Annotated in this window: 52 protein-coding genes and 1 pseudogene (1 of these 53 cut by a window edge); 38 read left to right on the plus strand and 15 right to left on the minus strand. The window is 63.0% G+C overall.

Going from position 1 to position 56959, the window contains the following annotated elements:
- Positions 1-27 precede the first annotated feature (27 nt).
- The 7 genes from AC0L2Z_RS27510 (at position 28) to AC0L2Z_RS27540 (ending at position 8482) form a co-directional block, all read left to right on the plus strand.
- Positions 28-1302: a lytic murein transglycosylase gene (locus tag AC0L2Z_RS27510; RefSeq protein ID WP_473629845.1), complete on the plus strand. Its 1275-nt coding sequence runs from the start codon at positions 28-30 to the stop codon at positions 1300-1302.
- A 319-nt stretch (positions 1303-1621) separates the two neighbouring features.
- Entirely contained in the window at positions 1622-3265 is a 1644-nt protein-coding gene (locus AC0L2Z_RS27515; protein ID WP_473629820.1) for an ABC transporter substrate-binding protein, read from the plus strand.
- Between the two features lie 18 nt (positions 3266-3283).
- Complete coding sequence (locus tag AC0L2Z_RS27520) at positions 3284-4351, plus strand: ABC transporter permease (protein WP_473629821.1); 1068 nt, start codon at positions 3284-3286, stop codon at positions 4349-4351.
- A gap of 196 nt (positions 4352-4547) precedes the next feature.
- The gene (gene nikC / locus AC0L2Z_RS27525; protein ID WP_473629822.1) at positions 4548-5474 is read left to right on the plus strand and encodes a nickel transporter permease; all 927 of its coding nucleotides are present in this window, start codon (positions 4548-4550) and stop codon (positions 5472-5474) included.
- Positions 5471-6304: an ABC transporter ATP-binding protein gene (locus tag AC0L2Z_RS27530; RefSeq protein WP_287226871.1), complete on the plus strand. Its 834-nt coding sequence runs from the start codon at positions 5471-5473 to the stop codon at positions 6302-6304. Before nikC ends, AC0L2Z_RS27530 begins: the two co-directional genes overlap by 4 nt.
- Entirely contained in the window at positions 6301-7050 is a 750-nt protein-coding gene (locus AC0L2Z_RS27535) for an ABC transporter ATP-binding protein (protein ID WP_473629823.1), read from the plus strand. The genes AC0L2Z_RS27530 and AC0L2Z_RS27535 overlap by 4 nt, the downstream gene beginning before the upstream one ends.
- A gap of 154 nt (positions 7051-7204) precedes the next feature.
- Positions 7205-8482 (plus strand): 4-aminobutyrate--2-oxoglutarate transaminase, encoded by a 1278-nt coding sequence (locus AC0L2Z_RS27540; RefSeq protein ID WP_473629824.1) that lies wholly within the window; start codon positions 7205-7207, stop codon positions 8480-8482.
- A 203-nt stretch (positions 8483-8685) separates the two neighbouring features.
- Here the strand turns inward: AC0L2Z_RS27540 and AC0L2Z_RS27545 are convergent, their stop codons facing one another.
- Positions 8686-9939 carry an NAD(P)/FAD-dependent oxidoreductase gene (locus AC0L2Z_RS27545; RefSeq protein WP_473629825.1) on the minus strand — a complete coding sequence of 418 codons (1254 nt, stop codon included), beginning with the start codon at positions 9937-9939 and terminating at the stop codon, positions 8686-8688.
- A 472-nt stretch (positions 9940-10411) separates the two neighbouring features.
- On the opposite strand from AC0L2Z_RS27545, the gene AC0L2Z_RS27550 reads away from it, so the two are divergent.
- The 19 genes and pseudogenes from AC0L2Z_RS27550 to trmB all read left to right on the plus strand — a co-directional run bounded on the left by AC0L2Z_RS27550 (position 10412) and on the right by trmB (position 28738).
- Positions 10412-11704 (plus strand): imelysin family protein, encoded by a 1293-nt coding sequence (locus tag AC0L2Z_RS27550; protein ID WP_473629846.1) that lies wholly within the window; start codon positions 10412-10414, stop codon positions 11702-11704.
- A 98-nt stretch (positions 11705-11802) separates the two neighbouring features.
- A complete protein-coding gene (locus AC0L2Z_RS27555) occupies positions 11803-12114 on the plus strand; it encodes a (2Fe-2S)-binding protein (protein WP_419695867.1) in 312 nt (103 codons plus the stop codon).
- Positions 12080-12565 (plus strand): bacterioferritin, encoded by a 486-nt coding sequence (gene bfr, locus AC0L2Z_RS27560; protein WP_023802097.1) that lies wholly within the window; start codon positions 12080-12082, stop codon positions 12563-12565. Before AC0L2Z_RS27555 ends, bfr begins: the two co-directional genes overlap by 35 nt.
- A gap of 12 nt (positions 12566-12577) precedes the next feature.
- Positions 12578-14182, plus strand: coding sequence for a di-heme oxidoreductase family protein (locus tag AC0L2Z_RS27565; protein WP_473629826.1), 1605 nt, complete (start codon positions 12578-12580; stop codon positions 14180-14182).
- Positions 14182-15261: an imelysin family protein gene (locus tag AC0L2Z_RS27570; RefSeq protein WP_473629827.1), complete on the plus strand. Its 1080-nt coding sequence runs from the start codon at positions 14182-14184 to the stop codon at positions 15259-15261. Before AC0L2Z_RS27565 ends, AC0L2Z_RS27570 begins: the two co-directional genes overlap by 1 nt.
- A 2-nt stretch (positions 15262-15263) precedes the next feature.
- Positions 15264-16370: a DUF1513 domain-containing protein gene (locus AC0L2Z_RS27575; RefSeq protein WP_473629828.1), complete on the plus strand. Its 1107-nt coding sequence runs from the start codon at positions 15264-15266 to the stop codon at positions 16368-16370.
- Between the two features lie 181 nt (positions 16371-16551).
- Entirely contained in the window at positions 16552-17241 is a 690-nt protein-coding gene (gene tsaB / locus AC0L2Z_RS27580) for a tRNA (adenosine(37)-N6)-threonylcarbamoyltransferase complex dimerization subunit type 1 TsaB (RefSeq protein WP_473629829.1), read from the plus strand.
- Positions 17241-17735: a ribosomal protein S18-alanine N-acetyltransferase gene (rimI, locus tag AC0L2Z_RS27585; RefSeq protein ID WP_023802102.1), complete on the plus strand. Its 495-nt coding sequence runs from the start codon at positions 17241-17243 to the stop codon at positions 17733-17735. Before tsaB ends, rimI begins: the two co-directional genes overlap by 1 nt.
- Before the next feature lie 123 nt (positions 17736-17858).
- On the plus strand, positions 17859-18659 hold the full coding sequence (gene olsA, locus AC0L2Z_RS27590; protein WP_473629830.1) for a lyso-ornithine lipid O-acyltransferase: 801 nt from the start codon (positions 17859-17861) through the stop codon (positions 18657-18659).
- Between the two features lie 99 nt (positions 18660-18758).
- Positions 18759-20180: a tRNA (N6-isopentenyl adenosine(37)-C2)-methylthiotransferase MiaB gene (gene miaB / locus AC0L2Z_RS27595; RefSeq protein ID WP_473629831.1), complete on the plus strand. Its 1422-nt coding sequence runs from the start codon at positions 18759-18761 to the stop codon at positions 20178-20180.
- Between the two features lie 83 nt (positions 20181-20263).
- Complete coding sequence (locus AC0L2Z_RS27600) at positions 20264-21256, plus strand: PhoH family protein (protein WP_029356966.1); 993 nt, start codon at positions 20264-20266, stop codon at positions 21254-21256.
- A gap of 76 nt (positions 21257-21332) precedes the next feature.
- Complete coding sequence (gene ybeY / locus AC0L2Z_RS27605; protein ID WP_473629832.1) at positions 21333-21839, plus strand: rRNA maturation RNase YbeY; 507 nt, start codon at positions 21333-21335, stop codon at positions 21837-21839.
- A gap of 27 nt (positions 21840-21866) precedes the next feature.
- Positions 21867-22940, plus strand: a complete 1074-nt coding sequence (locus tag AC0L2Z_RS27610; protein WP_287281079.1) for a hemolysin family protein — start codon at positions 21867-21869, stop codon at positions 22938-22940.
- Positions 22941-22954: 14 nt separating this feature from the next.
- Positions 22955-23107 (plus strand): annotated as a pseudogene (locus AC0L2Z_RS27615) (VOC family protein); the annotation flags it as partial.
- 104 nt (positions 23108-23211) lie between these two features.
- Positions 23212-24036 (plus strand): alpha/beta fold hydrolase, encoded by an 825-nt coding sequence (locus AC0L2Z_RS27620; protein ID WP_287067281.1) that lies wholly within the window; start codon positions 23212-23214, stop codon positions 24034-24036.
- Between the two features lie 181 nt (positions 24037-24217).
- The gene (gene lnt / locus AC0L2Z_RS27625; RefSeq protein ID WP_473629833.1) at positions 24218-25810 is read left to right on the plus strand and encodes an apolipoprotein N-acyltransferase; all 1593 of its coding nucleotides are present in this window, start codon (positions 24218-24220) and stop codon (positions 25808-25810) included.
- A gap of 140 nt (positions 25811-25950) precedes the next feature.
- Positions 25951-26370, plus strand: a complete 420-nt coding sequence (locus AC0L2Z_RS27630; protein WP_023802110.1) for a helix-turn-helix domain-containing protein — start codon at positions 25951-25953, stop codon at positions 26368-26370.
- Between the two features lie 326 nt (positions 26371-26696).
- Positions 26697-28010, plus strand: coding sequence for a methionine adenosyltransferase (gene metK, locus AC0L2Z_RS27635; protein WP_473629834.1), 1314 nt, complete (start codon positions 26697-26699; stop codon positions 28008-28010).
- A 26-nt stretch (positions 28011-28036) separates the two neighbouring features.
- On the plus strand, positions 28037-28738 hold the full coding sequence (gene trmB, locus AC0L2Z_RS27640) for a tRNA (guanosine(46)-N7)-methyltransferase TrmB (protein WP_473629835.1): 702 nt from the start codon (positions 28037-28039) through the stop codon (positions 28736-28738).
- 82 nt (positions 28739-28820) lie between these two features.
- Here the strand turns inward: trmB and AC0L2Z_RS27645 are convergent, their stop codons facing one another.
- Positions 28821-28985, minus strand: coding sequence for a hypothetical protein (locus AC0L2Z_RS27645; RefSeq protein ID WP_095517012.1), 165 nt, complete (start codon positions 28983-28985; stop codon positions 28821-28823).
- 321 nt (positions 28986-29306) lie between these two features.
- Between AC0L2Z_RS27645 and rimP the strand changes: the two genes are divergently transcribed.
- The 10 genes from rimP (at position 29307) to AC0L2Z_RS27695 (ending at position 41722) form a co-directional block, all read left to right on the plus strand.
- Entirely contained in the window at positions 29307-29951 is a 645-nt protein-coding gene (rimP, locus tag AC0L2Z_RS27650) for a ribosome maturation factor RimP (protein ID WP_473629836.1), read from the plus strand.
- 48 nt (positions 29952-29999) lie between these two features.
- Complete coding sequence (gene nusA, locus AC0L2Z_RS27655) at positions 30000-31595, plus strand: transcription termination factor NusA (RefSeq protein ID WP_473629837.1); 1596 nt, start codon at positions 30000-30002, stop codon at positions 31593-31595.
- Between the two features lie 38 nt (positions 31596-31633).
- Entirely contained in the window at positions 31634-32284 is a 651-nt protein-coding gene (locus tag AC0L2Z_RS27660; RefSeq protein ID WP_473629838.1) for an RNA-binding protein, read from the plus strand.
- Entirely contained in the window at positions 32281-34848 is a 2568-nt protein-coding gene (gene infB, locus AC0L2Z_RS27665; protein WP_473629839.1) for a translation initiation factor IF-2, read from the plus strand. The genes AC0L2Z_RS27660 and infB overlap by 4 nt, the downstream gene beginning before the upstream one ends.
- A gap of 226 nt (positions 34849-35074) precedes the next feature.
- On the plus strand, positions 35075-35512 hold the full coding sequence (gene rbfA / locus AC0L2Z_RS27670; protein WP_128169859.1) for a 30S ribosome-binding factor RbfA: 438 nt from the start codon (positions 35075-35077) through the stop codon (positions 35510-35512).
- Positions 35512-36474 carry a tRNA pseudouridine(55) synthase TruB gene (gene truB / locus AC0L2Z_RS27675; RefSeq protein ID WP_473629840.1) on the plus strand — a complete coding sequence of 321 codons (963 nt, stop codon included), beginning with the start codon at positions 35512-35514 and terminating at the stop codon, positions 36472-36474. Before rbfA ends, truB begins: the two co-directional genes overlap by 1 nt.
- Positions 36475-36517: 43 nt before the next feature.
- Complete coding sequence (gene corA / locus AC0L2Z_RS27680) at positions 36518-37612, plus strand: magnesium/cobalt transporter CorA (RefSeq protein ID WP_128169861.1); 1095 nt, start codon at positions 36518-36520, stop codon at positions 37610-37612.
- Between the two features lie 77 nt (positions 37613-37689).
- Entirely contained in the window at positions 37690-38064 is a 375-nt protein-coding gene (rpsO, locus tag AC0L2Z_RS27685) for a 30S ribosomal protein S15 (protein WP_274609416.1), read from the plus strand.
- Between the two features lie 405 nt (positions 38065-38469).
- Positions 38470-40617 (plus strand): polyribonucleotide nucleotidyltransferase, encoded by a 2148-nt coding sequence (pnp, locus tag AC0L2Z_RS27690; RefSeq protein WP_023802123.1) that lies wholly within the window; start codon positions 38470-38472, stop codon positions 40615-40617.
- Between the two features lie 91 nt (positions 40618-40708).
- Positions 40709-41722, plus strand: coding sequence for a class I SAM-dependent methyltransferase (locus AC0L2Z_RS27695; protein ID WP_473629841.1), 1014 nt, complete (start codon positions 40709-40711; stop codon positions 41720-41722).
- Between the two features lie 142 nt (positions 41723-41864).
- On the opposite strand, the gene fabI is transcribed toward AC0L2Z_RS27695, so the two are convergent.
- The 3 genes from fabI to fabA form a co-directional block, all read right to left on the minus strand.
- Positions 41865-42677, minus strand: a complete 813-nt coding sequence (gene fabI, locus AC0L2Z_RS27700; RefSeq protein WP_023802125.1) for an enoyl-ACP reductase FabI — start codon at positions 42675-42677, stop codon at positions 41865-41867.
- An 11-nt stretch (positions 42678-42688) separates the two neighbouring features.
- Positions 42689-43909 (minus strand): beta-ketoacyl-ACP synthase I, encoded by a 1221-nt coding sequence (gene fabB / locus AC0L2Z_RS27705; protein ID WP_091599979.1) that lies wholly within the window; start codon positions 43907-43909, stop codon positions 42689-42691.
- A 128-nt stretch (positions 43910-44037) separates the two neighbouring features.
- Complete coding sequence (gene fabA / locus AC0L2Z_RS27710; RefSeq protein ID WP_023802127.1) at positions 44038-44556, minus strand: 3-hydroxyacyl-[acyl-carrier-protein] dehydratase FabA; 519 nt, start codon at positions 44554-44556, stop codon at positions 44038-44040.
- A gap of 243 nt (positions 44557-44799) precedes the next feature.
- On the opposite strand from fabA, the gene irrA reads away from it, so the two are divergent.
- Positions 44800-45231: an iron response transcriptional regulator IrrA gene (irrA, locus tag AC0L2Z_RS27715; protein ID WP_023802128.1), complete on the plus strand. Its 432-nt coding sequence runs from the start codon at positions 44800-44802 to the stop codon at positions 45229-45231.
- A 181-nt stretch (positions 45232-45412) separates the two neighbouring features.
- Here the strand turns inward: irrA and AC0L2Z_RS27720 are convergent, their stop codons facing one another.
- Positions 45413-45970: an SH3 domain-containing protein gene (locus tag AC0L2Z_RS27720; protein WP_027151699.1), complete on the minus strand. Its 558-nt coding sequence runs from the start codon at positions 45968-45970 to the stop codon at positions 45413-45415.
- A 157-nt stretch (positions 45971-46127) separates the two neighbouring features.
- On the opposite strand from AC0L2Z_RS27720, the gene AC0L2Z_RS27725 reads away from it, so the two are divergent.
- On the plus strand, positions 46128-47129 hold the full coding sequence (locus AC0L2Z_RS27725) for a 2-hydroxyacid dehydrogenase (RefSeq protein WP_023802130.1): 1002 nt from the start codon (positions 46128-46130) through the stop codon (positions 47127-47129).
- Positions 47130-47157: 28 nt separating this feature from the next.
- On the opposite strand, the gene AC0L2Z_RS27730 is transcribed toward AC0L2Z_RS27725, so the two are convergent.
- The 9 genes from AC0L2Z_RS27730 to AC0L2Z_RS27770 form a co-directional block, all read right to left on the minus strand.
- The gene (locus AC0L2Z_RS27730) at positions 47158-47640 is read right to left on the minus strand and encodes a GNAT family N-acetyltransferase (protein ID WP_287226905.1); all 483 of its coding nucleotides are present in this window, start codon (positions 47638-47640) and stop codon (positions 47158-47160) included.
- Between the two features lie 3 nt (positions 47641-47643).
- Positions 47644-48399, minus strand: a complete 756-nt coding sequence (locus AC0L2Z_RS27735) for a molybdopterin-synthase adenylyltransferase MoeB (RefSeq protein ID WP_473629842.1) — start codon at positions 48397-48399, stop codon at positions 47644-47646.
- 274 nt (positions 48400-48673) lie between these two features.
- Complete coding sequence (gene recF / locus AC0L2Z_RS27740; protein ID WP_473480099.1) at positions 48674-49828, minus strand: DNA replication/repair protein RecF; 1155 nt, start codon at positions 49826-49828, stop codon at positions 48674-48676.
- 130 nt (positions 49829-49958) lie between these two features.
- Positions 49959-51077: a DNA polymerase III subunit beta gene (dnaN, locus tag AC0L2Z_RS27745; protein ID WP_023802134.1), complete on the minus strand. Its 1119-nt coding sequence runs from the start codon at positions 51075-51077 to the stop codon at positions 49959-49961.
- Positions 51078-51400: 323 nt separating this feature from the next.
- The gene (dnaA, locus tag AC0L2Z_RS27750) at positions 51401-52873 is read right to left on the minus strand and encodes a chromosomal replication initiator protein DnaA (protein WP_023802135.1); all 1473 of its coding nucleotides are present in this window, start codon (positions 52871-52873) and stop codon (positions 51401-51403) included.
- A gap of 935 nt (positions 52874-53808) precedes the next feature.
- Positions 53809-54075 (minus strand): 30S ribosomal protein S20, encoded by a 267-nt coding sequence (gene rpsT, locus AC0L2Z_RS27755; protein WP_023802137.1) that lies wholly within the window; start codon positions 54073-54075, stop codon positions 53809-53811.
- Positions 54076-54279: 204 nt separating this feature from the next.
- Positions 54280-55053: an enoyl-CoA hydratase gene (locus AC0L2Z_RS27760; protein WP_128169865.1), complete on the minus strand. Its 774-nt coding sequence runs from the start codon at positions 55051-55053 to the stop codon at positions 54280-54282.
- A gap of 82 nt (positions 55054-55135) precedes the next feature.
- On the minus strand, positions 55136-56038 hold the full coding sequence (gene mutM, locus AC0L2Z_RS27765; RefSeq protein WP_473629843.1) for a bifunctional DNA-formamidopyrimidine glycosylase/DNA-(apurinic or apyrimidinic site) lyase: 903 nt from the start codon (positions 56036-56038) through the stop codon (positions 55136-55138).
- On the minus strand, positions 56031-56959 hold the 3' portion of the coding sequence (locus AC0L2Z_RS27770; protein WP_128169867.1) for a phosphopentomutase. It continues 304 nt past the right edge of the window; only the last 929 of its 1233 coding nucleotides appear in the window; its start codon lies beyond the right edge, outside the window; the stop codon is at positions 56031-56033. The genes mutM and AC0L2Z_RS27770 overlap by 8 nt, the downstream gene beginning before the upstream one ends.

Here is a 56959-nt window from a genome sequence, read left to right on the forward strand (position 1 = left end):
CAGCCAATCTCCCCCCTCGTGGGGGAGATGTCCGGCAGGACAGAGGGGGGCGCGACAGAACGCGGACTTTGCAGATTGGCTGCTTTTTTTCTCGTCGCACTGACTGCATTCCTGCTCACCACTCCCGCCTCCGCCACAAAACTCGACACCCAGTTCCGCGCCTGGCTCAACAACGACCTCTGGCCCGAAGCCAACGCCAACGGCATCTCCAGAAAAAACTTCGACGCCGCCTTCGATGGCATCAAACCGAACCTCAAACTGCCCGACCTGGTGATGCCGGGCAAAAAGGCGACGACGCCGCAAAAGCAGCATCAGGCGGAGTTCGGTTCGCCCGGCGCCTATTTCGCCGAAAAGACGGTTCGCGCCGTGACCGCTGGTGGGCGCACCCGCAAGGCGGCCAATGCCAGGACCATTGCTGCGATCGAGAAGCGCTACGGCGTGCCGGGCGAGGTGCTGCTGGCGATCTGGGGCCGCGAGAGCGGCTTTGGCGCGGCGAAAATGCCTTACGACGCCTTCGAAGTGCTGGGGACCAAGGCCTTCATGGCGACCAGGAAGGATTTCTTCCGCACCGAGCTTATGGCAGCGCTCGAGATCGTCGAGCGCGGGCTGGCCCCGGTCGGCGCGATGAAATCGTCATGGGCCGGCGCACTCGGCCAGCCGCAGTTCATGCCGACTTCGTTCCTCAGACATGCCGTCGACTTCGATGGCGACGGTCGGGTCGACATTTGGAACTCGGTGCCGGACACGCTGGCCTCGATCGCCAATTATCTCGTCCATTATGGCTGGGTGAAGGGCCGCGGCTGGGGTTTTGAGGTGACGGTGCCGGAAGCGGTCTCCTGTTCGCTCGAAGGTCCGGACCAGGGCAAGAGGATTTCCCAGTGGGCTGATCTGGGCATCAAGCGCGTCGCGGCAAGACCGTTTCCGGCGCGCGAATTGAAGGCCGAAGGCTTTCTTCTGATGCCGGCCGGGCGCAGCGGTCCGGCCTTCATCGTCACGCCCAATTTCTACGTCCTGAAGCAATACAACACCAGCGATCTCTACGCGCTGTTCATCGGCCACGGAGCTGACCGCATCGCCAATGGCGACAGCAATTTTTCTGGGCGCTGGGGTGCGGTCGGCGGGCTCCACAGGTCGGACATCGCCACCTTGCAGCGGGCGCTGGAGGCCGAGGGCTACGACGTCGGCAGCGCCGACGGCCTGCCCGGTTTCAAGACGCGCCGGTCGATCGGTAAATGGCAGGCAAGGAGCGGTCGCGCCGCCACCTGTTTTCCCGACGCCGACCTGGTCACCGCGTTGAAATAGGGCGACTGCGGGTGTCGATTCCGGCGGCGGCGGCTGGCTGATCCTGGTCCAACAAACAGCTTTGCAAATGCTCGTTGCCGCGCCTGAAACCGCCGGATATGGTGAGGCGGAACTGGATAAAAATCACCAGGATGACCGGTTCAGGGTCACCGTTCGATTAGAGCGCGCGCGTCCGTTGGACGCGCAAAGGACGCTCTAAGACTTTGAACTACACATCGTGCTTTCCGAAAATCGATTCCGATTTTCGGGCCGATGTGTCAAGTGAATGCCAAACCCTGAGCCGGGAACTCAGGTCAACAAAAACAGGGAACAGTTAAAAATGATGATGGAAAAGTTTGCTCTACGCTCCCGCTTCCTGCTCGCGGGCGCAGCCATGTCCGCGCTGCTTCTGGCCGGTGCGCCTGCCCTTGCCGTCACGCCCGCCGACACGCTGGTCGAGGGTCTCGCGATCGACGACATCATCTCCATGGATCCGGGCGAGGCGTTCGAGTTTTCGACCGCAGAGGTCACCGGCAACACCTACGATCTCCTTGTCCGCCTCGATCTCAGCGATACGTCCAAGGTCAAGGGCGATCTCGCCGAAAGCTGGACTGTCTCCGACGACGGCCTGACCTACACCTTCAAGCTCAAGCCCGGCCTGAAATTTGCCTCGGGCAACCCGATCACCGCAGCTGATGTCGCCTATTCGTTCGAGCGCGCCATCAAGCTCGACAAGAGCCCAGCCTTCATCATCGGGCAGTTCGGCATCAATGGCGACAACGTCACTGAGAAGGCCAAGGCCGTCGATGACACGACGTTCCAGTTCACTGTCGACAAGGCCTATGCGCCGAGCTTCGTCTTGAACTGTCTGTCGGCAACGGTCGCCTCGGTCGTCGACGCCAAGCTGGTCAAGGAACATGTCGCCGCGGTGACGCCGAGTGCCGACTACAAATACGACAATGATTTCGGCAACGCCTGGCTGAAGACCGGCTATGCCGGCTCCGGCGCCTTCAAGCTGCGCGAATGGCGGGCCAATGAGGTCGTCGTGATGGAGCGCAACGACAATTATCACGGCGAAAAGGCCAAGCTTGCCCGCGTCATCTATCGCAACATGAAGGAAAGCTCGGGCCAGCGCCTGGCGCTGGAGGCTGGCGACATCGACGTTGCCCGCAATCTCGAGCCGAACGACCTCGACGCCATCGCCAAGAACGCCGATCTCACCACCACCAGCGCGCCGAAAGGCACGGTCTTTTACATCAGCCTCAACCAGAAGAATCCGAACCTGGCTAAATCAGAGGTTCGCCAGGCCTTCAAATATCTCGTCGACTATGATGCCTTGAGCTCGACCATCCTCAAGGGCATCGGCGAGATCCACCAGACCTTCCTGCCGAAAGGCGTGCTCGGCGAGCTGGATGAGAATCCGTTCACCTTCGACGTCGCCAAGGCCAAGGAACTGCTTGCCAAGGCCGGCCTCGCCGACGGCTTCAGCGTCACCATGGACGTGCGCAGCAGACAGCCGGAGACAGGCATGGCGGAATCGTTCCAGCAGACGCTGGGACAGGCCGGCATCAAGCTGGAGATCATCCCCGGCGACGGCAAGCAGACACTGACCAAATACCGCGCCCGCAACCACGACATCTATATCGGCCAGTGGGGCCAGGATTACTTCGATCCGAACTCCAATGCCCAGACCTTCGCCAGCAACCCCGACAATTCGGATGAAGGCAAGACCAAGACGCTTGCCTGGCGCAACGCCTGGGACATCCCGGAATTGACCAAGGAAACCGAGGCGGCCCTGCTCGAGAAGGATCCGGCCAAGCGCGCCGCAATGTACCAGGATCTGCAGAAGAAGGTTCTCGAAACCAGTCCTTTCATCATCATCCACCAGCAGCTGGAAGTGGCCGGCCTGCGCAAGAACCTCAAGGGCTTTGCGCTCGGCCCGAGCTTCGACACCAATTTCGTCGGCCAGATCTCCAAGGAGTGATGCCGGCGGACGCGCCGCATGAGCACAGTTGAAAGCGAAGCAACGGCAGGGCGCGGTAGCGCCCGTGCTGTTGTTGTCGCGTCGGCGATCGCCCGCTTCCTGGTCATCGCGATAACCACCTATCTCGGTCTTCTCGCGGTGACCTTCTTCATCGGCCGGGTGATCCCGATCGACCCGGTGCTGGCGGTGCTCGGTGACCGGGCGCCGGCCAATGTCGTCGAGCGCACACGCCGCGAGATGGGGCTCGACCTGCCGCTGATCGAGCAGTTCTACATCTATGTGAAAAACGCCCTGAACGGCAATTTCGGCACCTCGGTGCTGACCACCAATCCTGTCATGACCGACATCCGCCGCGCCTTTCCGGCGACGATCGAGCTGGCGACGCTAGGAACTCTGATCGGTGCATTCCTTGGTGTGCCGCTCGGCGTGCTGGCCGCGGTCCGACGCGGCAGCATCATCGACCAGATCGTGCGCATCATCGGCCTGGTCGGCTACTCCGTGCCGATCTTCTGGCTGGGACTGCTGGCGCTCGTGCTGTTCTATGCCAGGCTGCAATGGGTGGCTTTTCCCGGCCGCCTCGATATCGTCTACGAATACACCTTCACGCCGATCACCGGCTTTTATCTCCTGGATGCGCTGTGGCAGCGGCAGTGGGATGTGTTTCGCGACGCCTTTCGCCACATCATCCTGCCGGCTTCGCTGCTCGGCTATTTCTCGCTCGCCTATATCAGCCGCATGACACGATCGTTCATGCTGAACGAGCTTGCCCAGGAATATATCGTAGCGGCGCGCGCCAAGGGCCTGTCTGAGACGCGCATCATCTGGGGCCACGCGCTGCGCAACGCGGCGGTGCCGATGGTCACCGTGATTGCGCTCTCCTATGCCGGCCTGCTCGAAGGCTCGGTGCTGACCGAGACCGTGTTCTCCTGGCCGGGTATCGGCCTCTACATCACCAATTCCCTGCAGAACGCCGACATGAACGCGGTGCTCGGCGGCACCATCATCATCGGCTCGGTGTTCATCGGCATCAATCTCCTGTCCGACCTGCTCTACCGGGTGCTTGATCCGAGGACCAAAGTGAGATGAGCAGAGGTAACGCACTTGCGGGCTTGGCTGCGGCCAATCACCCCCACTCCGGCCCTTCGGGCCACCTCTCCCCCTGCCCGGGGGAGAGGAAAAGCTGGTCGCAGGCGTGGCGCCTTTCCTCTCCCCCGTCGAACGGGGGAGAGGTGGTCTGCGAAGCAGACCGGAGTGGGGGTCGACAGCTTCGAGAGGCATTGTCATGACCGCCTCCCACGCCGGCCCCCTCTCCCGTCGCGACTGGCTGCTCAGCGAGCGGCCGGCCTCGCGCATGCAGGCAAGGCTCGGCCGCGCCTATGTGGCGTGGCGGCGCTTTTCCGCCAACCGGCTGGCGTTTCTCGGTCTGCTCATCATCATCGCCCTGCTGGTGGTCGCAGCCCTTGCCGATGTGCTGGCGCCCTATTCGCCGACATTCGGAGACCTCAAGGGCTCGCGCCTGCTGGCGCCAAGTGCTGCGCACTGGTTCGGCACCGACGACCTCGGCCGCGACATCCTTTCGCGCGTCATCTTCGGCTCGCGATGGACGCTTTACGTCGTTATTCTCGTCGCTGTCATCGCCGCCCCTATCGGATTGCTGGTCGGCACCGTCGCCGGCTATGCCGGCGGCTGGATCGATGCGATCCTGATGCGCATCACCGACATCTTTCTCGCCTTTCCGAAGCTGATCCTGGCGCTGGCCTTTGTCGCCGCACTTGGCCCCGGCATCGAGAATGCGGTGCTCGCCATCGCCATCACCTCATGGCCGCCCTATGCCCGTATTGCGCGTGCCGAAACGCTGACCGTGCGCAATTCGGATTACATCAAGGCGGTGCAGTTGATGGGCGCCTCGCCGTTCCGCATCGTGCTGCGCCACATCATGCCGCTCTGCATCTCCTCGCTGATCGTCAGGGTGACGCTCGACATGGCCGGCATCATCCTGACCGCCGCCGGTCTCGGCTTCCTCGGCCTCGGCGCGCAACCGCCGCTGCCGGAATGGGGCGCGATGATCGCGTCGGGCCGCCGCTTCGTGCTCGACCAATGGTGGGTGGCCGGTGCACCGGGCTTTGCCATCCTCTTCGTCAGCCTCGGCTTCAACCTGCTCGGCGACGGCCTGCGCGACGCGCTCGACCCCCGCAGTGGTGACCAATGAGCACGCTTCTCGAGGTCGACGATCTGCGCGTCACCTTCCCGACGCGCACCGGCCGGATCGAGGCGGTGCGCGGCGTCTCCTTCTCGCTCGGCCGCGAACGGCTCGGCATCGTCGGCGAGAGCGGTTCCGGCAAGTCGCAGACCGGCCGCGCCATCATGGGCCTGACCCCGCCGCAGGCCGAGGTCACGGCCAGGAAACTTGCCTTCGACGGCACCGACCTGCTCGCGGCCTCGCCCCGCGACCGCCGGGCGCTGCGCGGCAAGCGCATCGCCATGATCCTCCAGGATCCAAAATACTCGCTCGACCCGGTGATGAGCATCGGCCGCCAGATTGTCGAGACGCTGCGCACGCATGAGAAGGTCGGCAAGGCGGAGGCCCGCGACCGGGCGCTCGCCATGCTGGAGGCGGTGCAGATCCGCGATCCCGCCCGTGTCTTCGACCTGCATCCGCACGAGGTGTCGGGCGGCATGGGCCAGCGCGCCATGATCGCCATGATGCTGATTGCCGGGCCGGAGATGATGATCGCCGACGAGCCGACCTCGGCGCTCGACGTCACCGTTCAGCTCGACGTGCTCGGCATCCTCGACAGGCTGGTCAGCGAGCGCGGCATGGGCCTGATCTTCATCTCGCACGATCTGCGCCTGGTCTCGTCCTTCTGCGATCGGGTGATCGTCATGTATGCCGGCAAGGTGGTCGAGCAGCTCAAGGCGTCGGAGCTCGGCCGCGCCCAGCATCCCTATACGCGCGGCCTGCTCAACTGCATGCCCAAGATCGGCGCCGACCGCCACCCGCTGCCGGTGCTCGACCGCAAGCCGGAGTGGGCGGCATGACGGCAGCACTTTCTGTCGACAGGCTGGAGGTGGTCTTCGACCGCTTTCGCGCGCTGAAGGGTATCAGCCTCGAGGTGCAATCCGGCGAATCCTTCGGCCTGGTCGGCGAATCCGGCTCCGGCAAATCGACGCTGCTGCGGGCGATCGCCGGCCTCGCGCCGGCCGCTTCGGGCAGCATCACCGTCAACGGAAAAAAACTCGGCAAGCGCCGCGACAAGGCCTTCTATCGCGAGGTGCAGATGGTCTTCCAGGACCCCTACGGCTCGCTGCATCCGCGCCAAACCGTCGACCGACTGCTGCAGGAGCCGCTCGCCATCCACGGCTTTGCCGATGGCGAGAAACGCATCCAGCGGGCGCTCGACGAGGTCGGGCTCGGCACCGGCTTCCGCTTCCGCTATTCGCATCAATTGTCGGGTGGCCAGCGCCAGCGGGTGGCGATTGCGCGGGCGCTCATCCTCGAACCGGCGATCCTGCTGCTCGACGAGCCGACCTCGGCGCTCGACGCTTCCGTGCAGGCGGAGGTGCTCAACCTGTTGGAAGACATCCGGCGGCGGCGCAAGCTGACCTTCCTGATGGTCAGCCACGACCTCGCCATCATCACCCATATGTGCGAGCGGCTGATGGTGATGCAGAACGGCGAGGCGGTCGAGCATCTCACCGCTGATGACCTCGTCGAGCGCCGCGTCAGCAAGGATTACACGCGCAATTTGCTCAGGGCGAGCGAGGGGTTTGTGCGGACGGCGTGAGTCAAATCAGCTGTCCGCGAAGGAATGCCACCTTAGCGGCGGCAGGCCCAATCGCCTGGCGGCGGTGCCAACTTGAGGAAAACGTGAAATAAGGTCAGAACAGGTCTTAGCATATACCAAACGAGAACGGGCGCCGGCCCGGTGAGGGAACATCATGAAGAACTCAGCCATCTCCGAACGCAAGAACCAGTCGATCTCGCGCGGCGTCGGCATGACCACGCAGATTTATGCCGACCGCGCCGAGAACTCGGAAATCTGGGATGTCGAGGGCCGTCGCTACATCGATTTCTCGTCCGGCATCGCCGTCGTTAACACTGGCCACCGCCATCCCAAGGTGATCGAGGCGGTCAAGGCGCAGCTCGACCGCTTCACCCACACCTGCCACCAGGTGGTGCCCTATGAGAGCTATGTCAGGCTGGCCGAACGGCTGAACGGCATGCTGCCGGGCAAATTCGACAAGAAGACGATTTTCGTCACCACCGGTGCCGAAGCGGTGGAGAACGCTATAAAAATCGCCCGTAACGCCACCGGCCGGCCGGCGGTCATTGCCTTTGCCGGCGGCTTCCATGGCCGCACCTTCATGGGCATGGCGCTGACCGGCAAGGTCGTGCCCTATAAGGTCGGCTTCGGCGCAATGCCGGCCGATGTTTTCCACGCGCCGTTCCCGGTGGCGCTGCATGGGATCACAGTCGCCGATTCGCTGGCCGCGCTCGACCGGCTGTTCAAGGCCGATGTCGATCCGGCCCGCGTCGCCGCCATCATCGTCGAGCCGGTGCAGGGCGAGGGCGGATTTTACGAGGCGCCGCGCGACTTCATGACGGCGCTGCGCAAGATCTGCGACCTGCACGGCATGCTGTTGATCGCCGACGAGGTGCAGACCGGCTTTGCCCGCACCGGAAAGATGTTCGCCATGGATCATCACGAGGTGGCGCCCGACATCACCACCATGGCCAAGAGCCTGGCTGGCGGCTTCCCGCTGTCGGCGGTCACCGGCCGCGCCGAGATCATGGATGCGCCCAACCCCGGCGGGCTCGGCGGCACCTATGGCGGCAGCCCGATCGGCGTTGCCGCGGCGCACGCTGTGCTCGACGTGATCGAAGAGGAAAAGCTCTGCGACCGCGCCAACACGCTAGGCAACCGGCTGAAGCAGCGGCTGCAATCGATCCGCGACGACACGCCGGAGATCGTCGATATCAGAGGCCCCGGCTTCATGAACGCGGTTGAGTTCAACGATGTCAAGAAGGGCCTGCCGTCGGCCGAGATCGCCAATGCGGTCCGGCTGACGGCGCTCGACAAGGGCCTGATCCTGCTCACCTGCGGCGTCTACGGCAACGTCATCCGCTTCCTCGCTCCGATCACCATCCAGGACGGCGTCATGAACGAAGCACTCGACATCCTGGAAAGCTCGATCCGCGAGGTCCGCGCCGCCTGAGCGGATTCTTCTTCCCTTCTCCCCTTGTGGGAGAAGGTGGATCGGCGCGCAGCGCCGAGACGGTTGAGGGGTGTTGGACGGAGTGCTGTCGGTGCCAAGCTGGAACACCCCTCATCCGGCCGCTTCGCGGCCACCTTCTCCCACAACAAGGGGAGAAGGCAAGACCGCGCCGAGACCGGCATCACCTGAATATCAACACATCCTTATTCGGCGGCGCGAACGGGCTCTACCTGCTGGAAGGCGGCGAGCGCCGCCTTCAATCCGTCCGGTCCTGTCGCGACCGTCTGCGGCGTCGGCGAGAAGCCGGCGCCGAGCATCTTGCGACCAAGCATATGGTCGCCCGGCCGATTGACCGATTCGATCCCGAGCAGACGATTTCCAGCATAGTGATAGATGGAGAACCGGTTCTCGTTGACGTCGCCCAGCACGACATGGCTGTCGCCGCCCGAAATCAGGCCGACCATCTGCAGCTTGATGTCACCGATATCGGACCAGAACCACGGCACCGCCGCAAAGGCGTCCGCATGGCCGACAACGGTGCGTGCTGCAAGACGCGCCTGGTCGGTCGCATTCTGCACCGATTCCAGCCGCACATCGCCGCCGGTGAGCCAGTGCCGGTAGGAGGCGGCGTCGCCGATGGCGAGGATTTCGGGCACCGACGTGCGCATCTGCTGGTCGACGCGGATGCCGTTGGCGATAGTGATGCCGGCGGCTTGCGCCAGTTCGACATTCGGCACGACGCCGATGCCGATGATCACCATCTGCGCCGGCAGCCGCTCGCCGGATGCGGTGATTGCCGCCGAGACATGGCCGTTCTCGCCTTCGAGCCGTGCAATCGTGGTGCCGGTGAGAATGCGCACGCCGGTCGCTTCCAGCCGCTGCCGCACATGGCGCGCGATGATCGGCGCCACCGCCCGGCCGAGCAGCCGGTCGACCGCCTCGACCACGATGACCTTGCGGCCGGCCGCTGTGAGCGTCGCGGCGATCTCCAGCCCGATGAAGCCGCCGCCGAGGATGACGACATCCTCGCTCTGCGCGCTCAATTCGCGGATCAGGCGCGCGTCGGCGAGCGAGCGCAGCGACACCACGCCCGAAAAATCCGAACCCGGCAGCGACAGCATGCGCGGCCGCGAACCGGTCGCCAGGATCAGCCGGTCGAACGGCAGTGTGCCGCCGTCCGATAGCTCCAGCCTGCGGCCGCCGGCATCGATGCGATCGATGCGGACGCCCGGCCGGTAGTCGATCGCGCTGCCGGTATAAAAAGCCTCGCCGCGCAGCGGCTGCGGTCTGGCCTCCTGATCCTTGATGAAGGTCTTCGACAGCGGCGGCTTGTGGTAGGGCAGTTCGTCCTCATCGCTGATGAGGATCACGGGGCCGTCGTAGCCGTCCTCGCGCAGGCTGGCGGCCGCTTGCACGCCCGCATGACCCGCACCGACAATGACCACACCGTTTTTCATCGCAGCCCCAATTCCTCATCTCTCCTAGGCGTTATCCAAGTCTAGGACGTCTCGCCAAGTGGCGATTGTCTGACGCCGCCGCAAGACCACCCTTGCGGGTCGCACCCGGAATGGCGGTCTGTCAATCGTCTCGTTCGACGGCAGCACGGCAAATACGGCTAAAGTTGATACTTGCAGTTTAGAATAATTCTAAACTGTTGTTTCAATTGGCTTTTCTCTCTGAAATTGGTTGACTTCCGACACCTTCATCGCTTTATGGAAGCGTGCGCGTCAAGCGCATCCCTTTGATGTCTGGGCCTTGAACCCTTTCGATTGGAGGCATTTCGATGTCTTTCTTCCGCAAACCGCGCTATGCCGCGGCCTGTATCTCGCTCAATGGCATGGACCTGCCTTGGCGCCGATTGCCTGCCGACGCGCCTTTGGCGCCGGCATTTTCACTGAATTCCCGAGGGAGATGACAATCATGAGAGCGATGATCACGGCGCGATATGGCAGCAGGCTTGCAGCGATCGGCGCCACGGCGGCATTGACGGCGGCGATATTCGTGCTGCCGGCCAAGGCGGAAATCGATGCCAAGGCGGTCATCAAGACCTATTCCGATATTGCGCTCGCCAAATATGAGGATTCGCTGACCACGGCGCAGGCGCTCGACAAGGCCGTCGACGCGCTGCTCGCCAAGCCTTCGGTGGAAACGCTGACTGCCGCCCGCGAGGCCTGGAAGGCATCGCGCGTTCCCTATCAGCAGACCGAAGTCTATCGCTTCGGCAACGCCATCGTCGACGACTGGGAAGGCAAGGTGAATGCCTGGCCGCTGGACGAGGGGCTGATCGACTATGTCGCCGAGAACTACGGCACCGAGTCGGACGCGAATGCGCTCTACACTGCCAATGTGATCGCCAACAAGTCGATCGAGATCGACGGCAAGAAGATCGACGCCACCAATCTTACTCCCGATTTCCTCTCCGGCACGCTGCAGGAGGCCGGCGGCATCGAGGCCAATGTGGCGACCGGTTATCACGCCATCGAATTCCTGCTGTGGGGTCAGGATCTGCACGGCACCGGCCCGGGCGCCGCCGAACGGCCTTATACCGACTACGACCTCGCCAACTGCACCGGCGGCAATTGCGATCGTCGCGCGCAGTACTTGAAGTCGGCGAGCGAGCTTCTGGTTTCCGATCTGCAGGACATGGTCCACTACTGGAAGGAAGGCGGCGCCGCCCGCAAGAACCTTGTCGATGGCGAGCCGAAAGCCGGCATCTCGACCATCCTCACCGGCATGGGCTCGCTGTCCTACGGCGAACTCGCCGGCGAGCGCATGAAGCTCGGCCTGCTGCTGCACGACCCGGAAGAGGAGCATGACTGCTTCTCCGACAACACCTACGATTCCCATCTCTACGATGCCGTCGGCATTCGCGCCGCCTATAAGGGCAGCTACACCCGCCTCGACGGCACCGTCGTCGAAGGACCGTCGGTATCCGACATGGTCAAGGAGGCCGATCCGGCGGTCGACAAGGAACTGTCGGACAAGCTTGATGTCACCGTCGCCAAGATGGAAGCGATCAAGGCGCGAGCGCTTGGCGGCGAGGCCTATGACCAGCAGATCGGCGAAGGCAATACGCAAGGCAACGCCACCGTGCAGGCGGCGATCGACGCGCTGGTCGACCAGACCAAGTCGATCGAACGCGCCGTCGGCACCCTGAAACTCAATGCCATAGCCTTCGAGGGCTCGGACAGCCTCGATGCGCCGGACAAGGTGTTTCAGTAAGGCGTCGATGCCCGGAACCCGAACCGAAAGTCCAGGCTCCACTAAGAAAATAAGCCACATGGCGCCGAGCACGCGCCGTCAGCCACACAGAGCAAATAATGCTGATCTGCCATTGCAACATCATCACCGAGAAGGAGATTGAGCAGACGATCGTCGGGCTGCTGGATCAGGATCCCTGGCAGCTTATCGTGCCGGCGAAGATCTATCATGCCATGCAGAAGCGTGGCCGCTGTTGCGGCTGCTTCCCAAATGTGGTCGAAACGATCATTCGGGTAACCGAAAATTACCACGCCCGCTCGGAGGCGAGCGGCGTGGACGTCGTTTCACACCTGGATCGCGTCAGAGGCCTGCGCGTCCAATACGGGAGCAGAACCTATGAAAGGCGAACAACAGATCATAGAGCGGCTTAACGAAGCTCTGTTTCTGGAACTTGGAGCAGTCAATCAGTACTGGGTGCATTTCCGGCTGCTGGAGGACTGGGGATACGCCAAGCTGGCAAAGAAGGAACGCGCGGAATCGATCGAGGAGATGCACCATGCCGACCGGCTCGTGGCCCGTATCATCTTCCTTGAAGGCCATCCGAACCTGCAGTCGGTAGCGCCGCTGCGCATCGGACAGAATGTCAAGGAAGTGCTCGAATCGGATCTTGCCGGCGAATATGACGCGCGCACTGCCTACAAACGGTCGCGCGAGATTTGTGACGAAGCAGGTGACTATGTGACGATGAAGCTGTTCGAGGATTTGTTGTCCGACGAGGAAGGTCACATCGACTTCCTCGAGACGCAACTCGACCTGCTCGCCTCGATCGGCGAGGAAAAATACGGCCAGCTCAACGCAGCATCGGCCGACGAGGCGGATTAGGGACATGCGGGAATGCGGCGCCGCTTAGACTACTTGCGCCGCTTGCGGCGGGCCGAGGATTGCGGCCTGCCGCCCCAGCACAACCCGCGAAACGGCTGGCTTCGCCGGCTTTCGCCTGCCGTAGTGGTCGCGCTGACCGCCTCGGCGCTGGCCGGCGCGTCCGAACCGGCGGGTCTCGCCACCAGCCGTGCCGATCTGACGCCGAAGGATCTTTCGCGCGTCATTGCCATCACCAGGCCGACCCGGGATTTCTCCAAGCCCGAGCAGTTCGAGCCGATGCCGGGCGGCGCCGGCACGTCGCGGAAAGGCGCCAACAAGGACGCTTTCTCGCAATCTTCCGCCAATATCACTTTCGAGGAACAAGGCACCTTCAAACTCGGCAATGCTCTTTTCCGCAAGAACTGGGTGTCTTCGCCCTCGTCGACGCAGGCATCGGACGGGCTTGGTCCGCTGTTCAACGAGCGGGCGTGCCAGAATTGCCATCTGAAGGACGGTCGCGGTCATCCGCCGCAAGCCGACAGCGGCACCACCTCGATGTTCCTGCGGCTGGCGCGGCAGGCGAGCACCGAGGAGAAAGCAGCGCTCGCCGCCCGCAAGGTGCTCAACTTCCCCGATCCGGTCTACGGCTCGCAATTGCAGGAACTGGCCGTTCCGGGTCTTCGCGGCGAAGGCAGGATGCGTGTCGTCTATCAGGAACAAAAAGTCACGCTGCCGGACGGCACCGTGGTTTGGCTGCGCAAGCCGAGCTATTCGGTCGATGATCTTGCCAACGGGCCGCTCGATCCGCACACCACGCTTTCGCCGCGCTTGACGCCGCCGATGATCGGCCTCGGCCTGGTCGAGCAAATCGCGCCGGCCGACATTCTCGCCAGTGCCGATCCGGACGATCGCAACAGTGACGGCATCTCCGGCAAGCCCAACATCGTGCGCGACGGCCAGAGCGGCGAGCCGACGCTCGGCCGCTTCGGCTGGAAGGCGCAGACCCCTTCGATCCACCAGCAGGCGGCGGACGCGTTCGCCGGCGACATCGGCATTTCGACGCCGGAAGTGCCGAACCACTGGGGCGATTGCACCGCGGCCGAAAAGAACTGCCTTGCCATGGCCAACGGCGTGCAGGAGCGCCTCGGCCCGGTCGAGGCGCCGCCGCCGGTTATGGACCTGGTCACCTTCTATTCTCAAAACCTCGCCGTGCCGGCGCGGCGCGATCTCGACAAGCCCGATGTGCTGGCCGGCAAGAAGCTGTTCTACGACATGGGCTGCATTTCCTGCCATACGCCGAAATTCGTCACCCGCCGCGGCACGCCCAACAAGGCACAGGCCTTCCAGCTGATCTGGCCCTATTCCGATTTTCTGCTGCACGACATGGGGCCGGGCCTCGCCGACGGGCAAGCGGTGGGCGATGCTACCGGGAGCGAATGGCGCACGCCGCCGCTGTGGGGCATCGGTCTTACCCAGACCGTCAACGGCAACAACTTCTTCCTGCACGACGGGCGGGCGCGCACGCTGACCGAAGCGATCCTGTGGCATGGCGGCGAGGGGCACAAGGCGCGCGACCGCTTTGCCGCCGCCGCCGCGCCCGATCGCGCCGCACTGGTCAAATTCCTGGAGTCGTTGTGATGTCGAAGCGTCTGGCGTTTGTCCTGGTTCTCCCGCTGGTCCTCGCCGGCGCTTTGCCGGCGTCCGCAGCGGTGAAGGCTTCCGACGTGATCCAGCGAGCGATCGACGGCTTTGTCCGCCCCGCTTATGCACGCCTGCATGACCATGCCGACAGCCTGAGCAAGGCCGTGCGCACGCTGTGCGACGCGCCTTCGCAGGACCATCTCGATGCGGCGCGTGCCGAATTCTCCGGCACCGTGGATGCCTGGTCGGTCGTCGAGATCATCCGCATCGGACCGATCACGCAGAACAACCGGCTGGAACGCATGCTGTTCTGGCCGGACCGCAAGAGCATCGGCCTGAGGCAGGTGCAGGCGGCGTTGGCCAGCAAAGACCGGACCGCCGCCGATCCGGCCCAGCTGGCGAAAAAGAGCGTCGCCATGCAAGGGTTCGGCGCGTTGGAATTCGTGCTTTACGGCGATGGCGCCGAGCGGCTCGCCGGCAAGGACGATCCCTATCGCTGCGCTTATGGCGCGGCCGTCGCCGGCAACATCGAAATGATCGCCGCCGAGGTCAGCGACGCCTGGAACAAACCCGACGGCTTTGCAGCACTTTGGGCCAATCCGGGGCCGCAAAACGCACTCTACCGCGACGGCACGGAAGCGGTGACCGAATTGGTCGGCGTCTTCATCAACGAACTGGAGATGGTCCGTGACGTGCGCCTGAAAGGTTTTCTGGGCAGTAGCCCGCAGGCCGACAAGCCGAAACAGGCGATCTACTGGCGTTCACAAAACACCGCGCGTTCGCTGACCGGAAATCTTTCGGGCATGGACGCTCTGTTCCAGGCTTCGCAGCTTGGCGACGCGCTGTCGCCCGACGCGCGCTGGATGGCGGAATCGATCCATATCCAGCTCGTCAACGGAGCTGCCGACGCCACGGCGATCAGAGGCCCGATCGACAAGGCGCTCGCCGATCCGGCGCTGCGCCAGAAGCTCGAACACTTCTCGCTGGTGACATCCAGCCTGTCGACCCTGATCGGCACCAGGCTGACCGCCGAATTCGGCCTGACCGCTGGCTTCTCGTCGCTCGACGGCGACTAATTATGCGCACACCGCTGATCGATCGTCGTGATTTCCTCAGGGCCGCAGGCGTTGGCTTTGTTGCCGCGATGGCGCCGTCGGCATGGGCGAAGACGCTTGCCGCCGACGCCGTCTTCGCCACCGCTTTCGTCAAGCGCGACGGCAGCTATGGCGCGGCGATCCTGTCCGAGGCCGGCAAGGTGCTGCATGCCATCGACCTGCCCGCCCGCGGTCACGACGTCACCTTCGATCCGCTGTCGAAACGCTCGGTGGTCTTTGCCAGGCAGCCCGGCACTTTCGCGGTTGTGTTCGACCATACCGGCCGCGACGAGCCGCTGACCATTGCCAGCATCAGTGGGCGGCATTTCTTCGGCCACGGCGTGTTTTCGACCGACGGTGCGCTGCTCTACGCCACCGAGAACGATTTCGACAATGCCGCCGGCGTGGTCGGCGTCTATGACACGCGTGCGAAATTCAAGCGCGTTGGCGAGTTCCCGACCTATGGCATGGGTCCGCACGAGCTGCTGCTGCTCGGCGACGGCAGGACGATTGCCGTCGCCAATGGCGGCATCGAGACGCATCCCGATTATGGCCGCGCCGAGCTCAACATCGCGACGATGAAGCCATCTTATGTGCTGGTCGACCGCTTTACCGGCGACCCTGTCGAAAAGCACGAATTGCCGCCGGCGCTGCACCAGCTTTCGATCCGGCATATGGATACCGACAAATCCGGCGCGGTCTGGTTCGGCTGCCAGTACAGGGGGCCGGGCGGCGATCGTCCGTTGCTGGTCGGCCGCGCCGCGCGCGGCAAGGCTCTGCAACTGCTCGACATGCCGCAGGACGTGCTGTCCGGCTTCAGGAATTACATCGGCTCGGTCGCCGCCAACCCTGCTGCCGGTACCGTCGCCGTGTCCTCGCCGGAAGGCAACTCGTTTGCCATCATCGATGCGGCCAGCGGCCGGATCGTCGCCACCAGCGCACTGGCAGAGGTCTGCGGCGTGGCGCCCGACGGGGCGAGCTTCATGGCGACGACCGGCACGGGGCAGATAGCCCAAGCCGGCGGCGCGACACGGTCCGAGCCGGACTATGTCTGGGACAATCACATGCTGCGCATCGACCAGGCCGCATAGTGCGGCACTGGTTCATTGACGGTTGTGGTCGCCGAGAGTTACCTCTTTTTGGGCGAGGTCGAAGCGAAGCCGCCAAACGATTTATGCATTATCCCCTTGCAGGGACGAGCCACGGCAGGCACAGGGAAATTGTCTTTCGAACCCCCTGTGCCCCAAGCGGGCGCTGCCAACCGGCCGTCTCATGAAGTTGCTTGCCATCGATTGTGCCGCCAATCTCTGCGCCGCCTGTGTCTACGACGCGGCGGCCGGGAAGGAACTCGGCCGCTCGGTGCTCGATCTCGGCAAGAGCCATGCCGAACATCTGATGGCTGTGATCGAAGAGGCGTTGACGACCGGCGGCACCGACTATGCCGGTCTTGGCGCCATCGCTGTCTCCACCGGCCCGGGCTCCTTCACCGGCTTGCGCGTCGGCGTCTCGGCGGCGCGGGGCCTGGCGCTGGCGCTGAAAATCCCGGCAATCGGGGTGACGACGCTGGAAGCGCTGGCGGCGCAGGCGAAAGAGACATTTCCCGGCCGCGCCGTGCTGGCCGCGCTCGACGCCGGCCGCGAGGAGATCCATGCAGCGCTTTACGACGAAGCATCCGTTTTGATTTATGGTCCCGCGGTGGCCACGCTTTCGCAAGCCGCCGCCATGGCGGTTGACGGGTTTCCGGTTCTGGCCGGCACCGCGGCCACGCAAATTGCTGCATCGGCCGGGCGCGCCTTCGACGTCGGCCCGACAAGCGCCACTACGGATATCGCAATCTATGCCCGGCTGGCCGCTGCCAAGGGTGAAGGCGAAAAGCCGAAACCGCTTTATCTGCGCGGAGCTGACGCCAAGCCGCAGGCCGGGTTTATCCTGTCCAGGAAGAAAGCCGGGAAGATAAACTGATGCGCATTCCTTTCCTCCAGCCGCGCCGCAGGGACTTTGCGCTCGAGCCGCTGACGGTCGCCGACAGTGCGGCCCTGTCGGTGCTGCATCGCGAGGATTTCGTCCGGCCGTGGAGCGATGACGAATTCGCCGCATTGATCGAGCAGGACACGGTGTTCGGCTATGCCGCGCGCGAGACCGGCCAGGGTGCCAAGCCGCCGGTCGGTTTCGTGCTGGCGCGCCTGGCGGCCGGCGAAGGCGAGGTCCTGACTGTCGCGGTGGCGCGCTCCCATCGCCGCCAGGGCCTTGGCTGGCAACTGATGGATGCGGTGCTGCGCGAACTGCATGCGCAACGCGCCGAGGCGCTTTTCCTCGAGGTCGACGAGACCAACGTCGCCGCGATCGCGCTCTATCGGCGACTGGGATTCCGCGAGGTCGGCAAACGTGCCAACTACTACAGATCGCCCGAGCACGGCCCGACCGGAGCGCTTGTCATGCGCCGCGATCTTCGCTAGCGCATCGGCCCGCAAAGCACGATGCGCAGGTTGAGATGCGCAGATTAAAAAGCGCTAGAGCGTGCTTGGACGTCCAGTTGGACGCGTCGCTCTAGCCAGAACTCGGGACAGGGCCAAGAGCGAATGATCGGAAAAATCAGGATTTTCCTGGCGCTGGCCCTCGTTGTCGCAGGCTCGTTGATCCTCGTGCCGTTGCAGATCCTGTCGATGAAGACCGGCCTGTGGCGCGAGACGTTCATCCTGAAGATCTGGCACCGGCTCATCATCCGGGCGCTCGGCATGCGCATCCACGTCAAGGGGACCTTGTCCAATCAGCGCCCGTTACTGGTTGCGTCGAACCACGTTTCATGGACCGACATCATGGTGCTGGGGTCGATGGCCGACGTGACGTTCGTCGCCAGGGCCGACATGGCCGGCTGGCCGTTGATTGGCATGTTGTCGAAGCTGCAGCGCACCGTTTTCATCGAGCGCGAGCGCAAACGTTCGTCGGGCGACCAGGCGAGCGAGATCGCCAGCCGCATGGCCAAGGGCGACGCCATGGTGCTGTTTGCCGAAGGTTCGACCAGCGACGGCAACATGATCTTGCCGTTCAAGAGCACGCTGTTCGGCGCCGCCTCGATGGCGATTTCGGAAGGGGCGGCCGAAACGGTCTTCATCCAGCCGGTGGCGATCGTCTATACGCGCCTGCACGGCGTGCCGCTCGGCCGCAGGCACCGGCCGATTGCCGCCTGGATCGGCGACGAGGATTTGATGCCGCATCTCAAGGTGCTGATGGCGGAGGGCGGGCTCGATGTCGAAGTGCATTTCGGCGAGCCGGTCGCCTTCTCCAAGGGCTCCAGGCGCAAGGAAACGGCCAGGCTGATGGAAAGTCAGGTGCGTGATATGGTGCAGGCGGCGCTCGCCGATCCGCGCCCGAGCCGGTAAGCCGGAAAAGCTCCAGCGCTTTGCGCGTCCAAAGGAGGCGCGGCGCTGTAAGGCAGAATCGTCTGTTTTTTGTCGGGGAAAGGCGTTAGAAGCCGCCAGATGGAATTGAACACGATCGAACGGGACGACATCGATACTGCGACCGAAACTGCGGTCGCGCCGCCTGCCGCGAGCCGGAAGGTCTTCGTCAAGACCTATGGCTGCCAGATGAACGTCTATGATTCGCAGCGCATGACCGACGCGCTGGCCGCCGACGGCTATACTGCGACGGATGCGATCGGCGAGGCCGATCTGGTGCTGCTCAACACCTGCCATATCCGCGAGAAAGCCGCCGAAAAGGTCTATTCCGAACTCGGCCGCATTCGTGAGATGAAGGCCGAACGGGCTCGGGCCGGCCGCGAGATGCTGGTCGGCGTCGCCGGCTGCGTGGCGCAGGCCGAGGGATCCGAGATCATCCGCCGCTCGCCGGCCGTCGATCTGGTCATCGGCCCGCAGACCTATCATCGGCTGCCCGACGTGCTGGCACGGGTGCGCGGCGGCGAAAAGATCGTCGAGACGGACTACGCCATCGAAGACAAGTTCGAGCATCTGCCGCAGCCGAAGCGCGCCGAGATCATCAGGCGCGGCGTCACCGCGTTCCTGACCGTGCAGGAAGGCTGCGACAAGTTCTGCACCTTCTGCGTGGTGCCCTATACCAGAGGCTCGGAAGTGTCGCGGCCGGTGGCGCAGATCGTCGCCGAGGCCGAGCGGCTGGCGCAAGCCGGCGTGCGCGAGGTGACGCTGCTTGGACAGAACGTCAATGCCTGGCACGGCGAAGGCGAAGCCAAAGGGGGCAAGACCGAGGAATGGGGTCTTGGCCGCCTGCTGTTCCGGCTGGCCGAGATTCCCGGGCTGGCGCGGTTGCGCTACACCACCAGCCACCCGCGCGACATGGACGACGAATTGATCGCCGCTCACCGTGACTTGCCGGCGCTGATGCCCTATCTGCATTTGCCTGTGCAATCCGGCTCCGACCGCATCCTCAAGGCGATGAACCGCAGGCATACGGCAAAAGATTATTTGACGCTGCTCGAACGGATCCGCGCCGCACGGAGCGATATCGCGCTTTCGGGCGACTTCATTGTCGGCTTTCCCGGCGAGACGGATGCGGATTTCGAGGCGACGATGGACCTTGTCCGCCAAGTGAACTATGCCTCGGCCTTCTCGTTCAAATATTCGCCGCGCCCCGGCACGCCGGGCGCGGAAATGGCCGATCATGTGCCGGAAGCGGTCAAGGACGAGCGCCTGCAGCGACTGCAGGCGCTGTTGCTGACCCAGCAGCAGGAGTTCGGCGCCAGCCTGGTCGGCAGCACCATCGACACGCTGATCGAGAAGCCGGGCCGCCAGGCTGGCCAGAAGGTCGGCCGCTCACCGTGGCTGCAGCCGGTTATTGTTGATGAAAAGTCCGGCGAAATCGGTGAGATTATCCAGGTACGAATCACGAAGACGGGTTACAACAGCCTGTTCGCCGAATTGGCCTGAAGGTCTCGGCAGATGAGGAGAGACGGTTGAGCGCTGCGGAAGTGAAGAACCTGCCCCAGAACCTACCATCGGGGGCTTCGGATATGGCGCACATCGTTCTGACTTTCGACAACAACAAGCTTGCCAGCGCCCTTTATGGCCAGTTCGACGAGAATCTGGCCAGGCTCGAGCAGAAGCTTGGCGTCGATATCCGCTCGCGCGGCAACCAGCTGACCATCAAGGGCTCCGCCTCGGCCGCCGAGCAGGCGCGCCGCGCCCTGGATAATCTCTACGGCATTCTCCAGAAAGGCGCTGACATCGGCCAGTCGGACGTCGACGGCGCCGTGCGCATGGCGATCGCCGCCGACGACCAGCTGACGCTGCCGACGCTGGAGCGCAAGGGCAAGGTGTCAGCCGCCCAGATATCGACGCGCAAGAAGACGATCTATGCCCGCTCGCTCAACCAGGACGCCTATATGCGCGCGCTGGAGCGGTCCGAGCTCGTCTTCGGCATTGGCCCGGCTGGCACTGGAAAAACCTTCCTGGCGGTGGCGCATGCGGCGATGCTGCTCGAACGTGGCATGGTCGAGCGCATCGTGCTGTCACGGCCGGCCGTCGAGGCCGGCGAGCGGCTCGGCTTCCTGCCCGGCGACATGAAGGAGAAGGTCGATCCCTATCTGCGGCCGCTCTATGACGCGCTTTACGAGATGATGCCGGCCGATAAGGTCGAGCGGGCGATTGCCGCCGAGGTGATCGAGATCGCGCCGCTGGCCTTCATGCGCGGCCGCACGCTGGCGCACTCCGCCGTCATCCTCGACGAGGCGCAGAACACCACGCCGATGCAGATGAAGATGTTCCTGACCCGTCTCGGCGAGAATTCGCGCATGATCGTCACCGGCGATCCGACCCAGATCGACCTGCCGCAAAACACCAAATCCGGTCTGGTCGAGGCGCTCAGGATCCTCGACGGCGTCACCGGCATGGTGACGGTGCGCTTCAACGAAGGCGACGTCGTCAGGCATCCGTTGGTCGCCGAGATCGTCAAGGCCTACGACCGCGACGGCAAGCTGGCCCGGGGCCTGGGGGCCGAAAGCTAGAGCATCGGACCCAAAAGTGGGAACCGGTTTTGGGACAATCCGATGCTCAAACAAGAAAACACGATGATGCAGCCTTATGGCTGAGGGCAAAAAATCTGTAGGCGGGGATCTTCCGGTTCCCGTCGACATCGATATGGCAGTCGAAGCGGGCGACTGGCCCGATGAGGCCGCGCTGACGCGGCTGGTCGATCGCGCCGTTGCCGCCGCGTTTGCCGAAACCGGCGCGGCCGGCCGTTCCGAGCTCAGCATCGTTTTTTCTGACGATGCCCACATCCGCAGTCTCAATGCGGGATGGCGCGGCAAGGACAAACCGACCAACGTCCTGTCTTTCCCGGCTTTTCCGCTCGCCAAGGGCGGTCCGCTGCCGCCCATGCTGGGCGACATTGTGCTGGCCGCCGAGACGGTTGCTCGGGAAGCCGCACTGGAAGACAAGCCGGTCGACAACCATATCACCCATCTCGTCATCCACGGCCTGCTGCATTTGCTGGGCTACGATCACGAGACCGACGCCGAGGCCGAAGAAATGGAAGCCGTCGAACGCGCAGCACTTGCAAGGCTTGCCATTCCCGATCCCTACGCGTAACTAAAAAGATCAAATGACCGGACGACGATGAACGACAAACCAGAGACTGCCGCCCACCCAGACGCCGGCAGTGCGACCAAGCCATCCGAACAGACGGACGAGGACTCTAGTCCGAGTACCACGACCGGCAGCTTCGCCAGCGAGCCATCGCCTGCCGGTCCTTCCCTGTTCGATCGCGTGCTCGGCCTGTTCAGGCAGCGCAACGGCACCAGCCTGCGCGAGGAGATCGCCGACGCGCTTGCCGAAACGGCGAGCGATGCCGGCGCCTTTTCGCCCGGCGAACGGGCCATGCTAAACAACATTCTGCGCCTGCGCGAGGTTCGCGTCGAGGATGTCATGGTGCCGCGCGCCGACATCGAGGCAGTCGAGATCACGACGAACCTAGGCGATCTTCTGGGACTGTTCGAGCAGTCCGGCCATTCCCGCATGCCGGTCTATTCGGAGACGCTCGACGACCCGCGCGGCATGGTCCACATCCGCGACGTGCTCGCTCACATCACCAAGCTCGCCCGCGTCAGGAAGGGCAGGACGACCAGGAAAGCCGCCCCTGCCACGCTGCTCGATCTCGCCAAGGTCGATCTCACGCGCACCATCGGCGACCTGACCCTGATCCGCCCGGTGCTTTTCGTGCCGCCGTCGATGCTCGCCTCCGATCTTATGGGGCGGATGCAGGCGATGCGCACTCAGATGGCGTTGGTCATCGACGAGTATGGCGGCACCGATGGTCTGGTGTCGCTCGAGGATATCGTCGAGATGGTGGTCGGCGACATCGAGGACGAGCACGACGAGGACGAGCCGATGATCACCCAGACCGGCGAGGGCGTGTTCGTCGTCGACGGCAAGGCCGAGATCGACGATGTCGCCAAGATGATCGGCGAGGATTTCGCCGCCGGCGAGCATGGCGAATATGTCGACACGATCGGCGGCATGATCTTCAACACGCTTGGCCGAGTCCCGGCCCGCGGCGAAGTGGTGCAAGCCATCCCGGGCTTCGAATTCCACGTGCTCGACGCCGATCCACGCCGCGTCAAGCGCGTGCGCATCGTGGAGACCCAGAAAGGTGAGCGCCGGCGGCGCGCCGTCCGCGCCGAGCAGGCTTGAAAGACGCCGCTCGCCAGGAGCCGGCTGACCAGTTTTACGGTGAACGGCAGTACAGGGCGCGCGATCCTGAAGGTCACGCCTGGACATTTTCCCAGACCGTACGCTCGGTTCCACGCGAGGGGGCTGAGCGGCTGGGCGATCTGCAGATTGAAGGCTGGCACCGATAGTATCCTCGGTCTGAATTTCAGCAATGGGTGGGGAGCGGTCTCGAACTACATGGTTTGCGAACCAATTCGTCTGGACGCTGTCCTGAGTGCTAGGAGAATGTCTGATGTCGTGGAAACTCGATGAGACCGTGGAAACATCCGCGGGCGCTGTGGCAGCGGGTCAATTTGGTGGTGGACCCGCGCTTGTGCTGGCTCACGGCTGGCCGTGGTCTTCGTTCTCATGGCATCGGATTATTCCAGGCCTTGCAAGGCGGTATCGTGTCCACTGGTACGATATGCCCGGATACGGGCGATCCGACAAAGGCGCGGAGCAGCGCACCTCACTCGATGTGCAAGGAGAAGTATTCGCCGAGATGCTCGGGCATTGGGACCTTGAGCAGCCCATCGTTGTTGCCCATGATTTCGGCGGAGCGACGACGCTACGGGCGCATTTGCTGCATGGCTGCGACTTCGAGCGGTATGTCCTGATGAATGTCGTCGCCATGCGCCCTTGGGGATCGGAGTTCTTCGATCATGTCGGTCGCCATGTGGATGCCTTTCTGGGCCTGCCGCCGCATATCCACAGAGCGGTCGTGGAAGCATATATCAAGGGGGCGATCGTAAATGACATCGCGCCCGGAGATTTCGAGAAACTTGTCGAGCCGTGGCTTGCCGAGGAGGGACGAGGAAGCTTCTATCGGCAATTCGCGCAAGCCGACGAAAAATATACTGCCGAAGTCGAGCCGGCGTTCGGTGATATCAGGTGTCCGGTAAAGATAATTTGGGGCAAGGACGATCCATGGATCCCGCTGGAGCGAGGCAAAGCGCTTCATGCGCTGATCCCGCAGGCGTCGTTCGAAACATTACCTGGCGTCGGTCACTTGCCTCAGCTCGAAGCCCCGGATCTCGTGCTGGAGCGGCTGAACGCATTTCTATCACGCGCATTATAGTGATACACCGGCACGTGCGGTCTGCGCGACAATTCACATGCGACACTTATCTTGCCGGCGTCAGTCGCCCCACCTATCCAGCAGACCTAATCCGGCACGCTGGCTGAAGCGGTGGGCGTTTGGAGCGCGGACCGTGGCCTGATAAATCTTCTGCCGTGATTCGCACGACTCGGAAGCATCGATGAAGCGCCTGGCCGGCCGGATAATTCTGCTGTGGGGCTGGCGCCGCGCGCTTGTGGCGTTTCTTGCCGGTGCGCTGGCGGTTCTTGCCCAGGCGCCTTACGATTTCTTCGCCGTCTGTTTCGTTTCGTTTCCGCTACTGGTCTGGCTCCTCGACGGCGCAACCGGCGAAGCCTCCGCTGGCTGGTTCCGACATTTGCGGCCGGCCTTCGCCGTCGGCTGGTGGTTCGGCTTCGGCTATTTTCTCGCCGGATTGTGGTGGATCGGCTCAGCACTCCTGGTCGAGGCCGACAGTTTCGCCTGGGCGCTTCCCTTCGCAGTGGTCGGAATTCCGCTGGCGCTCGCCTTTTTCTATGGCTTCGCGACAGCGGTTGCCCGGCTGCTGTGGAGCAACGACATCGGCCGCATCGCCGCCCTTGCCTTCGGCTTCGGCTTGGCGGAATGGCTGCGCGACTTTCTGTTCACCGGCTTTCCCTGGAATGCCGTCGGCTACGCGGCGATGCCGGTGCCCTTGCTTATGCAGAGCGTGTCGGTGACCGGCATGGTCGGCGTCAACGCGCTGGCGGTCTTCGTCTTTGCCTTGCCGGCCCTGCTTGCGGCGCGCCGGCATGTCCGCCTGGGGGGTGCACTGGCTGCCGTTCTCGTCGCGGCCCATGTCGGCTTCGGCTATGTCAGGCTTGCTACCAAGGTTGAACCCGCAACCCGCGCAATCGACGTCCGCATCGTGCAGCCGGCCGTCGACCTCAGCGAGAAGTGGGACCCTTCAGTGCCCGACCGGATCTTCGCTACACTGATGGGGCTTTCGGCCAAGGCGCCAGAGACTGGTCATGCCAAGCCGCAATTGATCCTGTGGCCGGAAACCTCCGTGCCGTTTTTTTTCGCCGAACGTCCCGATGCGCTGACCGCGCTGGGAGAGATGCTTGGCGACGGCCAGACGCTGATCGCCGGCGTCGTCCGGGAGGAAGGCGGGTCGGCGGAAGATGCCGACAGGCGGTACTACAATTCGGTGGTGGCAATCGACGACAAGGGTCAAATCGCCGATGCAGTCGACAAGGTTCATCTGGTGCCCTTTGGCGAATATCTGCCTTTTGCCGACCTGCTTGGCCGCTTGGGGCTCAAACAACTCGTCGCCGGGCCGACAACCTACGCGGCGGGCAATGAGCGGCACCCGATCGCGTTGCCCGGCGGCATCCGCGTGCTTCCGTTCATTTGCTACGAAGTCATTTTTCCCGATCTGGTGGCGGTTGACGCAACGTCAGCTGAGCTTATTGTGAATGTCACGAACGACGCGTGGTTCGGTGACACGCCGGGTCCGTACCAGCATTTCAGGCAGGCGCAGATTCGTGCGGTGGAGAACGGGGTGCCATTGTTGCGTGCAGCCAATAACGGCATTTCCGCTGTCGTCGATCCGCGCGGACACATCCTCGACGCGCTGGCAATCGACGCCCGCGGAGCCATCGATGTCCACGTGCCGATTTCCAATCGAGCCATCGTTTCTTCCAGCCAAAGACGCATTAATGGACTGATGATCATGTTGCTGTTCGCTCTCGCCGCTTTCACAATGAATGTAAGGCAACGGCTACGGGCGAATTGACAGTCGACACATTAGAAACTCATACTGTAACCGCCTGAAATTTCTCGAAGTCAGCACGTCGGTTCTGTTGGGGCACTGGCCGCCGGCTTCGTTTTGGGCAGAAAAAACACAAAAAGCCGGAAAAATTCGGCGAGGAAAAAATGGCAGAAGAAAACAAGAAGAAGCCGAATCCTATCGACATCCATGTCGGAAGTCGCATCAGGCTTCGTCGCAATATGTTGGGAATGAGCCAGGAAAAGCTGGGCGAGAACCTCGGTATAACGTTTCAGCAGATACAGAAATACGAAAAGGGTACCAATCGCGTTGGCGCCAGCCGTTTGCAGGCAATCGCCTCGATATTGGGTGTGCCCGTCGCTTTCTTTTTCGAGGACGCGCCGGGCCAGGAAGCCGTGGGCAACCGCGGATTTGCCGAGGATGCATCAATGGCTTCTGCCGTCGAATTCTGCGGCAGTCCTGAAGGTCTTCAACTCAACCGGGCCTTCGTCAAGATCACCGACGTGAAGATACGCCGCAAGGTTATCGAGCTTGTGAAGGCCCTTTCCTCCGACGCAGTCGATTGATTACGCAGATTGGTCTGGGTCGATTGATTGGGTGGCCGTTGAAAGTCGAAGATAGCGAAGCCGTCATTGCGGGCAGGCAATTTCTTGCGATCTCGCGAATCGTGGAATTTACATCCCGCAGGCATGCAGGAGGGCGGATCGATTTTGCTCGACAGCCATGCTCAAAGTGTTTCTCATCAACGTGTTGAAGCTAAAGCAGGTGCTGGAGCCAAGCAGGCTGGCGGCATCCTGCCGGCGGTCAAAGGGGTACAAGATAATGGCGCCCACCGCTTGACGAGCGCTGCTCGGCACAGCTAACACGTGGCGCGCCAATCGGCAGCGTGCCGATGATTTTTCAAGAGGGGACACCCGTGACGCGGCAAAACTATCTATTCACCTCGGAATCCGTTGCCGAGGGTCATCCCGACAAGGTCTGCGACCGTATCTCCGACGAGATCGTCGATCTGGTCTATCGCGAGGCCAGAAAGACCGGCATGGACCCCTGGAAGGTCCGCGTCGCCTGCGAAACGCTGGCGACCACGAATCGCGTCGTCATCGCTGGCGAGGTGCGCGTCCCCGAGACCCTGCTCAAGAAGGACAAGGCCGGCAACATCCTGATGGATGCCGCCGGTCATCCACTCGTCAATCCGGCGAAGTTCAAGTCGGCCGCCCGCAAGGCGATCCGCGAAATCGGCTATGAACAGGCCGGTTTCCACTGGAAAACGGCAAAGATCGAGGTTCTCCTGCACGGCCAGTCGCCGGATATCGGCCAAGGCGTCGACAATGCTTCCGACCGGCAAGGCGAGGAAGGGGCCGGCGACCAGGGCATCATGTTCGGCTATGCCTGCCGCGAGACGCCGGATCTGATGCCGGCGCCGATCTACTACAGCCACAAGATCCTCGAATTGCTGGCCGCCGCGCGCCATGCGGGCAACGGCGATGCCGGCCGGCTCGGGCCGGACGCCAAGAGCCAGGTCACCGTCCGCTATATCGACGGCAAGGCGGCGGAAGTGACGCAGATCGTGTTGTCCACCCAGCACCTCGACGCCAGCTGGGATTCGAAGAAGGTCCGCAACGTCGTCGAACCCTATATTCGCGAGGCGCTGGGCGACCTGACGATCGCCGACAGCTGCAACTGGTACATCAACCCGACAGGCAAGTTCGTCATCGGCGGGCCCGACGGCGACGCCGGCCTGACCGGGCGCAAGATCATCGTCGACACTTACGGCGGTGCTGCACCTCATGGCGGCGGGGCTTTTTCCGGCAAGGACACCACCAAGGTCGACCGGTCCGCAGCCTATGCGGCCCGCTACCTCGCCAAGAACGTGGTGGCGGCGAAGCTCGCCGATCGCTGCACCATCCAGCTTTCCTACGCTATAGGCGTGGCCCAGCCGCTGTCGGTCTATGTCGACCTGCACGGCACCGGCAGGGTCGGTGAGGCAAAGCTCGAGCAGGCGCTGCGCACCGTGATGGATCTGTCGCCGTCCGGCATCCGCCGCCATCTCGATCTCAACAAGCCGATTTATGCCAAGACGTCGTCTTATGGTCATTTCGGCCGCAAGGCCGGCCGCGACGGGTCCTTCTCCTGGGAAAAGACCGACCTCGCCAAGGCTCTCAAGGACGCACTCGCCGAAGCGCCTGCCGAAGCAGTCGCGGCCTAGCCGCGGCGTCCATAGATCCGGAAGACATGGATCCGAAAGACCGGCCAAGCCGTGCGACCGAAGCATTTTTCGGTCGCCGGCGCGGCAAGGCCATCCGTCCGCAGCAGGCAGCGGCACTGGAAAGCGGTTTCAGCACCTACCGGCTTGATCTGACGGCCGGACCGCCGGCCGACTTGCACAGCCTGTTCGAAGCCGATGTCCGCGCCATTCATCTCGAAATTGGTTTTGGTGGCGGCGAGCACCTGCTGCATCGGGCGACGGCGGCTCCTGAGACCGGTTTTGTCGGCGTCGAGCCTTTCGTCAACGGCATGGCCAAGATGATGATGGCGGTCAGGGAACGGCCGCTTGCCAATCTTCGGGTCTATGACGACGACGCCACGCGCCTGCTCGACTGGCTCCCGCAAGCCTCGCTCGGCGGCATCGACCTTCTCTATCCCGATCCCTGGCCGAAGAAGAAACACTGGAAGCGCCGCTTCGTCAGTCCGGTCAATCTCGACCGTTTCGCGCGCGTGCTGAAGTCAGGCGGAACATTCCGCTTTGCGTCCGATATCGATAGCTATGTGAACTGGACGCTGCTGCACTGCCGGGCACATGAAGCGTTTGCGTGGCAGGCTGAAGAGGCAGCCGACTGGCAGCGGCCCTACGAGGGTTGGCCGGGTACGCGCTACGAGGCGAAGGCCGTTCGCGAAGGCCGGCGGCCAGCCTACCTCACCTTCGTCCGAAGATAGTCCTATTCAAAGCGCGCCTAGGCGCGCTTTGACGTCGATGAGGACCAGAGATGTCCTCGTCCATGCGTCGCCGGACTTAGACTTAGAAGCGGCCGATCTTGTTGAAGGCGGCCGGATCCATGCCGAGATTGCGCAGATCGCGTGCGCGCGGCTTGCGGCCGGCTTCGACGGCGTGCGAAGCGGCGACGGCGCTGCCGAACACGGTGAAGAAATCGCCGATGGCCGAGAAAACCTTGCGGTTGGTCATGATTATGCCCTTTCGTCTGCTGCAACGCGTGATTGATTTTGTGCAACGCAACATAGATAGGCGCGTACTGCCTGATATCACAGGGACGTTGGCGCATGGCCGCCATGCGCTCTGTGCAACGCTGCCGCCCCCAACAGTTTCGCCCACCCTGCATGCGGACAATTCATCTGCTTACCGACACGGACTGCATGCGGACTTGAAACGACGGCTGCGATCGTCTATATCAGGCTCAAATTCTTGGTCGGTATGGCGAAGAGTGGGTCCACCCGGTCCCGCTCTTTTTTGTTACCTTCCGGCCGCCGATGAAGCGACAGGGATAGAATGACGGCAACGGTACCCGACAGCGACGACCGCATCATCCGCGAAAGCGGCATCGATGCGCGCATCGCGCTGATCGTGCAGCCGGTTCTGCGTGCCATTGGCTTCCGCCTTGTCAGGGTGCATCTGACGGGCCAGAACGGACTGACGCTGCAGATCATGGCCGAACGCGAGGACGGCACTATGACCGTCGAGGATTGCGAAGAGGTCAGCCGGGCGGTGTCGCCGGCGCTCGATGTCGATGATCCGATCGAAAAGGCGTATCATCTCGAAGTGTCGTCGCCGGGGATCGACCGGCCGCTGGTCCGAAAGTCGGATTTCTCGACCTGGACGGGTCATCTGGTGAAGATGGAAACCTCGGTCCTCGTCGCCGACCGCAAGCGCTTCAAGGGCAAGATCGCCGAGAGCGACGCGGACGGCGTGCTGATCGAGCGCGACAAGGCGGCCTATGGCGAACAGCCGACGGTGCGTGTGCCCTACGATTCGATTGCCGAAGCACGGCTGATCCTGACCGACGACCTTATCCGCGACGCACTGTCGAAGGACAACAGGGCGCGCAAGGAAGCCAAGAAGCGCCGCGGCGAGCCCGAAGACGCGCCAGAGAGCGTAGAAGCGGGCGTAGAAGATGAAACCGAACAGGAAATGTGATTGGGCTGCCGGGCGCAAAGGCTCGGCAACAAGCTCGGGAGAAAAACGATGGTTGTAAGCGCAAACAGGCTTGAACTGCTGCAGATCGCCGATGCGGTCGCGCGTGAGAAGTCGATCGACAAGTCGATCGTCATCGCCGCCATGGCCGATGCGATCCAGAAGGCGGCGCACTCGCGCTATGGCCAGGAAACCAACATCCGTGCCGACATCAATCCCAATACCGGCGAGATGAAGCTGCAGCGGTTGATGGAAGTGGTCGAGAAGGTCGACGACTATGCGACGCAGATCGCCATATCCTCGGCGCGTGAGCGCAATCCCGACGCCCAGCTCGGCGACTTCATTGCCGAACAGCTGCCGCCGATGGATTTCGGCCGCATCGCCGCCCAGTCGGCCAAGCAGGTCATCGTGCAGAAGGTGCGCGAGGCCGAGCGTGACCGCCAGTACGACGAGTACAAGGACCGTATCGGCGAGATCGTCAACGGTACTGTCAAACGCGTCGAATACGGCAACGTCATCGTCGATCTCGGCCGCGGTGAGGCGATAATCCGTCGCGACGAGCTGATCCCGCGCGAAAATTACAAATATGGCGATCGCGTCCGCGCCTATGTCTATGACGTGCGCCGCGAGCAGCGCGGTCCGCAGATATTCCTGTCGCGCACCCATCCGCAGTTCATGGCGAAGCTGTTCACCATGGAAGTGCCGGAAATCTACGACGGCATTATCGAGATCAAGTCGGTCGCCCGCGATCCGGGTTCGCGCGCCAAGATCGCCGTCATCTCGCGTGACAGTTCCATCGATCCGGTCGGCGCCTGTGTCGGCATGCGCGGCAGCCGCGTTCAGGCGGTGGTCGGCGAATTGCAGGGCGAGAAGATCGACATCATTCCGTGGTCGCCTTCGGCCGCTTCCTTCATCGTCAACGCGCTGCAGCCGGCGGAAGTCGCCAAGGTCGTGCTCGACGAGGACGCCGAACGCATCGAGGTCGTGGTGCCGGACGACCAGCTGTCGCTGGCCATCGGCCGCCGCGGCCAGAACGTCCGGCTCGCCTCGCAGCTCACCGGCTGGGATATCGACATCCTGACCGAGCAGGAAGAGAGCGAGCGCCGCCAGAAGGAGTTCGTCGAACGCTCGGCTCTGTTCATGGATGCGCTCAACGTCGACGAGATGGTCGGCCAGGTGCTCGCCTCCGAAGGCTTCACCAGCGTCGAGGAAGTCGCCTATGTCGATGCCGACGAGATCGCGTCGATCGATGGCTTCGACGAGGACACCGCCTCGGAAATCCAGGCTCGCGCCCGCGAATATCTGGAGAAGATCGAAGCCGAGCATGACGAGAAGCGTAAGGCGCTCGGCGTCAAGGACGAGTTGCGTGAGATTCCAGGCGTGACCACCGCCATGATGGTGACGCTCGGCGAGGATGGCGTGAAGACGATCGAGGATTTCGCCGGCTATGCAGCCGATGATCTGACCGGCTGGAAGGAACGCAAGGACGGCGAGACGAAGGTATTCCCGGGCGTGCTCGCCAATCACGGCGTGTCGCGGGCCGATGCTGAACAGATGGTTCTGGCTGCTCGCCTCAAGGCCGGCTGGATCACCGAAGACGAGCTTGCAGCCGAAGACGTGCCGGCTGACGAAGCCGTTGGTGCGTGAGGTGAAACCGCATCGCACACAAGCTGCCCTTGGACGAGATGAACGATCGCACTTGCATCGTCACGCGCAAACAGGCCGAACCGGATGAACTGATCCGTTTCGTCGTCGGCCCGGATTCGGCCGTCGTTCCGGATATCAAGAAAAACCTGCCCGGACGCGGTTGCTGGGTGACTGCCGACCGCCTACATATCGACAAGGCGGCAGCGAAAAACCTGTTCGCTCGCGCCTTCAAGGCGCAGGTGACCGTGCCGGCCGATCTCGGCGACATGGTCGACGGGCTGCTTTCCAGATACGCTCTGGGCATGCTCGGTCTTGCCCGCAAGGCAGGCGCGATCGCGCTCGGCGCCACCAAGGTCGAGAGCGCGGTGCGTGGCGGGCTAGCGCTTTTCGTGTTGCATGCGACCGAGGCGTCAGATGACGGCGTCCGCAAGATCAGCCAGGCGCGACGGGCAACCGTCCACCTCGGTGGCCCCGCCATCCTTGCCTACAAACTTTTCTCCGAGGCCGAGTTGAGCTTGGCATTGGGGGGTACAAATGTGATACATGCTGCCGTTCTCGCGGGAGACGCGGGCAGGGCGGTCCAGAAGCGCATGGTTGCGCTCGACCGGTATCGGGGCGGTTCCCCGGACGATCTGGCAATGGTTGCGGCCGTTGCTGACGAAGATGATGCCGCAGAGGATATGGAATGAGCGATACGAAATCGGGCGACGACAAGACGTTGAGTGTTACGCCGAAGAAGACTTTGACGCTGAAGCGCCCCGGTACGGAACAGGGCACCGTGCGCCAGAGCTTCTCGCATGGCCGCACCAAGGCGGTCGTGGTCGAGACCAAGAAGCGCAAGTTCTCGCTGCCCGGTGACAAGCCGGAGCCGGCTGCTGCCCCTATGTCCGTCTTCACCCCGAAGCCACCGGTCGCGGCAGCGCCGGTTGTGCAGGAAGCGCCCAAGGCGCCGCCGCCTCCGCCGCCGGTCGAACGCGGCGGCATGGTGCTGAACCAATTGTCGCGCGATGAAATGGAGGCGCGCCGCCGGGCCCTTGAGGGTTCGAAGGTGCGCGACGTCGAGGATCGCCAGCGCGCCATCGACGAGGCCAAGCGCCGCGCCGAGGATGAAGAGCGCCGCCGTCGCGAGCGCGAGGAATCCGCGCGCCGCCAGGCCGAGGAAGAAGCCCGGCTGCAGGCCGAGGCCGAGTCCCGCCGGCGTGCCGAGGAAGAGGCGCGCCGCCGCGCGCCGCTAACCGCCGAACTGGCGACAGTCGACGACGAGGACATCAAGCCGAAGCGGACCGGCGCCGGCGCCCCGGTGCGCCGTCCGGTCACGCCGGAAGTGGCGCGTCCGGCCAAGCCGACCAAGAGCGAGGAAGATCGCCGCCGCGGCAAGCTGACGCTGAATGCCGCACTTTCCGATGAGGATACGCGTGCGCGTTCGCTGTCGTCGATGCGTCGGCGCCAGGAGAAATTCAAGCGCGCGCTGCATAACGAACCGCGCGAGAAAGTCATGCGCGAAGTGATACTTCCCGAAACCATCACCATCCAGGAACTGGCGCAGCGCATGTCCGAGCGCGCCGTCGATGTGGTCAAGTTCTTCATGAAACAGGGCCAGATCCTGAAGCCGGGCGACGTCATCGACGCCGACACGGCCGAACTGGTCGCTACCGAATTCGGCCACACGGTTCGCCGCGTCGCCGAGTCCGACATCGAGGAAGGCCTCTTCAACATCGCCGATCGTCCCGAGGATCTCGAGCCGCGTCCGCCGGTGGTGACCATCATGGGCCATGTCGATCACGGCAAGACGTCGCTGCTCGATGCCATCCGCAATGCCAATGTCGTGTCCGGCGAGGCTGGCGGCATCACCCAGCATATCGGCGCCTATCAGGTCGAGAAGAACGGTAACAAGATCACCTTCATCGACACGCCTGGCCACGCCGCCTTCACGGCGATGCGCGCCCGTGGCGCTCAGGCGACCGACATCGCCATCCTGGTAGTGGCGGCCGACGACAGCGTGATGCCGCAGACGATCGAATCGATCAGCCATGCCAAGGCGGCCGGCGTTCCGATCATTGTGGCGATCAACAAGATCGACAAGCATGACGCCGACCCGCAGAAGGTGCGCTCGGAACTGCTGCGCCACGAAGTCTTCGTCGAATCGATGGGCGGCGAGGTGCTGGACGTCGAAGTGTCGGCGACCAAGGGCACCAATCTCGACAAGCTGCTCGAAGCGATCCTGCTGCAGGCCGAAATCCTCGACCTGAAGGCCAATCCGGACCGCACCGCCGAGGGCGTCGTCATCGAAGCCCAGCTCGACAAGGGCCGCGGCCCCGTCGCCACGGTGCTGGTCCAGACCGGCACGCTGATGCCTGGCGACATCCTCGTTGCCGGTAACGAATGGGGCCGGGTGCGCGCGCTGGTCAACGACCGCGGCGGGCAGATCAAGGAAGCGCCGCCGGCGATGCCCGTGGAAGTGCTCGGTCTGCAGGGAACCCCGCAGGCCGGCGACCGCTTCGCCGTCGTCAACAACGAGGCCCGCGCCCGCGAGATCACCGAATATCGCCAGCGTCTGGCGCGTGAGAAGGCGGTGGCCAAGCATGCCGGCCAGCGTGGTTCGCTCGAACAGATGATGTCGCAACTGCAGACGAGCGGGCTGAAGGAATTCCCGCTGGTCATCAAGGGCGACGTGCAGGGCTCGATCGAGGCGATCAGCGCGGCGCTGGACAAGCTCGGCACCGACGAGGTGCGTGCGCGCATCGTTCATGCGGGCGCCGGCGGCATCACCGAAAGCGATGTCTCGCTGGCGGAAACCTCCGGCGCCGCAATCATCGGCTTCAACGTTCGCGCCAATGTGCAGGCGCGTGCGGCGGCCGCGGCTGCAGGCATCGAGATCCGCTACTACTCGATCATCTACAACCTTGTGGATGACGTGAAGGCGGCGCTGTCCGGCCTGCTGTCGCCGGAGCGTCGTGAGACCTTCATTGGCAATGCCGAGATCCTTGAGATCTTCGACATCACCAAGGTCGGCAAGATCGCCGGCTGCCGTGTCACCGAAGGCAAGGTCGAGCGCGGTGCGGGCGTTCGCCTGATCCGCGACAACGTCGTCATCCACGAAGGCACGCTGAAGACGCTGAAGCGCTTCAAGGACGAAGTTGCGGAGGTTCCGGGTGGCCAGGAATGCGGCATGGCCTTCCAGAACTACGAAGACATGCGCGTCGGCGACGTCATCGAGTGCTTCCGCGTCGAGATGGTGACCAGGACGCTCTGAGTTCGAGCAACTTGAGTTCGAGCATTTACAGACCGGGCGGTGGTCGAAAGGCTGCCGCCTGAACCATGATCCCGAAAAGTGGTATCCGGTTTTCGGAGAAGATCATGGTCAACAAAAAATAGAGCCTGATCCATTCCGATTTCTATCGGGATGGATCAGGCTTTAAAGCATATGAGACATGCGGCGCGGTCCCATCCCGTGCCTCACGATTTCAGGATAGAGAAAAATGCCCCGTTCAACCACGTCAGGTCCATCCCAGCGCATGCTTCGCGTCGGCGAGCAGGTGCGTCATGCGCTGTCGGAAACCTTGCAACGCGGCGAGATCCTCGATCCATTGATCGAGAATTCGGTGGTTTCGGTCTCGGAGGTGCGCATGTCGCCCGATCTGAAGATCGCCACCGCCTTCGTCTCGCCGCTTGGCGCCAGTGATGCCGATGCGGTGGTCGAGGCGCTCAACAAGCATGCGAAATTCGTGCGCGGCCGCGTTTCCGGCGCGCTCCGGCAGATGAAGTACATGCCGGAATTCCGCTTCCGGCTCGACACCAGCTACGACAATTTCCAGAAGATCAACGAATTGTTGCACTCGCCCGAAGTGGCGCGCGATCTCGGCCCAGACGCCCAGATCGGCGACCAGAACAAAGACAACGACAAGGACGAAAAATAGTGGCGCGTCGCGGCAAGAAGAAGGGTCGGCCGATCTCCGGCTGGCTGGTGCTGGACAAACCCGTCGGCATGGGTTCGACCGACGCCGTCTCCAAGATCAAATGGCTGTTCCAGGCGGAAAAGGCCGGCCATGCCGGCACGCTCGACCCGCTCGCTTCCGGCATGCTGCCGATCGCGCTCGGCGAAGCGACCAAGACCGTCCCCTATGTCCAGGATGGCGCCAAGATCTACCGCTTCACGGTTGCCTGGGGTGAGGAGCGTTCGACCGATGACCTCGAAGGGCCGGTGACGAAAAGCTCCGAGCAGCGTCCGGCTGAAGCCGATGTGCTTTTGCTGATGCCGAAATACACCGGCGTCATCATGCAGACACCGCCGCAATTTTCGGCCATCAAGATCGCAGGCGAGCGCGCCTATGATCTTGCCCGCGACGGCGCGACGGTCGACATTCCGGCGCGGGAAGTCGAGATCGGCCGCCTCGACCTGATCGAGCACAGTGCTGAGAGCACCATTTTCGAGGTCGAATGCGGCAAGGGCACCTATGTCCGCTCGCTGGCCCGCGACATGGGCCGCGATCTCGGCTGTTTCGGTCACATCGCCGAACTGCGCCGGATCGAGGTCGAGCCGTTCACGCAGGAAGACTTCGTCACCATCGCCGAGCTGGAAGCCGCCCGCTTGGGCGAACAGCCCGATGAGGGTTCGAATTCAGCGGACACGGTGCCGGTCGACTTCGACGCCATCGACGCGTTTCTGGTCGACACGTCAGCCGCGCTCGACTGCCTGCCGCAGATCGCGATCAGCGACGACGCGGCAACAAAAATCCGCCTCGGCAACCCGGTCATCATCCGTGGCCGCGACGCGCCGGTGGAAGCCGAGGAAGCCTGCGCCACGGCGCGCGGCAAGCTGGTCGCCATCGGCGCCATCGAGCAAGGCATGTTCAAGCCGAAGCGGGTCTTTGCCGGCTGAGCCCCCTCGTCTAATCTCGATCAGAGGTACATTCGAGGGGCACATGGCAAAGGCCGAGACGATCAGGAAGCGGGCGCCGGTGACAGCACGGCGGCCACCGATCGGCGCATCACCAGGCACACTGATCGCCGACCCTGCGGCGCGGCGCAGCGAACTGCGACTGACACTGATGTCGCCCGACAAATTCGAGACAATCGAAGATGCCAGCATCAACGACCTGAATGCTCATTGCAACGCATGGCCGGTCATCTGGCTCGATTGCACCGGTCTCGCCAACATCCCGCTGATCGAGGAGATCGGCCGGATTTTCAGCCTGCATCCGCTGGCGCTGGAAGACGTCGTCAACACCGGCCAGCGGCCGAAGGTGGACTTCTTCGAGGACCATGCCTTCGTCGTCGTCAGGATGATCGACGACGTCACCGCGCATCGTTACGAGCAGATCGCGGTCTTCTTCGGCAGGAACTTCGTCGTCACCTTCCAGGAGCGCGAAGGCGATCCGTTCGATCCCGTGCGCAAGCGCATCGAAAGCTCGATGCCCAACCGGCTGCGCTCACGCGGCGCCGACTATCTCGCCTATGCGCTGATCGACGCCATCGTCGACAGTTATTTCCCGCCGATCGAGACCGCCGGCGACTTGGTCGACAGCATCGAGGACCAGATGCTGCGCGCGGCGGACAAGCACCAGATGCGGCGGCTTCACGAGTTGCGGCGCGACGCCAACGTGCTGAAGGGGGTGCTTTGGCCGATGCGCGACGCGCTGGCGACGCTGATCCGCAACGACGTGCCCTACGTCAAGCCAGAGACCAAGATCTTCCTGAACGACACGCTCGATCACTCGCTTCGGCTCATCGAACTGGTCGAAACCCAGCGCGACATGCTGACCGGTCTGATCGAGATGCATCTGTCGCTGAGTCAGGCACGCACCAGCGACGTCATCAGCTATCTGACGATCGTCTCGGTGATCTTCATCCCGCTCACCTTTCTCGCTGGCGTGTGGGGCATGAACTTCGACCCCGAAGCCTCGCCATGGAACATGCCGGAGCTGAAGGCCCAATACGGCTATCCGGCAGCGCTGGTGTTCATGGCCGTTGTCGCGCTCGTGCTTGTCGCCTTCTTCAGATGGAAGAAGTGGCTTTAGCCGAGGCGAAATCTTCGTTTGTGCAGCAAAAAGCCGGCTTGTGAATTGGGCTGGTGTTTTTGCCTGAATTGCCCTATATGCGCCGCAGCATCGTGCAATGCCACGTTGCTTGTACCGGCCCCTGCTGGACGACATCCCGGCCGAGGGCGTCCCGTTTCCTCAAACAGATAAGGAAAAACACGATGTCGATTACTGCCGAGCGCAAGAAGGAATTGATGGGTGAATTCGCAACCGCTAAGGGCGATACCGGGTCTCCGGAAGTCCAGGTGGCCATCCTTTCCGAGCGCATCAAGAACCTGACCGACCATTTCAAGGACCACAAGAAGGATAACCATTCCCGCCGTGGTCTGCTCGCTCTCGTCTCCCAGCGCCGCAGCCTGCTTGATTATCTCAAGCGCAAGGACGACGCGCGCTATCAGACGCTGATCGAGAAGCTCGGTCTGCGCCGTTGACGAATTGACCGGCGGGTTCTTTCGAGAGCCCGCCGGTCGCGCATTGGAGCAGTCCGTTGCTCCAATGAAGGAAGTAGAGCGCCGCGCTTCGATTTGGACGCGCACATGGGACGCTCTGAACTTTGAATTTGCGCAAGGCATTTCCGAGAGCCGCGGTTTTCGGGTCATGCGCAAGGCCAGTCGGATCGATTGGCCAGACCCGGTTTCGATATAGCACAGGGCCATTCGAAACCGCCCATGGACGGTCATGGGGCAGGATTGCAGGACGCTCGCGCGGCACCCGCGCCGGATTTACCCGAGCTTCCCGTTGTCTTGCCCGTGGCTGCCCGAGAAACGAAGCCAAGGGAAAGGGGCACTCGCGCACGGTGAAATGGCGCGGCCCTTTCCGCATATGAAGGACAAGACATGTTCAATCACCACAAAGTGGAAATCGAATGGGGCGGCCGTCCGCTCATCCTCGAAACCGGCAAGATTGCGCGCCAGGCTGACGGCGCGGTGCTCGCCACCTACGGCGAAACCAAGGTTCTCGCCACCGTCGTTTCGATGAAGGAACCAAAACCGGGCCTCGATTTCTTCCCGCTGACCGTCAACTACCAGGAAAAGACCTATGCCGCCGGCAAGATCCCGGGCGGCTATTTCAAGCGCGAAGGCCGTCCGAGCGAAAAGGAAACGCTGGTTTCCCGTCTCATCGACCGTCCGATCCGCCCACTCTTCGCTGACGGTTACAAGAACGACACGCAGATCGTTGTCACCGTCGTCCAGCATGATCTCGAAAACGACCCGGACATCCTGTCGATCGTCGCCACCTCGGCGGCTTTGACGCTGTCCGGCGTCCCTTTCATGGGTCCGATCGGCGGCGCCCGCGTCGGCTACATCAACGGCGAATATGTGCTCAATCCGCATGTCGACGAGATGCAGGAATCCAAGCTTGACCTGATCGTCGCCGGCACCTCCGACGCCGTGCTGATGGTCGAGTCCGAAGCCAAGGAACTCGGCGAGGATCTGATGCTCGGCGCCGTCATGTTCGGCCATCGCGGCTTCCAGCCGGTGATCGACGCCATCATCAAGCTGGCAGAAGTCGCCGCCAAGGATCCGCGTGACTTCACCGCGCCGGATTATTCGGCGCTTGAAGCCGAGATGCTGAAGATCGTCGAAGGCGAGCTTCGCGATGCCTACAAGATCACCGACAAGCAGAAGCGCTATGCCGCCGTCGACGCCGTCAAGGCGAAGGTCAAGGCTGCGTTCGCACCCGCCGAAGGCGAAGAAGCCAAGTATACGTCCGAGCAGATCGGCACCGTGTTCAAGGAGCTCCAGGCCAAGGTCGTGCGCTGGAACATCCTCGACACCGGTTCGCGCATCGACGGCCGCGATCTGAAGACGGTTCGCAAGATCGTCTCCGAAGTCGGCGTCCTGCCGCGCACCCACGGCTCGGCGCTGTTCACCCGCGGCGAGACCCAGGCGCTGGTCGTCGCCACGCTCGGCACCGGCGAGGACGAGCAGTATGTCGATTCGCTGACCGGCATGTACAAGGAGAAGTTCCTCCTTCACTACAACTTCCCTCCCTATTCGGTCGGTGAAACCGGTCGCATGGGTTCGCCCGGCCGCCGCGAAATCGGCCACGGCAAGCTCGCCTGGCGCGCGATCCGCCCGATGCTGCCGACATCGGACCAGTTCCCCTACACGCTGCGCGTCGTCTCGGAGATCACCGAGTCCAACGGCTCGTCGTCGATGGCTACCGTCTGCGGCACCTCGCTGGCGCTGATGGATGCCGGTGTGCCGCTGGCCAAGCCGGTCGCCGGCATCGCCATGGGTCTGATCAAGGAAGGCGAGCGCTTCGCGGTGCTCTCCGACATCCTCGGCGACGAGGACCATCTCGGCGACATGGACTTCAAGGTTGCCGGCACCGCCAACGGCATCACCTCGCTGCAGATGGACATCAAGATCGAGGGCATCACCGAGGAGATCATGAAGATCGCACTGGATCAGGCCAAGGACGGCCGCCAGCATATCCTCGGCGAAATGGGCCATGCGCTGTCCGGCGCGCGCTCCGAACTCGGCGAATTCGCGCCGCGCATCGAGGTCATGCACATCCCGACCGACAAGATCCGCGACGTGATCGGCTCGGGCGGCAAGGTCATCCGCGAGATCGTCGAAAAGACCGGCGCCAAGATCAACATCGAGGACGACGGCACGGTCAAGATCGCTTCGTCCAACGCCAAGGAGATCGAGGCGGCGAAGAAGTGGATCCACACCATCGTCGCCGAGCCGGAAGTCGGCGAAATCTACGAGGGCACGGTCGTCAAGACGGCCGACTTCGGCGCTTTCGTCAACTTCTTCGGTCCGCGTGACGGCCTCGTCCACATCTCGCAGCTCGCCAATGATCGCGTTGCCAAGACTTCGGACGTCGTCAAGGAAGGCGACAAGGTCTGGGTCAAGCTGATGGGCTTCGACGAACGCGGCAAGGTACGCCTGTCGATGAAGGTCGTCGACCAGGCCACCGGCAAGGAAATCGCCCGCGACAAGAAGGCCGACGGCGAAGAAGACGCCGCCTGAGCGATCTGACCGAACAATCGAAACGGGCGCGCCGACAGGTCGCGCCCGCTTTCATTTTCTGGTCAAGCCAGCTGCACTTCGAGATCGAAAAATGTCCGCTGAGCCGCTGAAGACACTGTTCCATCCGTTCGAGGCGGAGGCTGTTTCCTTGCCGCGTAAGGGCGAGCGTGTCCTCTTTCTGGGCGCTGAGCCGGGCTTCCGCCTGCCCGAAGGTTTTGATGCAGCACTGCATCTGGTGCAAGGCTTCCGGCCGCACTATCGCGCGCTGCAGGCGGCCGGTTCCTCCGTCACGCCGCGCCTGGAGGGCGAAGGCTTCGATGCGGCATTGGTGCTTGCCGGCCGCCATCGCGGGCAGAACGAATTGCGCATCGCCGAGGCTATCGAGTGTGTGAGGCCGGGCGGATCGATTGTCGTTGCCGGCGCCAAGGACGATGGCATTGCCAGCCTGCGCAAGCGCATCGACGAGCTTGTGCCGCTCGACGGCCATTTGCCGAAACATCACGGCATCGCCTTCTGGTTTCATCAACCTGCCGATGCTGCGCTCGCAACGGCACTTCGCGCCGCCAATCCAGCCCTTCTGGTCGAGGATCGGTTCCGCACCGCGCCAGGCATGTTCTCTTTCGACAAGATCGATGCAGGTTCGAGATTGCTGGTCGACAATCTGCCCGGCGATCTGCGTGGCAGCGTTGCCGATTTCTGCGCCGGCTGGGGCTATGTGGCGGCCGAAATCGCCGCCCGCTCACCTGGCATATCGGCGCTCGATCTCTACGAGGCCGAGTTCGATGCGCTGGAGGCGGCGAAAGGCAATATCGGCAACACAGCGACGGAACCCAATTTCTTCTGGATCGATCTTTTGAGCGAGCCGGTCGAGCGGCGCTATGACGCCATCGCCATGAACCCGCCCTTCCATCGCAGCCGGGCGGCCGAGCCCGAGATCGGCACCGGCATGATCCGCGCCGCGGCAAAGGCGCTGAAGCCGGGCGGGCGGCTGTTCATGGTGGCGAACCGCCAGCTTCCCTACGAGCCGGTGCTGGCGGCCGCCTTCTCCAGCCATGCCGAGATCGCCCGCGACGGCATGTTCAAGGTTTTCGCGGCGCGCCGCTGAAGGCTGGTTCACGGGACCAATGCATGTCGCGCAAAAGTGCGCAGCGGTTTTGCGATAACGACATGCATAAACAAGAACTTAAAGCGCGTCGCATGAATCCATTCAAACGCGACGCGCTTCAAGGCATCTTCTGCGGCCGAAATTACTCTCGTCCGCTGTCGGTCCGCTTCAGCTCGTCGAGCGCCGGCATCGACACGATGTGGTAGCCGGAATCGACATAGTGGATTTCGCCGGTGACGCCCGACGACAGGTCGGACAGCAGATAGAGCGCGGAACCACCGACTTCGTCGATGGTCACTGTGCGGCGCAGCGGCGAATTGCGCTGCTGGTAGGAAAACATGTGGCGTGCGTCGGAAATCCCGGCGCCGGCCAGTGTCCGCACCGGTCCGGCGGATATGCCGTTCACCCTGATGCCGCGCGGGCCGTAGTCGTTGGCGAGATAGCGGACGCTGGCTTCAAGCCCGGCCTTGGCGACGCCCATGACGTTGTAGTTCGGCATGACGCGGACCGAACCGGCATAGGTCAGTGTGATCATCGAGCCGCCGTCCTTCATCAGCGCGGCCGCATGACGGGCGACCTCGGTGAAGGAATAGCAGGAGATGACCATGGTGCGGACGAAATTGTCGCGGCTGGTGTCGGCGTAAAGGCCTTTCAGCTCGTTCTTGTCGGAAAAGCCGATGGCGTGGACGACGAAGTCCAGGCCGCCCCAGGCCTCGCCCAAGGTCTCGAAGGTAGCGGCAACCGATGCGCTGTCCTCGACGTCGCAAGGCACGACCAGCGAGGAGCCGAGCTTGTCGGCGAGCGGCTTGACCCGGCGCCCGAAGGCTTCGCCCTGATAGGTGAAGGCGAGTTCCGCCCCATGTTCGGACAGTTTCCGGGCGATGCCCCAGGCGATCGAATGGTCGTTGGCGACACCCATGACAAGCCCGCGCTTGCCCTTCATCAATCCGTCCATGGCGGCAGTCCTTATGCGGAATAGCGCTGGAAAATCAGCGTTGCGTTGGTGCCGCCGAAACCGAACGAGTTGGACAAGACGGTGTCGATCCTGGCATCGTCGATGCGCTCTCGCACGATCGGCATACCCTCGAATTCCGGATCGAGCTGCTCGATATGGGCGCTCTCGCCGATGAAGCCGCCTTGCATCATCAGGATCGAGTAGATCGATTCCTGCACGCCGGCCGCACCCAGCGAGTGGCCGGTCAGTGATTTCGTCGAGGTGATGAACGGCATGTTTTCGCCGAACACCTCGCGGATCGCGCCCATTTCCCTGGAATCGCCGACCGGCGTCGAGGTGCCGTGCGTGTTGATGTAGTCGACCGGCGAAGAGACGGTCGCCAGCGCCTGCCGCATGCAGCGCACCGCGCCTTCGCCCGAGGGCGCCACCATGTCGAAGCCGTCGGAGGTCGCGCCATAGCCGACGACCTCGGCGTAGATCTTGGCGCCGCGCGCCTTGGCGTGCTCGAGTTCTTCCAGCACCAGCACGCCGGCGCCGCCGGCAATGACGAAGCCGTCGCGATCGACGTCATAGGCGCGCGAGGCAGCCGATGCCCGGTCGTTGAACTTGGAGGACATGGCGCCCATCGCGTCGAACAGGTCCGACATCGTCCAGTCGAGATCCTCATGGCCGCCGGCGAAGACCATGTCCTGCTTGCCCCACTGGATCAGTTCGTAGCCATTGCCGATGCAATGCGCCGAGGTCGAGCAGGCCGAAGAGATCGAATAATTGACGCCGTGGATCTTGAACCAGGTGGCGAGCGTCGCCGAAGCGGTCGACGACATCGCCTTCGGCACCGCGAACGGGCCGATGCGCTTGGGGCTGCCGTTCTTGAGCGTGGTTTCAGCGGCCTCGACGATGGTTCTGGTCGATGGTCCGCCCGATCCCATGACGATGCCGGTGCGCTCATTGGTGATGTCGTTCTCGCCAAGTCCAGCGTCCACGATCGCCTGGTCCATGGCGACATGGTTCCAGGCCGCACCTTGCGACAGGAAGCGCATGGCGCGGCGATCGATCAGCGCGGCTGGGTCGAGCGTCGGCGCTCCCCAGACCTGGCAGCGGAAGCCGTGTTCGGCGAAGGAATCGGAGAAGCTGATGCCGGATCTGGCATCATGCAGCGAGGCCTGCACCTCGTTGGCATTGTTGCCGATCGACGACACGATGCCGAGGCCTGTCACTACGACCCGTCTCATTCGCAACTCCTTCCAGCGCATGAACCCGAAACCTGCCGGACCGAAACCTGCCGGACAAGGGTGCGCAAATTAAGTTCTACAGCTTCCCTTGCGCCTCCCGCGGACTCGCCGCGCTGCGCAGGCGCCGGTCAGGCGGCGGCCGATTGCTTGGACAGACCCACCTTGAGATCCGTTGCTGCGTATATGGGTTCGCCATCCGCCTTCAGCCAGCCATCGGCGATACCCAGCACCAGCCGGCCGCGCATCACGCGCTTGAAATCCACGCCATATTCTACCTTCTTGACCGACGGCGTCACCATGCCTTTGAATTTCACTTCGCCGGTCGACAGCGCCATGCCCTTGCCCGGCTCGCCGAGCCAGCCGAGGTAGAATCCCGTCAATTGCCACATGGCGTCGAGGCCCAGGCACCCCGGCATGATCGGGTTGCCGATGAAGTGGCAGGCGAAAAACCACAGGTCCGGCTTGATGTCGAATTCGGCGCGGATGAAGCCCTTGTCGAAGGCGCCGCCGGTCTCGCTGATTTCGGTGATGCGGTCGAACATCAGCATCGGCGGATAGGGGAGCTGGGCGTTTCCAGGTCCGAACAGCTCGCCGCGGGCGCAGGCAAGCAGTTCCTCGTAATCGTAGCTGGATTTCGAAACCGCCATCAGTCTCCGTCCCCAATAATCGTCCGGGCGGTAGCGCGCCCTTGTCGTTGGTTTCCTAACACAATCTATTTCAGGCCGGAAACCGGCGTTTGCGCTTAACCCGCCCGCCTGCCGGGGTCAATGCGCGCTATTGATCGTATTCGGCCGACAGAATATATGTCGGGGGATGTCCAGGTTCGGTCAATGTTGGTTTTTTGCCGTTCTGGACAGGTTTTGAGGCGAAACTTGAGCTTGGATGGATAGATGGATCTGGGCTGCCGGAAGGAAAATGTCGCTGTGGACAAGCGGGTTCGCGAAGCTGGCCTGAGGCCGACGCGTCAGCGCATTGCGCTGGCCGATCTGCTTTTTGCCAAAGGCGACCGCCATCTGTCGGCCGAGGAACTGCACGAGGAGGCAATCGCCGCCGGCGTGCCGGTATCGCTCGCCACCGTCTACAACGCCCTTCATCAATTCACCCAGGCGGGCCTTCTGCGCATCCTGGCCGTCGAGGGGTCGAAGACCTACTTCGACACCAACACCTCCGATCACCATCATTTCTACATTGAGGGCGAAAACAGGATTTTTGACATCGCCAGCGGTCCTGTCACGGTTTCCAACCTGCCGGAGCCGCCGGAGGGCATGGAGATCGCCAATGTCGATATTGTGGTGAGGCTGCGCCCGAAACGCTGCGAGTGATCGGCGCTGATGAGGCCGCGAGATACCGTCTCGCCTGATCGGCCTCTAAAGCGCGTCGCGTTTGGCCGGCCTCATGCGACGCGCTTCAGGTTGTTGTTTTTACGCATGTCGTTATCGCAAAACCGCTGCGCACTTTTGCGCGACATGCGTTGGACCATCATCCCGAACCGGCAAGAAGAGGTCAGTCCTTGACCCGTTCGCCCGGATAGGCGCCCCAGACCAGCGACTGGGCGAGCCAGCCGGTGTGGCCACTGAAGGTCATTTCGCACCACTGGCCGTCACAGGACTTGATCGTGCCCATGGCGCCAGGCTCGACGATTGCGACGATGCCGGCATCCTTTTGCGGGTCGTCGAGCAGGTTGATTCGGGCATCTTTGCCGCGCTGCCAGGGTGCTACGATCGCCGTGCGGCGACCTGAAAGCAGCGACTGGTTGATCCAGCCTTCCGAGCCGTCGGCATCGCGCACCCGACGCCAGGTGTCGAATTCCTGGATGATCTCCATCGGCAGGCCGGGCTTCATATACATCCAGTCGACGGAATAGTTGACGCCTGGTCCGACGCGGGAGTTGACGCGGCCGGCCTTCAGGCTGACGAAGCGCGGCAGCGGCAGGCCGCTCGGCCCGAGCGTGACGCTCTGGGTCGGTGCTGCCGCATTCTGTGCCGCCACATCCGGGGAATAAAGCAGAGCGCCGAGAAATGCTGCGCTGAGGGCCAGGCGGAGCGACGCGAAACCAGACACTTTCGTTCCCTTTCGGCGCCGGCTCATCGCCCTGGCGCCCCTTTTTCTTTGTCTTCGGCGGAACCTCTTGTTACATGGAGAACTGGCACCGCGACCGGCCTGCAGTTTCGCCTGTCTTGGTTAAAGAGGTCTCAACGAGGTCGGGTTCGAGGAAACAATGGTAGGCAGAAAAAGGCCCCTCGTCGTCATCACGCGGAAGCTGCCCGACCCGGTCGAGACCCGCATGCGTGAGCTTTTCGACGCCCGGCTGAATGTCGAAGACCGGCCGATGACGCAGCCGGAATTGGTCGCGGCGGTCAAGGAAGCCGACGTGCTGGTGCCGACCATAACCGATCAAATCGACGCGGCGCTGATCGCTCAGGCCGGCGACAACCTCAAGCTGATCGCCAATTTCGGCAACGGCGTCGACAAGATCGACGTGTCAGCAGCAGCGAAGAAGGGCATTACCGTCACCAACACGCCGAACGTGCTGACCGAAGATACCGCCGACATGACCATGGCGCTGATGCTGGCGGTGCCGCGGCGGCTGGCGGAAGGCGCCAATGTGCTGACCGGCGACAAGAAATGGGCCGGCTGGTCGCCGACCTGGATGCTCGGCCGGCGTATCTGGGGCAAACGCCTCGGCATTGTCGGCATGGGCCGCATCGGCACCGCCGTCGCCCGGCGGGCCAAGGCCTTTGGCCTGTCGATCCACTATCACAACCGCCATCGCGTCCTTGCTGCGGTCGAGGATGAGCTGGAGGCGACCTATTGGGAAAGCCTCGACCAGATGCTTGCCCGCATGGACATCATTTCGGTCAATTGTCCGTCGACGCCGGCGACCTTCCATCTGCTTTCGGCGCGGCGGCTGGCGCTTCTGCAACCGTCCGCTTACATCGTCAACACGGCGCGCGGCGACATCATCGACGAGGACTCTCTGGTCAAGCTGATCCAGGACGGCAAGATCGCCGGCGCCGGGCTCGACGTCTACGAGCATGAGCCGGCGCTGAACAGCAAATTGCTGAAGCTCGCCGCCAAGGGCAAGGTCGTGCTGTTGCCGCATATGGGGTCGGCGACGCTCGAAGGCCGGATCGACATGGGCGAGAAGGTGATCATCAACATCCGCGCCTTCTTCGATGGCCATCGGCCGCCGGATCGCGTACTGCCGCTGCGGACGTGACCGGCTGCCATCTTAAGTTAGCGTATACTTACGAAAGCACCTTGCGCATGGTGATCGAGGTCGGTCGGTCATAGCCAGTGTGCGCCGTCCGTTCCGTTTCGCGAAAGCCAAGGCGGGCAAAGGCCGCGTGATTCCCGGTCAATTCGATCCGCGTCTGAAGCTCGATCGCAGGCTTGCCGCGGTCGCAGGCAAGGTCCTCGACAGCTTGCATCAGCCGCCTGGCAATGCCTTGTCCCCGAAAATCCGGTTCGACCGCGAGCTTTCCGACATAGAAATCTCTGGCCCGCTCGAGGACAAAAACGCAGCCGACAATCCTGCCGTCGTTCAGCGCCGCAAAGCCCGTCTCCTGCCGGGCCTTGTCGCGGAGATTCTCGACCGTGAGCCGATGCGCCGACGATGGCGGATCGATGACGCCGTCCATGGCAGCGAAGGCGCGCATGATCAGCGCCAGCACCTCGTCCCAACGCTCGAAATCGGCCGGAAGCTGCGCGACGGAAACCAGGCTGCCCAAAATCTAGCTGCTCTTGTAGCGGATCGTGTCGAAGCGCGCGGCCAACGCATCGTAAAGCAGCAGCCGGCCGACCAGCGGCTCGCCGATGCCGGCGATCAGCTTGATCGCCTCCATGGCCTGCAGCGTGCCGACGACGCCGGTCAGCACGCCGAGCACGCCGGCCACGGCGCAGGATGGCACCAGGCCGGCCGGCGGTGGTTCCGGGAAAAGATCGCGATAACTCGGATTCGGCCTGCCGTCGGTGCCGGTCTCGAACGGTTTCAGCACGGTCACCGAGCCGTCGAAGCGGCCGACGGCGGCATGGACCAGCGGCCGCTTTTCCGCGGCGCAGGCGTCGGCCACCGCATAACGGGTTTCGAAATTGTCGGAGCCGTCGACGACGATGTCATATCGGGCGACTAGGGCAGGGGCGTTGTCCGCCGTCAGCCTGAGATTGTGTAGTTCCACGGCGACGTTGGGGTTGATGCGGGCGATCGCCGCCTTGGCACTGTCGGTCTTCGCCATGCCGACAGCGCCGGTGCCGTGGATCACCTGCCTTTGCAGGTTCGACAGCGAGACGCTGTCGTCGTCGACGATGCCGAGCGTGCCGATGCCGGCTGCGGCAAGATATTCAAGCACCGGCGCTCCCAGCCCGCCGGCGCCGACGACCAGGACCCGAGCCCGCTTCAGTCGCTGCTGGCCGGCGCCACCGATCTCGGGCAGCACGATGTGGCGGGCGTAGCGTTCGAGTTCTTCGTCGGTGAGCGCGGTGGTGATCATCGCCGGACCATATAGCGGGAGAAAAACCTTGTCAGGCGGTAATGCACGTTGCCAAAGCCTGCCACCGGCCTGCCCATCGGGGTGCGCAGCGGTTGAATGGTGAATAGTGAATAGTGAATAGTGAATAGTGAATAGTGAATAGTGAATAGTGAATAGGTGAATAGTGAATAGTGAATAGTGAATAGTGAATAGCGACCACTCAGTAGTGATTAGTGATTAGTGATTAGTGAAATAATGGCGCTCTCACCACCATTCACCATTCACCATTCACCATTCACCGAACCGTGCCATGATCGACGGTCAAAAACTGCGCGCGTCCGTCGAGACTGGAAAACAGCGCCGCATCGGTCCCGGTCATGAAAGCCTGGCAATTCAGCTCTTCGAGGATCGAGAACAGCGCGGCGCGTCGGCCCGCGTCGAGATGGGCGGCGATTTCGTCGAGCAGCAGGATCGGCGTCATGCCAGACATCTCGCCGGTCAGCCGGGCGTGCGACAGGACCATGCCGACCAGCAGCGCCTTCTGCTCGCCCGTCGAACAGAGTTCGGCCGGCATCGCCTTGGGCCGGTGCCGCACCACGAGGTCCGACCGGTGCGGGCCGTCGAGCGTGCGCCCGGCGGCGCGGTCGCGATCGCGAGCTTCGGCAAGCGCGCGGCGGAACCGCTCCTCGACATCGACAGCCGCGCTGGTTGTGACCTCGCTTTCCAGCGCGCCGGACAGGCCGATGTCGACTTGCGGAAATGGACCGGAGCTTGGCAGCCTGTCGATCATGGCGGTGAGCAGGCGCACCAGTTCGGCACGCGCCGCGGCAATCGCCACACCGGTTTCGGCCATTTGCGTCTCGATCGCATCGAACCAGGCGCCATCGCGCGAGCCTTCGGCGAGCAGTCGATTGCGGCCGCGCATCGCTTTTTCGTAGTCGAGCGCGCGCTGGCCGTGGCCCGGATCGATCGCCAGCACCTGCCGGTCGAGAAAGCGCCGCCGATCTGCGGCCGGCCCGGTGAACAATGCATCCATCGCCGGTGTCAGCCAGACGACGCGCAACCATTCCAGCATGTCCTCCGCCGAGCGCGCCGCCGCGCCGTTGATCCGCACCCGCCGGCCGCCTTCGGCGGCGTCGCCGCCCGCGATGCCGGTGCCGATCTCGACCGGGCCGACCGGCCCATCGAGCCGGGCATGAATGGCAAAGCCGCCGTCGCCGCCTTCGCGCGCCACGTCGGCATAAGGCGCACGGCGCAGGCCGCGCCCCGGCGTCAACAGGGAAATCGCCTCCAGCAGATTGGTTTTGCCGGCACCATTGTCACCGGAAAAAACCACCGGGCCGGGATCGAGATCGATCGAAAGTGTTGTGTAATTGCGGAAATTGGTAAGCGAAAGCTTACTTATATGAGTCTGCTGATCGCGCTCAGGCTGCTTCGCAACTCCGGTCATGACAGCAAGATGGCCTCGTTCGGGCCTAAAGCGCGCCGCGTTTGACCGGCCTCATGCGACGCGCTTTAGGTTTGTTGTTTTTATCCATGTCGTTATCGCAAAACCGCGGCACACTTTTGCGCGACATGCATCAGACCCGCATCGGCATCAGCACGTAGAGGGTGGTTTCGTCGGCCATGTCGTGGATCAGCGTTGGCGAGCCGGCATCCGCCAGCATGAATTTTGCCTCGGTGCCGGTCAACTGGGCGGCGACGTCGAGCAGATATTTGGCGTTGAAGCCGATTTCGATCGCGTCGGACGAATAATCCGCGGCCAGTTCTTCGGTGGCGCTGCCCGAATCCGGATTGTTGACTGCAAGCGTGACCTGGCCTTCTCCAATCGAAAGCTTCACCGCCCGGCCGCGTTCGGACGAAATGGTCGATACGCGGTCGACGGCGGCGGCGAAACTCTGGCGGTCGATGATCAGCTTCTTGTCGTTGCCGGTCGGGATCACCCGCTGATAGTCCGGGAAGGTGCCGTCGATCAGCTTCGAGGTCAAAACGACGCTGCCGATGGTGAAACGGATCTTGGTGTCGGACAATTCGGTGGTCACCGCGATATCAGGGTCGTCGACGAGCTTTTGCAATTCGCTCACCGTCTTACGCGGAATGATGATGCCCGGCATGCCTTCCGATCCTGCCGGCGCGTCGATCTCGGCGCGCGCCAGCCGATGGCCGTCGGTCGCTACCGAGCGCAGCTTCAGCTTGCCGTCGGCGTCATGCGTGTGCAGGTAGATGCCGTTCAGGTAGTAGCGCGTCTCTTCGGTGGAGATGGCGAATTGGGTCTTCTCGATCAGGCCCTTGAGCGCGACCGAATCAAGCCGGAAGATATGCGAGAACGATCCGGCCGAAAGCTCCGGGAAATCGGATTGCGGCAGGCACTGCAGGCGGAAGCTCGAGCGGCCCGAGGTCACCGTCATGGCGTTGCCGTCCTCGTCGGTCTTCAGCATGACCTCCGCGCCGTCGGCGAGCTTGCGCACGATGTCGTAGAGCAGGTGCGCCGGGACCGTCGTCGCGCCGCCGCGCTCGACCTTGGCGGGCGTGGCTTCGGTCACCTCCAGGTCGAGGTCGGTCGCCTTCATTTCAAGGGTGGCGCCTTCGGCGCTCAGCAGCACGTTCGACAGGATCGGTATAGTGTTGCGCCGTTCGACCACGCGATGAACGTGGTTGAGCGACTTCAGGAGATTTGACCGTTCCAGGATAACACGCATGACGAAACAGGCTCGCTTGAATGAATGAGCGGGTCTCCGGCAAGCGGCAACCCGCGAAAGGTCTGAACAGGCTCAGAATCTGCACAAACTGACAGGAAAAAACCCGTGAACGCAAGCCCGTGCTGACGGTTCGGGCCGGTTACGCGGGCTTTCTTGGGATAAAACCGGCGAAGCCCGCAAGCCATGCCTGTCGCCCAAAAGCATGCCCTCGGGTCAGGCCCGAGAGTGTGCATGGGCTTTGCGGCAACGACGTGCATAAAGACAGAGATTTCAAGCGCGTTGCAGCCATCCAGACGCGACACGCTTCTGTTTTTTCGGGCCGGTCAGGCCTGGTCGTTGATCAGTCTTCTCAGCAATTCGAGCTCCTGCGCCAGCGTGTTGTCGACGCCTGAAAGATCCTCGATCTTGCGCACGGCGTGCAGCACCGTCGTATGGTCGCGGCCACCGAAACGCCGCCCGATCTCCGGCAAGGAGCGCGGTGTCATCACCTTCGACAGGTACATCGCGACTTGCCGCGGCTTGACGATGGTGCGGGTGCGCCGGTTGGACAGAAGTTCCGTCTTCGACACATTGTAGTGGCGCGCGACGATGCGCTGGATGTCCTCGATGCGCACCCGCTTCGGCTCGCCCGAACGATAGATGTGGCCGAGGATCTCATCGATGCGGTCGATGGTGATCTGCGGTTCGAACGACTGGCGGAACAGAAGCTGGTTGAACGCACCTTCGAGTTCACGCCCGCTGCCGGTCACCGTGCGGGCGACATGGTTGAGGATCTCCTCCGAGATGTCGAGCGATTGATCGTCGGCCTTGGCGGTGGCAAGGCGCAGCTTGAGCATGCCGATCCGCATGGCGAAATCCGGCGCCGACATTTCGAGCGCGACGCCGCCGTTGAGGCGCGAGCGGACGCGGGGCTCCAGTGATTCCAGTTCCGACGGCGGCCGGTCGGCGGCGACCACCACCTGCTTGGCGCTGTCGAGCAGCATGTTGATCAGATGGCAGAATTCATGCTGGATCGACTTGCCCTGCAGGAACTGCATGTCGTCGATGATGAGGAGGTCGATGTCGCGCAACTGTTCCTTCAGCGTCAGCGCGTTGTTGTCGCGGATCGCGGTGGCAAACCGCCACATGAAATATTCGGCCGTGAGATAGACGACGCGCGACTTCGGATTCTGCTTCAGCGATTCCGCCGCGATCGCCTGCAGCAGGTGCGTCTTGCCCAGCCCCACCGTCGCGTGCAGAAACAGCGGATTGAAGCGCACCGCGCTCGACTGCGATTCCGCCACCGCCTTGGCGGCGGCGAAGGCCACCCGGTTCGACGGTCCTTCGATGAAGGAGCCGAACGTGTAGCGCGGGTCAAGTGGCGAACCGAGCACATTGTGCCGGAACTCGGTCTCGGCAGGCATTCCCGGGCGAGGTGCCGGTACCCGCTCCACCCTGCCGGGGGCCGCTGTTCCCGCGGCCAGCGCCGTTTGCGCTTGCCTGGTCATCTTGCGCGCCGGGGCCACTTCGGGCTCGACGCCGTTGCGCCCCGGGCGGGTAGCGGTGCGCACGACGATCTCGATCTTGAGGATTTCAGGATCCTCGTGTTTCCACAGCTCGGCGATGAGGTCGAGGTAGTGGCCGTTGATCCACGAGCGCAGGAAGGCGGTGGGCACCGAGATGCGGACAATGCCCCGGGACGCCTCGGCGACCTTCATGCGCCCGAACCAGCTCGAATAGACTTCGGTTCCCAGACGCGCCTTCAACTGGGCCTTGACCCGGTCGAACTTTTGTTCCGCGTCGATGGAAGCCGACATAGCGTCCCCTTCGGTTAAGGTCCCAGGGAATGGGAGGTCGCCCGTAAGCTCCCTTTCGATGCCGCTCTGCATGATCGAGTTCCTTGTCCTTTTGTACCTTTTTCCGCCGGGAATGCGCCTCCTGCATCCATGTTTCCGGCGACCGTGTCCTCACAGCGACACCATCGCCGCCGCCGGCAGCTGATGTCGCCTCATTGTCGGGGAACCGGCGCCGGCTCCTCGGAGCCAGCCCGCTTTGGTCATGTCAGGGCAATGCAATTCCGCCCGGCGAAACGCCGGCGCGTCATTGATCTGCCATGTACAATTACGCCATTCCCCTACCGTATCGAAAAGGCAAACCAAACCCGTACGCGGAGATGATCCGCGTCATGAATTCTGCCACTTTTTTGCTGGCCGATTCAGGCTGGGTTAAGGGCCAACGGCCCGTCCCTCTCGATAGACAGACCTTAGCGAAATCGCTGTGGATAGGGCAAGGCCACGACTAACGGATTTTTAAGGAATGTGGTTAGCGCAAACGGGTTCGGAGCCTGCGTTGCACTGGCTTGTTTTGACAAACCCATTGTGATTCAAACCCTTTTCCGGCGAATGTGAAAAAGGCCGCGTCGCGCGAAATTTTATCAAATAATTTTCTTGACAGGCAATTGTCCCCCATCCCTCGCACCCGATGTGAACAAGCTGTGGATGACCGTCCGCAACCGTTTGAAAAATAAAGGTCATTTTCGACAGTTGATATTTTCGCCGTGAACGCTTTCAGCGGCTGCGCCTGTCAGCCGGCATGTATATGCCGGCAAAGCAATTCGAACTTCGAAATCGTGCGGGGTGTTGCTTGCGGGCTTTCTTTTTAAGTACTTGCCGGCAAACGAAAAAACCCGGCACGAGCGGCCGGGTCTGAAAAGGACAAGTTTAGTAAAGGTATATCAGCCCGGATATCCGGGTTAGGCCGACAACACCTTGAGGCGCTGGGCCAGGCGCGACACCTTGCGGGATGCCGTATTCTTGTGCACCACGCCCTTGCTCGCGGCGCGCATCAATTCCGGCTCAGCCACCTTGAAAGCAGCCTGGGCGGCCGCCTTGTCGCCCGAGGCGAGCGCCTCTTCGACCTGGCGGATGTAGGTCCGCACGCGCGAGCGGCGGTTCTTGTTGATCGCCGTGCGGCGGGCGATCTTGCGCGTTGCCTTTTTGGCCGAGGAGGTATTGGCCATGATGCCTCTCTTCTGATCTGGTGGGCGCATGCGGGATGCCGCAAGGCGCAAAAAACAAACGGGCAGCCACAGGGCCGCCTCGGTTGGTGCGGCTTATAGTTCAGCTTTTCCGGCGCGTCAACGCTGCTTCGCCTTCTTTTTGGGCCGCTGCTGTCGCTCGCTCCCGGCTGATGTCGTCCCCATCTACCAGTTCGATAAATTTGGCTACCGGTTCGAGAAATTTGGCTTCCGCTTCTCGACAAAGGCCGCCATGCCTTCCTTCTGGTCATCGAGCGCAAACAGTGAGTGAAACAGCCGGCGCTCGAACCGCAGCCCCTCGGCCAGCGTCGTTTCATAGGCGCGGTTGACGGCCTCTTTCGCCATCATCACCGACGGCAGCGAAAAATCGGCTATCTTGCCCGCCGCCTTCAACGCCTCCTCGAGCAATTCGCCGGCGGGCACGACACGCGACACCAGGCCGCAACGCTCGGCTTCCGCCGCATCCATCATCCGTCCGGTCAGGCACATGTCCATCGCCTTCGACTTGCCGACGAAACGGGTCAGGCGCTGCGATCCGCCCATGCCCGGCATGACGCCGAGCGTGATCTCGGGCTGGCCGAACCTGGCGTTGTCGGCGGCGATGATGAAATCGCACATCATCGCCAGTTCGCAGCCGCCGCCGAGCGCATAGCCGGCCACCGCCGCGATGACAGGCTTGCGCGCCCGGGTGAGCTCTTCCCAGCCGATAAAGAAATCCTGCACATAGGCGTCGACAAAAGAGATCGCCTGCATTTCCTTGATGTCGGCACCTGCCGCGAAGGCTTTTTCGGAGCCGGTGATAACCATCGCGCCGATGTCGGCATTCGCGCAAAAGCCGTTCACGGCCGCGACCACGTCTGCCAGGACCTGCGAGTTCAGCGCATTGAGCGCCTTCGGCCGGTTCAGCGTGATCAGCCCGACCTTGCCGCGGGTTTCGACGATAATCGTTTCATAGGCCATGACTGTATCTCCTCACTCGGTCATCTCCTTGCATCAGGCGTCCAACTCACACCCCGGCACCTGGCTTACACCCCCACCTAAGTCACAACTGACAGGTCCGGCAATAGAAGGTGGAACGCCCGCTTTGCACGATGCGTTCTACATGGCCGCTGCAGCCGTGCTTGGAGCAGGGCTCGCCCTCGCGATCATAGACCGCGAACGAATGCTGGAAATAGCCCAGGGACCCGTCGGTCTGCACGTAGTCGCGCAGCGACGATCCACCGGCGGCGATCGCATCGGCGATCACTTCGCGGATTGCTTCGGCCAGGGCGTCGCGCTGCTGTTTGGCCTTCTTTCCAGGCTTTGCGATGGTGCCCGCCTCGCGCAACGGCGACAGGCCGGCGCGCCACAGCGCCTCCGACACGTAGATATTGCCGAGCCCGGCGATCAGCCGCTGATCGAGAAGTGCTGCCTTTAGCGGCGACTTCCGGCCTTTCAGCAGCGAGGCGAGCAGTTCGCCGTCCAACGCATTGCCTGTCGGCTCGACGCCAAGTCCCGCCAGCATCGGATGCGTGTCAGGCGTCCCTTCCGAAAACAGCATGAAGCCGAAACGGCGCGGATCGTTGAAGGTCAGCAGGGACCGGGCGCCTTGGGGAGAGACGATATGGAAGACGACATGGTCGTGCACCGCGGCCTTCGGGCGCTCATGATAAAACGCGCCCAGCATTTCGCTGCTTTCGGGCGTGTCATCAGACGTTTCGATGCGGAACGAGCCCGACATGCCGAGATGGCAGATCAGCACCGGACCGCCTTCCAGGTGCATCGTCAGGTATTTGGCCCGGCGGCCGAGCGCCGTAATCGTCTTGCCGGTCAGCCTCTCCAGGAATTTTTCGGGAAACGGAAAGCGCAGGTCGGGCCGGCGCGCCTCGACGCGGGCGATGCGGGCGCCTTCCAGAACCGGCTGCAGGCCCCGCCGCACCGTTTCGACCTCAGGCAACTCAGGCATGGCCGCCTATCGCTGTGTAGAAGGAGGTGCCGTGACGGCCGCGTGCCAACCCAAGATGCTCGGCGACGGTTTCACCGATGTCGGCGAACGTCGCTCTCAACCCGATGTCGCCGCCAAAGCCTGGTCCGGTTCCGATCACCGGAATGCGTTCGCGCGTATGATCGGTGCCGTGCCAGGTCGGATCGTTGCCATGGTCGGCCGTGAGGATGAGAAGGTCGCCTTCCCTCAGCCGTGCAAGCGCCTCCGGCAGCCGCCGGTCGAAGGCCTCGAGCGCGGCGGCATAGCCGGCAACGTCGCGCCGATGGCCGAACTCGGTGTCGAAATCGACGAAATTGGCGAAGACGAGGTCGCGGTCGCCGGCGTCGTCCATCGCGCCGAGCGCCTTGTCGAACATCGCCATGTTGCCGGCGGCCTTGCGCACTTCCGAAATGCCGCGATGGGCGAAGATGTCGCCGATCTTGCCGACCGCGATGACCCGGCTGCCGCGCGCCGTCAGCCGGTCGAGCAGGGTCGGTTCGGGCGGCGGCACCGAATAGTCCCGGCGGTTGTGCGTCCGTTCGAAGCTGGCGGCGGTTTCGCCAATGAAAGGCCGCGCGATCACCCGTCCGATGTTCAGGGGATCGACCAGCCTGCGCACCACCTTGCAGAATTCGTAGAGCCGCTCCAGGCCGAAGTGAACTTCATGCGCGGCGATCTGCAGGACGGAGTCGACCGAAGTGTAGCAGATCGGCTTGCCGGTGCGGACATGTTCCTCGCCGTACCACTCGATGATCTCGGTGCCCGGAGCATGGCAATTGCCGAGAATGCCCGGCACCTCTCCTTCGCGAATGATCGCTTCGGTCAGGTCGGCTGGAAAGGCGGGAACCGTGTCCGGGAAATAGCCCCAGTCGAAGCGGACCGGCAGGGCGGCGATTTCCCAAT

Source organism: Mesorhizobium sp. WSM4850 (assembly GCF_055811735.1).

Excerpts from the sequence above, each read along its gene's own strand:
- metK (WP_473629834.1), top strand. The coding sequence starts at position 26,697 with ATGATTTTTCAAGAGGGGACACCCGTGACGCGGCAAAACTATCTATTC.
- AC0L2Z_RS27515 (WP_473629820.1), top strand. The coding sequence starts at position 1,622 with ATGATGATGGAAAAGTTTGCTCTACGCTCCCGCTTCCTGCTCGCGGGC.
- ybeY (WP_473629832.1), top strand. The coding sequence starts at position 21,333 with ATGGCTGAGGGCAAAAAATCTGTAGGCGGGGATCTTCCGGTTCCCGTC.
- AC0L2Z_RS27630 (WP_023802110.1), top strand. The coding sequence starts at position 25,951 with ATGGCAGAAGAAAACAAGAAGAAGCCGAATCCTATCGACATCCATGTC.
- irrA (WP_023802128.1), top strand. The coding sequence starts at position 44,800 with ATGGATCTGGGCTGCCGGAAGGAAAATGTCGCTGTGGACAAGCGGGTT.
- AC0L2Z_RS27540 (WP_473629824.1), top strand. The coding sequence starts at position 7,205 with ATGAAGAACTCAGCCATCTCCGAACGCAAGAACCAGTCGATCTCGCGC.
- AC0L2Z_RS27695 (WP_473629841.1), top strand. The coding sequence starts at position 40,709 with ATGTCCGCTGAGCCGCTGAAGACACTGTTCCATCCGTTCGAGGCGGAG.
- nusA (WP_473629837.1), top strand. The coding sequence starts at position 30,000 with ATGGTTGTAAGCGCAAACAGGCTTGAACTGCTGCAGATCGCCGATGCG.
- pnp (WP_023802123.1), top strand. The coding sequence starts at position 38,470 with ATGTTCAATCACCACAAAGTGGAAATCGAATGGGGCGGCCGTCCGCTC.
- AC0L2Z_RS27520 (WP_473629821.1), top strand. The coding sequence starts at position 3,284 with ATGAGCACAGTTGAAAGCGAAGCAACGGCAGGGCGCGGTAGCGCCCGT.
- rimP (WP_473629836.1), top strand. The coding sequence starts at position 29,307 with ATGACGGCAACGGTACCCGACAGCGACGACCGCATCATCCGCGAAAGC.
- mutM (WP_473629843.1), bottom strand. The coding sequence starts at position 56,038 with ATGCCTGAGTTGCCTGAGGTCGAAACGGTGCGGCGGGGCCTGCAGCCG.
- AC0L2Z_RS27565 (WP_473629826.1), top strand. The coding sequence starts at position 12,578 with ATGCGGCGCCGCTTAGACTACTTGCGCCGCTTGCGGCGGGCCGAGGAT.
- rpsO (WP_274609416.1), top strand. The coding sequence starts at position 37,690 with ATGCGCCGCAGCATCGTGCAATGCCACGTTGCTTGTACCGGCCCCTGC.
- fabI (WP_023802125.1), bottom strand. The coding sequence starts at position 42,677 with ATGGACGGATTGATGAAGGGCAAGCGCGGGCTTGTCATGGGTGTCGCC.
- lnt (WP_473629833.1), top strand. The coding sequence starts at position 24,218 with ATGAAGCGCCTGGCCGGCCGGATAATTCTGCTGTGGGGCTGGCGCCGC.
- AC0L2Z_RS27660 (WP_473629838.1), top strand. The coding sequence starts at position 31,634 with ATGAACGATCGCACTTGCATCGTCACGCGCAAACAGGCCGAACCGGAT.
- AC0L2Z_RS27725 (WP_023802130.1), top strand. The coding sequence starts at position 46,128 with ATGGTAGGCAGAAAAAGGCCCCTCGTCGTCATCACGCGGAAGCTGCCC.
- AC0L2Z_RS27550 (WP_473629846.1), top strand. The coding sequence starts at position 10,412 with ATGATCACGGCGCGATATGGCAGCAGGCTTGCAGCGATCGGCGCCACG.
- olsA (WP_473629830.1), top strand. The coding sequence starts at position 17,859 with ATGATCGGAAAAATCAGGATTTTCCTGGCGCTGGCCCTCGTTGTCGCA.
- nikC (WP_473629822.1), top strand. The coding sequence starts at position 4,548 with ATGACCGCCTCCCACGCCGGCCCCCTCTCCCGTCGCGACTGGCTGCTC.
- AC0L2Z_RS27760 (WP_128169865.1), bottom strand. The coding sequence starts at position 55,053 with ATGGCCTATGAAACGATTATCGTCGAAACCCGCGGCAAGGTCGGGCTG.
- AC0L2Z_RS27570 (WP_473629827.1), top strand. The coding sequence starts at position 14,182 with ATGTCGAAGCGTCTGGCGTTTGTCCTGGTTCTCCCGCTGGTCCTCGCC.
- AC0L2Z_RS27620 (WP_287067281.1), top strand. The coding sequence starts at position 23,212 with ATGTCGTGGAAACTCGATGAGACCGTGGAAACATCCGCGGGCGCTGTG.
- infB (WP_473629839.1), top strand. The coding sequence starts at position 32,281 with ATGAGCGATACGAAATCGGGCGACGACAAGACGTTGAGTGTTACGCCG.
- AC0L2Z_RS27535 (WP_473629823.1), top strand. The coding sequence starts at position 6,301 with ATGACGGCAGCACTTTCTGTCGACAGGCTGGAGGTGGTCTTCGACCGC.
- dnaN (WP_023802134.1), bottom strand. The coding sequence starts at position 51,077 with ATGCGTGTTATCCTGGAACGGTCAAATCTCCTGAAGTCGCTCAACCAC.
- rpsT (WP_023802137.1), bottom strand. The coding sequence starts at position 54,075 with ATGGCCAATACCTCCTCGGCCAAAAAGGCAACGCGCAAGATCGCCCGC.
- recF (WP_473480099.1), bottom strand. The coding sequence starts at position 49,828 with ATGACCGGAGTTGCGAAGCAGCCTGAGCGCGATCAGCAGACTCATATA.
- fabA (WP_023802127.1), bottom strand. The coding sequence starts at position 44,556 with ATGGCGGTTTCGAAATCCAGCTACGATTACGAGGAACTGCTTGCCTGC.
- bfr (WP_023802097.1), top strand. The coding sequence starts at position 12,080 with ATGAAAGGCGAACAACAGATCATAGAGCGGCTTAACGAAGCTCTGTTT.
- trmB (WP_473629835.1), top strand. The coding sequence starts at position 28,037 with ATGGATCCGAAAGACCGGCCAAGCCGTGCGACCGAAGCATTTTTCGGT.
- AC0L2Z_RS27610 (WP_287281079.1), top strand. The coding sequence starts at position 21,867 with ATGAACGACAAACCAGAGACTGCCGCCCACCCAGACGCCGGCAGTGCG.
- AC0L2Z_RS27645 (WP_095517012.1), bottom strand. The coding sequence starts at position 28,985 with ATGACCAACCGCAAGGTTTTCTCGGCCATCGGCGATTTCTTCACCGTG.
- AC0L2Z_RS27600 (WP_029356966.1), top strand. The coding sequence starts at position 20,264 with ATGGCGCACATCGTTCTGACTTTCGACAACAACAAGCTTGCCAGCGCC.
- dnaA (WP_023802135.1), bottom strand. The coding sequence starts at position 52,873 with ATGTCGGCTTCCATCGACGCGGAACAAAAGTTCGACCGGGTCAAGGCC.
- AC0L2Z_RS27510 (WP_473629845.1), top strand. The coding sequence starts at position 28 with ATGTCCGGCAGGACAGAGGGGGGCGCGACAGAACGCGGACTTTGCAGA.
- miaB (WP_473629831.1), top strand. The coding sequence starts at position 18,759 with ATGGAATTGAACACGATCGAACGGGACGACATCGATACTGCGACCGAA.
- AC0L2Z_RS27530 (WP_287226871.1), top strand. The coding sequence starts at position 5,471 with ATGAGCACGCTTCTCGAGGTCGACGATCTGCGCGTCACCTTCCCGACG.
- fabB (WP_091599979.1), bottom strand. The coding sequence starts at position 43,909 with ATGAGACGGGTCGTAGTGACAGGCCTCGGCATCGTGTCGTCGATCGGC.
- AC0L2Z_RS27575 (WP_473629828.1), top strand. The coding sequence starts at position 15,264 with ATGCGCACACCGCTGATCGATCGTCGTGATTTCCTCAGGGCCGCAGGC.
- AC0L2Z_RS27555 (WP_419695867.1), top strand. The coding sequence starts at position 11,803 with ATGCTGATCTGCCATTGCAACATCATCACCGAGAAGGAGATTGAGCAG.
- rimI (WP_023802102.1), top strand. The coding sequence starts at position 17,241 with ATGCGCATTCCTTTCCTCCAGCCGCGCCGCAGGGACTTTGCGCTCGAG.
- rbfA (WP_128169859.1), top strand. The coding sequence starts at position 35,075 with ATGCCCCGTTCAACCACGTCAGGTCCATCCCAGCGCATGCTTCGCGTC.
- tsaB (WP_473629829.1), top strand. The coding sequence starts at position 16,552 with ATGAAGTTGCTTGCCATCGATTGTGCCGCCAATCTCTGCGCCGCCTGT.
- AC0L2Z_RS27735 (WP_473629842.1), bottom strand. The coding sequence starts at position 48,399 with ATGATCACCACCGCGCTCACCGACGAAGAACTCGAACGCTACGCCCGC.
- corA (WP_128169861.1), top strand. The coding sequence starts at position 36,518 with ATGGCAAAGGCCGAGACGATCAGGAAGCGGGCGCCGGTGACAGCACGG.
- AC0L2Z_RS27545 (WP_473629825.1), bottom strand. The coding sequence starts at position 9,939 with ATGAAAAACGGTGTGGTCATTGTCGGTGCGGGTCATGCGGGCGTGCAA.